Source organism: Psychrobacter sp. DAB_AL32B, from assembly GCF_002224105.1.
In the GTDB taxonomy this organism is placed as follows: domain Bacteria; phylum Pseudomonadota; class Gammaproteobacteria; order Pseudomonadales; family Moraxellaceae; genus Psychrobacter.
Map to the genome: position 1 here is coordinate 1 of NZ_NEXU01000045.1, position 41,489 is coordinate 41,489.

Annotated in this window: 27 protein-coding genes and 1 pseudogene; 16 read left to right on the forward strand and 12 right to left on the reverse strand. The window is 42.4% G+C overall.

Going from position 1 to position 41,489, the window contains the following annotated elements; all coding sequences use genetic code 11:
- A partial coding sequence (locus tag CAN34_RS04915) for an AarF/ABC1/UbiB kinase family protein (protein ID WP_089554694.1) occupies positions 1–1,020 on the reverse strand: 1,020 nt, incomplete at its 3' end.
- A gap of 502 nt (positions 1,021–1,522) precedes the next feature.
- Positions 1,523–2,872, reverse strand: coding sequence for a phosphoribosylamine--glycine ligase (purD, locus tag CAN34_RS04920; protein ID WP_089554715.1), 1,350 nt, complete (start codon positions 2,870–2,872; stop codon positions 1,523–1,525).
- Positions 2,873–3,313: 441 nt separating this feature from the next.
- Between purD and CAN34_RS04925 the strand changes: the two genes are divergently transcribed.
- Complete coding sequence (locus CAN34_RS04925; RefSeq protein WP_089554695.1) at positions 3,314–8,158, forward strand: NAD-glutamate dehydrogenase; 4,845 nt, start codon at positions 3,314–3,316, stop codon at positions 8,156–8,158.
- A 94-nt stretch (positions 8,159–8,252) separates the two neighbouring features.
- Here the strand turns inward: CAN34_RS04925 and CAN34_RS04930 are convergent, their stop codons facing one another.
- From CAN34_RS04930 to CAN34_RS04940, 3 genes are all read right to left on the reverse strand, one after another.
- The gene (locus tag CAN34_RS04930; protein WP_123891901.1) at positions 8,253–9,515 is read right to left on the reverse strand and encodes a WG repeat-containing protein; all 1,263 of its coding nucleotides are present in this window, start codon (positions 9,513–9,515) and stop codon (positions 8,253–8,255) included.
- 23 nt (positions 9,516–9,538) lie between these two features.
- Positions 9,539–13,447, reverse strand: coding sequence for an AAA family ATPase (locus CAN34_RS04935; protein WP_089554697.1), 3,909 nt, complete (start codon positions 13,445–13,447; stop codon positions 9,539–9,541).
- An 88-nt stretch (positions 13,448–13,535) separates the two neighbouring features.
- Positions 13,536–15,113: an exonuclease SbcCD subunit D C-terminal domain-containing protein gene (locus CAN34_RS04940; RefSeq protein ID WP_089554698.1), complete on the reverse strand. Its 1,578-nt coding sequence runs from the start codon at positions 15,111–15,113 to the stop codon at positions 13,536–13,538.
- Positions 15,114–15,386: 273 nt separating this feature from the next.
- Here CAN34_RS04940 and CAN34_RS04945 point away from each other — a divergent pair, with 273 nt between their 5' ends.
- Complete coding sequence (locus tag CAN34_RS04945; protein WP_089554699.1) at positions 15,387–16,052, forward strand: DUF4377 domain-containing protein; 666 nt, start codon at positions 15,387–15,389, stop codon at positions 16,050–16,052.
- A 69-nt stretch (positions 16,053–16,121) separates the two neighbouring features.
- Here the strand turns inward: CAN34_RS04945 and cobA are convergent, their stop codons facing one another.
- The 4 genes from cobA to CAN34_RS04965 form a co-directional block, all read right to left on the reverse strand.
- On the reverse strand, positions 16,122–17,861 hold the full coding sequence (gene cobA, locus CAN34_RS04950; protein ID WP_089554700.1) for a uroporphyrinogen-III C-methyltransferase: 1,740 nt from the start codon (positions 17,859–17,861) through the stop codon (positions 16,122–16,124).
- 386 nt (positions 17,862–18,247) lie between these two features.
- A complete protein-coding gene (locus tag CAN34_RS04955) occupies positions 18,248–18,886 on the reverse strand; it encodes a phosphoadenosine phosphosulfate reductase family protein (protein WP_089554701.1) in 639 nt (212 codons plus the stop codon).
- 82 nt (positions 18,887–18,968) lie between these two features.
- Positions 18,969–19,565: a DUF934 domain-containing protein gene (locus tag CAN34_RS04960; RefSeq protein ID WP_089554702.1), complete on the reverse strand. Its 597-nt coding sequence runs from the start codon at positions 19,563–19,565 to the stop codon at positions 18,969–18,971.
- Complete coding sequence (locus CAN34_RS04965; protein WP_089554703.1) at positions 19,558–21,243, reverse strand: nitrite/sulfite reductase; 1,686 nt, start codon at positions 21,241–21,243, stop codon at positions 19,558–19,560. The genes CAN34_RS04960 and CAN34_RS04965 overlap by 8 nt, the downstream gene beginning before the upstream one ends.
- A 305-nt stretch (positions 21,244–21,548) precedes the next feature.
- Here CAN34_RS04965 and sat point away from each other — a divergent pair, with 305 nt between their 5' ends.
- Positions 21,549–22,802: a sulfate adenylyltransferase gene (gene sat / locus CAN34_RS04970; RefSeq protein ID WP_089554704.1), complete on the forward strand. Its 1,254-nt coding sequence runs from the start codon at positions 21,549–21,551 to the stop codon at positions 22,800–22,802.
- Positions 22,803–22,887: 85 nt separating this feature from the next.
- On the opposite strand, the gene CAN34_RS04975 is transcribed toward sat, so the two are convergent.
- The gene (locus CAN34_RS04975) at positions 22,888–23,427 is read right to left on the reverse strand and encodes a hypothetical protein (RefSeq protein WP_089554705.1); all 540 of its coding nucleotides are present in this window, start codon (positions 23,425–23,427) and stop codon (positions 22,888–22,890) included.
- 507 nt (positions 23,428–23,934) lie between these two features.
- Between CAN34_RS04975 and CAN34_RS04980 the strand changes: the two genes are divergently transcribed.
- The 5 genes from CAN34_RS04980 (at position 23,935) to cysA (ending at position 29,236) form a co-directional block, all read left to right on the forward strand.
- Positions 23,935–25,008 (forward strand): sulfate ABC transporter substrate-binding protein, encoded by a 1,074-nt coding sequence (locus CAN34_RS04980; protein WP_089554706.1) that lies wholly within the window; start codon positions 23,935–23,937, stop codon positions 25,006–25,008.
- A gap of 245 nt (positions 25,009–25,253) precedes the next feature.
- Positions 25,254–26,348, forward strand: a complete 1,095-nt coding sequence (locus CAN34_RS04985) for a sulfate ABC transporter substrate-binding protein (RefSeq protein ID WP_089554707.1) — start codon at positions 25,254–25,256, stop codon at positions 26,346–26,348.
- A gap of 241 nt (positions 26,349–26,589) precedes the next feature.
- Entirely contained in the window at positions 26,590–27,474 is an 885-nt protein-coding gene (gene cysT / locus CAN34_RS04990) for a sulfate ABC transporter permease subunit CysT (RefSeq protein WP_079691734.1), read from the forward strand.
- Position 27,475: 1 nt separating this feature from the next.
- A complete protein-coding gene (cysW, locus tag CAN34_RS04995) occupies positions 27,476–28,423 on the forward strand; it encodes a sulfate ABC transporter permease subunit CysW (RefSeq protein WP_089554708.1) in 948 nt (315 codons plus the stop codon).
- Positions 28,424–28,513: 90 nt separating this feature from the next.
- Positions 28,514–29,236 carry a sulfate/molybdate ABC transporter ATP-binding protein gene (cysA, locus tag CAN34_RS05000; RefSeq protein ID WP_079691736.1) on the forward strand — a complete coding sequence of 241 codons (723 nt, stop codon included), beginning with the start codon at positions 28,514–28,516 and terminating at the stop codon, positions 29,234–29,236.
- 121 nt (positions 29,237–29,357) lie between these two features.
- Here the strand turns inward: cysA and CAN34_RS05005 are convergent, their stop codons facing one another.
- On the reverse strand, positions 29,358–29,690 hold the full coding sequence (locus CAN34_RS05005) for a helix-turn-helix transcriptional regulator (protein WP_079691737.1): 333 nt from the start codon (positions 29,688–29,690) through the stop codon (positions 29,358–29,360).
- 287 nt (positions 29,691–29,977) lie between these two features.
- Here CAN34_RS05005 and CAN34_RS05010 point away from each other — a divergent pair, with 287 nt between their 5' ends.
- The 3 genes from CAN34_RS05010 (at position 29,978) to bfr (CAN34_RS05020) (ending at position 31,637) form a co-directional block, all read left to right on the forward strand.
- Positions 29,978–30,169, forward strand: a complete 192-nt coding sequence (locus tag CAN34_RS05010; protein ID WP_079691738.1) for a bacterioferritin-associated ferredoxin — start codon at positions 29,978–29,980, stop codon at positions 30,167–30,169.
- A 433-nt stretch (positions 30,170–30,602) separates the two neighbouring features.
- Positions 30,603–31,091, forward strand: a complete 489-nt coding sequence (bfr, locus tag CAN34_RS05015) for a bacterioferritin (protein WP_089554709.1) — start codon at positions 30,603–30,605, stop codon at positions 31,089–31,091.
- A 63-nt stretch (positions 31,092–31,154) separates the two neighbouring features.
- A complete protein-coding gene (gene bfr / locus CAN34_RS05020; protein ID WP_089554710.1) occupies positions 31,155–31,637 on the forward strand; it encodes a bacterioferritin in 483 nt (160 codons plus the stop codon).
- Positions 31,638–31,806: 169 nt separating this feature from the next.
- Here the strand turns inward: bfr (CAN34_RS05020) and CAN34_RS05025 are convergent, their stop codons facing one another.
- Positions 31,807–33,183, reverse strand: a complete 1,377-nt coding sequence (locus tag CAN34_RS05025) for a DHA2 family efflux MFS transporter permease subunit (protein ID WP_089554716.1) — start codon at positions 33,181–33,183, stop codon at positions 31,807–31,809.
- Positions 33,184–33,514: 331 nt separating this feature from the next.
- Between CAN34_RS05025 and yghU the strand changes: the two genes are divergently transcribed.
- From yghU to CAN34_RS05050, 5 genes and pseudogenes are all read left to right on the forward strand, one after another.
- On the forward strand, positions 33,515–34,360 hold the full coding sequence (yghU, locus tag CAN34_RS05030) for a glutathione-dependent disulfide-bond oxidoreductase (RefSeq protein WP_089554711.1): 846 nt from the start codon (positions 33,515–33,517) through the stop codon (positions 34,358–34,360).
- Positions 34,361–34,810: 450 nt separating this feature from the next.
- Positions 34,811–35,887: a DUF1176 domain-containing protein gene (locus CAN34_RS05035; RefSeq protein ID WP_254423099.1), complete on the forward strand. Its 1,077-nt coding sequence runs from the start codon at positions 34,811–34,813 to the stop codon at positions 35,885–35,887.
- A 560-nt stretch (positions 35,888–36,447) separates the two neighbouring features.
- On the forward strand, positions 36,448–38,121 hold the full coding sequence (locus CAN34_RS05040) for a DEAD/DEAH box helicase (protein WP_089554713.1): 1,674 nt from the start codon (positions 36,448–36,450) through the stop codon (positions 38,119–38,121).
- 296 nt (positions 38,122–38,417) lie between these two features.
- Positions 38,418–39,662, forward strand: coding sequence for a DUF819 domain-containing protein (locus CAN34_RS05045; protein ID WP_089554714.1), 1,245 nt, complete (start codon positions 38,418–38,420; stop codon positions 39,660–39,662).
- 355 nt (positions 39,663–40,017) lie between these two features.
- Positions 40,018–41,376, forward strand: a pseudogene (locus CAN34_RS05050) (excinuclease ABC subunit A); the annotation flags it as partial.
- Between the last annotated feature and the right edge of the window lie 113 nt (positions 41,377–41,489).

Below are 41,489 nucleotides of genomic sequence, written 5' to 3' on the forward strand. Positions count from 1 at the left end.
AGCAATCGTTAGTAGATTATTATCAAACTGACGAATAGCACCAAAATCTAATAAGACCAGTTTATCTATCTCATTTTTATCATGACTGACACGAACGAGGTAGTTGCCAAAGTTTGGATCGGTTTGCATTTCGCCCCAAACAAAAATTTCTCGTATCATGATCTCGATAGCAGCCTGACCGATAGCATTACGGCTTTCATGAGGTAATAATTGTAACGCTTCAGAAACGACGCTAATACCGGGTTCATAAGACATACATAGCAAGCGTTTGGTTGAGTAATTACGATTAATTTTGGGAACGATATAGCGTGGGTCATCAAGCAAACGTTCATAGAAACGCTCAGTAGTAGCCGCTTCTGCTTCGTAATCAACTTCATGATGGAGTAGGTCACGTATCTCTTCAAACCAAGCATCGAGTGAGCGTGTTTGAGGAACAATATTGCTGACTTTTAATAAACGCTTAAATAAAGCAAGATCAGAATTAATAGCATCAGCCACACCCGGGTATTGAATTTTCAATACCACCTGTTCACCAGTTGCAAGTACTGTAGCACGATGAACTTGGGCAAGGGATGCGGTACCAATAGGAACGGGATCAACCTCAAGCTCATGCAATTTATTACCCAATAACTGGCGTAATGTCTGCTCAATTTTTGGCCATGCTAATGTTGCTGTATCATCATTGAGCGTTTGCAGCGCGCGCGTGATTTCAGGTGGCAAGATATGCTCACCATAAATCGCCAGCATTTGACCAATTTTTACCACTGAACCTTTTAGCTTACCCAGCTCTTCTGCCAAGTAATTCGCCTGTTCTTCCATAAAAATTTGGTTACGTGCCGTACGGGCTTCTTTATTTAAGAACATACCAGACACGCTATTACCTGCCCAACGACGACCAATATTTAATGAGGTTTTGGCGATCGACATCCGACGCTCAAATCCTGAGGTTTTTAGGTTATCGATTGATTGCTTGGTATTAGACTGCTTATTATTAAAAGGTCTAGAGGTATCATTTGCCATAATATAATCATTCATCCGGTTGGTATTGATTTGTGGGTTTAATACCTACAATACAAGGGAGATGCGACACACTGGTACAAAATTGTACCATATAAAAGGGAGATAGGTTGATGAGGCTTAGTTGACCGCTGTTACTTACTTTGTCAATTCAAGTACGATTGCTCAAATAATCGTTACTTACTGATCTTATCTAGTATGAATTATGCTCTACTAGAACTTATACTCCAATATAGTCAGTTCAATATAAAAAATATACGTTAAAAATAGCGTCATGCTGGGATAAATTGAATCGAATATATGATGGCCTTTATTCTAATACGCAGTACTTTGTCATTTTTAAACTGGTTAGCTCATATTAAAAATGATAGATCAAAAAAATACGACCTAGCATCACACTAGGTCGAATAATTAGACAAAAATTATGAGCATTTCAATACTAAACGGAACCATGTTGTTCATAGTATCGTTTATGATACAGTTTATAACGTACTGAGTATTAATATTAAGTGTTTTCACGGGCAATGGCATGATGACCGATATCACGGCGATACTGTGCACCATCAAAACTAATCGCAGCAGTTACTGCTAATGCTGCTTGCTGGGCGTCTAAGATGCTATCTGCTAGCGCAGTGACACATAATACGCGTCCACCATCAGTAATAATTTCTTTTTTACTATGAGTCGTTACATCAGGATTAATATTGTCCAACTCAGCATGACTAAAGGCAGTACCTGCATGGAAAACTTTTACAGCATTATCGCCTTGGTTATCAAGTGCTGGTAAACCAGAAATGACATCACCTTTAGAAGACGTTTCAGGATAGCCTTTTGAGGCGATGACAATACCAAGAGCAGGGCGCGCGTCCCAGTTGGCTTCATTAGGTAGATTACCTGCCAGCCCTTGAGCGACCAAATCTACCATCGAGGATTTTAAACGCATCAGAATTGGCTGGGTTTCAGGATCGCCAAAACGGCAGTTGAATTCAATCACATACGGATCACCAGCATCATCAATCATTAAGCCCGCATATAAAAATCCAGTATAAGGATGACCGGCAGCTTTCATCGCATCAACGACTGGCTGAATGACTTGTGCCATTACTTTATCATGCACCTCTTGAGTGACTACTGGGGCAGGTGAATAAGCGCCCATGCCGCCAGTGTTAGGTCCGGTATCACCTTCAAACGCACGTTTATGATCTTGGCTGGTTGCCATAGGCAAGATGTGTTCACCATCTACCATACAAATAAAGCTGGCCTCTTCGCCTTGCAGAAACTGCTCGATGACCACGCGACTTCCGGCATCGCCAAACTTATTGTCCGCGAGCATATCGTCAATTGCTTCATACGCCTGTTCGATAGTCTCAGCTACGATGACACCTTTACCAGCAGCAAGTCCGTCAGCTTTAATAACAATGGGAGCGCCTTGCTCGTCAACGTATGCTTTCGCACTTTCTACATCAGTAAAACCTTGATAGGCAGCAGTTGGAATATGGTTTTGTTCCATAAACTCTTTAGCAAATGTTTTTGAACCTTCTAACTGCGCACAATATGCGGTTGGACCCCATGCTTTGATGCCAGCTTCGCGGCAAGCATCGACAATACCCGTAACGAGTGGCGCTTCAGGACCAACGATAACCATATCAATAGCGTTATTTTGGCAAAATTCAATGACCGCACTATGCTCACTAGCATCAGTTGCAATTTCTAAAATGACGTTTTGACACTTAGGCTCAAGAGCAGTACCAGCGTTACCGGGAGCGACATAGACCTGTTGTACTTTGTCATCTTTCGCACACTGCCATGCCAATGCGTGTTCACGACCACCTGAGCCAATCACCAAAATATTCATCATACGTCTTGCCCTTAGCATTAATTATTAGTAGCGAGTCAATAAAGCACTGTTAAACATAATGTCGTATTCTAACAAAAAAGCTGCATCGATTGCCATGAGTATCAGCCTGCTAGTAAGTATTCTCAAACAATAATAGAAAATAGAAGAACGAGTCATCAACTGAAATATTGTCTCATTAGTAAAGGTTATCGACTTGGTGCTGATTCATAAAATGATTGTGCTATTGCTAGATGAGTAGGTGCGTTACACTTTAGCAGACAAGCGCTGTCACTATCATAAGCTGTCACTGTCATAAACAGTACCCTAATCAGTCGCTTGCCAGCATAAGGACATATAAAATCACGGAATAATAAAACGCGAGTCATATAGCACTAACCGTTAATACGATTATATAACCCTAAGTAAGAAACAAACTTATAAAAAAGGACAATAAAAGCTATGCCAAACTCCCTAAATATTACAGAAGAGCGCATTAGCCAAATAAGCGATATTGCCACCAGTTATGTGCAAAAGGATAAATCGCTGCTTGATCATTTCATTCATAGTTATTACCAATCGTTGCATAAAGAAATGGCTGATGCGATCAGCGATGCAGACCTAGCAGGGATGGCACTACATCATTTTACGCTACTTAAAGCCTATGATGGCAGTAGTCCACAGTTGGCTATTTTAAACCCAATTGCCGAGGAGCAACATTTTCATAGCTCGCATACGGTTATTCAAATGGTGGCGTATGATCGCCCTTTTCTAGTAGATACACTGCTGATGACGCTTGAAGCGCAGGGTATTGATGTACATCGCACTTATAACATCATCGTCAGCGTTCAACGCGATGATGACAATAGCATCACTCACATCGAAAGCGCTCACGAAAGCGCCACCTCTCATTTGTCTTTAATCCAGTGTGAAATTGCTTACCAAGATAAGGATAAGTTAGCGGCATTACAGCAAGTGCTACTAGATACAGTAGATACACTCGACACAGTGGTTGGTGACTGGGGAAAAATGCAGGAGCGCCTCAGTGAAATTAAAGATGAGTTAGCAAAAAAACCACTGCCAGAAGTTTTTTATTCACGCCAAGAAATTCAAGCCTTTTTAGATTGGATGACCGATGAGCACTTTATTTTCTTAGGGTTTCGTGAATACCGTTTAGAAGTTAAAGAGAGTGAAAAAGAACCTGATTTAAAGCTATTTTCGATTGGCAATAGCGGTCTTGGTCTGCTACGCGGTGGCGAACAAGATGCACTGTCAAAGAGTTTTGACGAGTTACCTAGCAATCTTAAGAAGCTATTAACTGAGCCGCGAGTATTAACGCTCTCTAAATCAAGCCGTGTATCACCCGTGCATCATTCAGTATATATGGATTTTTTGGGTATTCATAAGTTTGATGACCATGGTAATTTGGTCGGTGAGTATCGCTTTATTGGGTTGTTTACGCCCCAAGCGTATCAGCTAAGCGTACAGCAAATACCGTTACTGCGTGAAAAAGCCAATAAAATCATGGCGATGGCAGAATTACCACGCGATGGTCATGCCTATCATAAAATGATGCATGTGATTAATAGCTTACCGCGTGATGATTTATTTCAAGCCAGCGTCGAAGAGCTATATCCCATCGTCTCTGGTATTACTCAATTGCAAGACAAAAAAAGCCTGCGTTTATTTAGCCGCATTGACCACTATCAACGCTTTGTTTCCTGCTTGGTTTATATTCCGCGCGATAAATTCAATACTGAACTGCGTATCAAAGTACAAAATGTGCTTAAAGAGGCTTATGGCGGTACATCATCTGGCTTCACTACCGAATTCAATGAGTCCGAGCACGCCCGCGTCCATGTCCACGTAAGAACAGAGCCTGGTCATGTTAATGCGGTCGATAACAGCACTCTTGAAACCGAGCTATCAGCACTGATGCAATCATGGGGCGATAACTATCAAAAGATGCTGTTGGATAATGTGGGTGAGCAGCAAGCCAATGCCTTAATGCGCAAATTCTTAAGTTATATTCCCGCCGCCTATCAAGAGCGTTTTGATGCGAGAACGGCCGTCGAAGATACCAAGCGTTTGGCGAATTTGACTGATGAGCAGCCGATACTTTGGCATTTATACCAATCTACAGGAGATGCCAGTAATCAGTTGCATCTAAAGCTATATGGCCGTCAGCAGCCGGTTATTTTATCTAAAGTATTGCCAGTATTAGAAAATTTCGGCGTTTCGGTGGTTTCAGCACAAACCTATGAGTTTGATTTGCCTGAACAAGCCATTTGGATGCAAGAGTATGAACTGACTTTGGAACATGTTGATACAATCGATATGCAAGTGGTACGCGGTCAGTTTGAAGACAGTCTTAAACAAATCTGGGCTGGTAATGTTGAGAGCGATAGCTTTAACGAGTTGATATTGACCACCAAACTTGATACTTATGAAGTCGTTGTACTACGCGCATTATCAAGTTATATGCGCCAAGCACGCGCGCCGTTCTCGAATGTTTACGTTCAACAGACGGTGGTAAAAAATAGCGACATTAGCGTGTTATTAGCGGATTTATTCGACACACGCATGAATCCTAAATATAGCGACCCTGACAGCAAAGAGCGTTCAGAAAAAACAGCAAAAATTAGAGAGCAAATAACGACTGCGTTAGCGGCTGTCGATAGCTTAGATGAAGACCGTATTTTACGCTGGTACTTGGACTTAATTAATGCCATGGTGCGTACCAACTTTTATCAAACAGACCCGAATGGTCAGCGCAAAGACCGGCTGTCATTTAAATTTTTAGCGGCAGATATCCCTAACTTGCCTAAACCCAAACCTATGTTTGAAATATTTGTCTACTCACCGCGCGTTGAAGCGGTGCATCTACGTGGTGGTAAAGTTGCCCGTGGTGGTCTGCGTTGGTCAGATCGTATGGAAGATTTCCGCACTGAAGTACTCGGTCTGGTCAAAGCGCAAATGGTCAAAAATGCCGTGATTGTACCGGTTGGCTCAAAAGGTGGCTTTATTGTTAAGACCAAAACCATGGCTGATGGACGCGAAGCATTCCAAGCTGAGGGTATTGCTTGCTATCAAGCGTTCCTACGCGGCATGCTCGATGTGACTGATAACATCGTTGATGGCAATATTATCCCGCCAGCCAATACCGTGCGTCATGATGAAGATGACCCGTATTTAGTGGTTGCCGCCGATAAAGGTACGGCAAGTTTTTCTGATATCGCCAATGCCTTGTCTGCTGAATATAACTTTTGGCTTGATGATGCTTTTGCATCAGGCGGCTCAGTCGGTTATGACCATAAAGCGATGGGTATTACGGCACGCGGTGGTTGGGAATCGGTCAAACGCCATTTCCGGATGCGTGGCATGGATATTCAAGCAAGTGACGAATTCACAGTCGTTGGTATCGGTGATATGAGCGGTGACGTATTCGGTAATGGTATGCTACGCTCGCGTCATACCAAGCTGGTTGCCGCCTTTAATCATTTGCACATATTTATTGATCCAAACCCTGACGCTGAGACTTCTTACATCGAGCGTGAGCGCTTATTTAATCTACCACGGTCAACATGGGATGACTATGAAAAGTCACTGATTAGCCAAGGGGGCGGTATATTTGCGCGGACGGAAAAAACCATTGCTATCAGTCCTGAGATGAAAGCGCTGTTTGATATCAGCGATGATAGCTTAGCGCCCAATGATTTTATCAGCGCCTTATTGCGTGCCCCGGTTGATTTAATTTGGAATGGTGGTATCGGTACTTATGTGAAGAGCGCCAATGAAAGCCACGCTGATGTCGGCGACCGTGCCAATGATGCAGTGCGCGTTAACGGTGGTGAGCTACGTACGGCAGTGGTCGGTGAGGGCGGTAACTTGGGCTTTACCCAGCAAGGGCGTATCGAATACGCGCAAACGGGTGGGCGTATTTATACTGATGCTATTGATAACTCAGGCGGCGTTAACTGCTCGGACCATGAAGTTAATATCAAAATCCTACTTGGTAAAGTGGTCGAGCAAGGTGATATGACCCTAAAACAGCGTAACGAGCTGTTAGAGAGTATGACCGATACCGTGGCAGAATTAGTATTACGTCAAAACTATCTGCAACCACAAGCGATTGAGCTGAGTCATATTCGTGCAGCGGCTAATTTAAGTGATCATCAGCGTTTTATTCAATTGTTAGAAAGCGAGCAACGTCTGGACCGCGCGATTGAATATCTACCATCAGATGAAGAAATTGCCAAACGTCAGAAAACAAATACTGGCTTGACCAATCCAGAGCTAGCCGTTGTCATGGCTTACGGCAAGATGTGGGTTTATGATGATTTGTTATTATCTGACGTACCCGATGCTCCTTACTTTATCAATGAGCTGCGTCAGTACTTCCCAGATGAGTTGGCATCCCGCTTTTTTGAAGAGATGACTGAGCATCGTTTGCACCGCGAAATTATCAGCACTTATTTAACCAATAGTGTCGTCAACCGCTTAGGTATCGAGGCGTTATTCCGTCTGACCGAGGAAACAGGGCAGTCGCTTGCGACTATCATTCGTGCCTATGCCATTGTGCGTGATGTCTTTAATGTCTCAAAAGCATGGGAGCTGCTTGAATCACTTGATAATAAAGTGGATGCGACGCTGCTGCTTAATCTTGAGCTGCGTCTGCGTGATGCGCTTACACATGGCGTAGTCTGGTTTATCAACGCCTTTGGACAAGACTTGCAAGTCGCCGATATGATTAGCCGCTTTGGAGATAGTGTCGAGCAATTAACCAAGTCAAGCGGATTTATCGAGCAGCAGTTCGCCGATTACTTACAAGAGGATAAGGTACGTTTAAGTAGCACTGGTCTGACGGATATCGATGCAGCGCTATTTGCCATGTTGCCTTATCATGTTGACGCCCTAGATGCAGCACTACTTTCTGAGCAATATGAGCGCCCTGTCGATGAGATTGCCACCCTATACTTTGAGGCCTATAAAGTCTTGCAGTTAGATTGGATGATGGAAAATATTGCCACATTGCCGCAGCAAGATCACTGGGATCGCCGCGCGCGTCATGCACTGGTGAATGAAGTCACTCGCAATCTGCGTTTACTAATGGATGCGCTATTATCACAGCCTGACTCTAAGCAAGCATTTAATGACTGGAAATTGCGTCATGAAGATCAACTTGAATCGGTAACGGCTGAGATGGAAAAACTTGATAACAATCTTGATAACGATGATGAGAATACTATCAGCTTATCAACATTATCTGTCTTGATGAGTGAGCTTAGCGGATTAGTTACTAAATAATTACTAATTAAAAAATTAACTTTCTATAAACAAAAAACCACTCTTAATAACTTAAGGGTGGTTTTTTATTGGCTTACAATAATAAAAGTAACGCTTAATCTAACTCAATTAACGTATTTAAGCGCACCATCTCACCACTCTTTTCTACCCATACTTTATCACCCTCATCACGATAACTATCAAACTGTGGTTCTAATACAATATTGGCTTGGTCATCAATAAAGCCAAACTTACCATCTCGTTTGTAAGCGTAGAACTGATGATATAGCAATTTTACGATAGCAGCCTCAGAAGCTAGAATTAGCTTACCCTTGCTGTCAATAATTTGCGCACTGACGATATTATCTTCAATATCTTGGGTCAGGCCAGTTGCAATACTGCCTTTAATTAAGGTACTACTTAAAAATAGCAGCGAGTGATCCCCATTATTGGAAACCCAGTTATTAAAAAGCTCAATATTTTGATTGGGAGCAAAAGGAATAATAATATTAGCGTTTTGATCTAAGAGGGCAGTTTGTTGTTGTGTTTCTACTTTATCCAATGAAAGCGAACTTGTAGAAACCGCTTGCAAATATAACAGTTGACCAGCACAAGCATTTAGGGGTTGCAAATCCTCATATTGCTGCGCAATTACCCATTTACCTTGATCATTGAGTAAGCCAATTTTACCTATCGTGCTAGCATCACCTAAAGCGTTAATTAAAAAATAATCACGATCATCATCGCTATCGTAATGAGCATGACTGATAGCAGCGGCTGTAAGATTAAGTGGCGCATCGACTGCTTTGACACATCGCTGTGTTGGTCTAGTATCGCTATAATCGCCATAGCCATTGTCAATTCTACGTTGCTGTTGTCTTTCATTATTTTTAATTGCTGGATAAACCCAATAGCCATCGCGATCAATAATGCCTTGGTTAGTAGCACCATCTGGCATAGTGACGTTAACAATAAAACTCGTATAAATATCAGGCTCAGTCGCAATAGCATCGTAAGCAAAGGGTACAATTATCTCGCCAGCAGCATTCACTACACCTGTTTTTTTACCCTTTGCCGTATCTTTACTGGCGATCAAATATTTATTCATTAAGGCATAAGCATCCGTTAAACCAGCTAATAAAATGTTGCCATTTAAATCTTGCAGCTGTTGGCTGTTATCTTCTAAAGTGACTAGCTTGTCAGCGAATCGCTCGTTATTATTCTCAATACGCTCAAAATAACTATTCGGTAAATAACCGGCGCAGTTAATAGTGGCCTGCGCTGAGGTAGTCATTAGCGTGGCGGCAGCTACTGCTGAGAAAAACATACTACTAGATAAAAAGTTAGTATAAGCCGCCTTAATAGTTTTTTTAATCATAAAGCTCACTTCAACCCCTTTATTTAACTGGTAATCTTTTGACAGCCTTGACCCGTGATTTGACTAAAGCCACCAGAGAGCTTTTCTACTTTTATTTGGGTCAGGATACGCTCTTTGAGGGCTTGTACGTGGGAGATGATACCAATCAATTTACCTTCTTGTTGTAAGCTGGTTAAGGTATCGAGCGCAATATCAAGCGACTCTTCATCAAGTGTACCAAAGCCTTCATCCAAAAATAGTGAATCCACGCGAATATTGTGACTGGCCATCTGCGACAATCCAAGCGCGAGTGCCAAGCTAATGATAAAACCTTCACCGCCGGAAAGATTCTTAGTGCTGCGAATATCGCCGCCTTGATAGTTATCAATAACATTGAGCTCAAGTGGATTGCTATCATCATGAATGAGCAAATAACGGTCACTCATCTTTTGTAGTTGATCGTTGGCATGATTAATCATGACTTCAAAGGTTAACCCTTGAGCAAAGGTACGATATTTTTTACCATCAGCTGAACCAATTAACGTATGCAGCTGCTGCCAGACTTGCAGCTTTTGTTTTTGCTCATTGATGGCAATAAGCTGTGCCGCTTGTTCGCCTTTTTGGCTGGCATTGTCTTTGAGCTTTTGATCGATAGCGCCGATCTGCTGACTTAGCTGATCAATGTCCGTTTGGATTTGATGGTATTGGCTGGCAAGCATTTCTCGGCTTGCATCTGTCATAGGCGTCGCAAGTTTTTGCTCTAACGATTGCTGGGTGCTATCTAATTGCAATTTAGCCTGTTGCAGCGCGTTATCAATAGCCAGTTTACGTATATGTAATGCCTCACGTTCTTCCCTTGGTAGGCGTGCATTGACAAAGGCAGCTTCATCTACAAACTGTGACTCTGCTAATAAGTCAGTAAACTTAGTTTGCTGTATATCTAACGTCGTAGTAGCAGATTGCAATTCTGTCGCTAGCTGTTGTTGCCTGATTTGTAATTGTTCTAACGCTTGCTGAGCATTATCTAACTGTCTTTGTGCATTTGCTTGCTGAGCTTTTGCTTCATCAATTGTTTGGCGCAATTGATGTTCTTCATTATCTGGGTTCTTATCTTCAAACCACTCTTTTCTGTCTAGTGTTAGTTTCTCAATCGAGCTGGCTTTATCAGTAATTAAGCTTTCTAAATGTTTGAGTGCCATCTCATCATTAGTAAGCTGTGATTGTTTGGTTTCAATCTGCGCGGTCAAACTACTTAAGGTATTAGTTAGCTGGTTTTGACTGTTTTTTTGTCCATTGTCATATTTTTTCAACTGATGAAGGGCACTACGCTGTTGGCGCAATCTGTCGATATGACTGTCATAGTCTGCGTTATCGAGTACAGTTTGCTGATCAATACTATTACTCAGCGGCGTCAGTGCGTTTTGAATATCTGTCCTTGTAATATCTGCACTTAAATATACTTTATATTTATCCGCGGGATATTTATTCACCAAAGATGAGACGGTACTCATAATAGGCGTTAGCTCGGAGAAATTAGCTGCTATCTTATCTTTGATACCTTCAATTTTTTGAGAGTTGAGCTTGATGTCAGTCGCCAGGCTACTTGTGGCGCTAACAAGTGCTTGTTGCCGCTTATCTTCAACCTCGATAGCGCTACTTAGTTTGGAGATATTTGCTGTCAGATCATCATATTGAAGCAGATTGGCTTTGAGGGATTGTTTTTGGTCAATAAGGCTGTGTTTGGCACTGCTCAATAAAGATAAGAATGAGTCAATATCAGTGATAGTTGTATTGATATTGATACCTTCACTAATCTGAGTAAGCGGATTAATCGTTGCTATAAGAGGTTCAGAGTAATCGTTTTTAGCATTAAACAGTGAAGATAGATAATTCTGCATATCACTGTATACAGTTTTAGATTGTTGCTGTAGCGGCGTCAATAATGCTTGTTGATTATTAAGCGCCTCTTTCTTTGTGGCATGGTCAATATGATATTGCGATAACGTTTGCTCGAGGCTTTCAATTAACGTCGCAAGCTCAGTTACCTGCTGCTGAGTTTTTTGCGTCTGAGAGGATTGATTTTTATCATCAATATTACTTTCTAATAGCGGATGGTTTTTACCATAAGGATGTTCATGCGCACCGCATAGCGGGCAGGGCGACCCATCTTTGAGTTCTACTATATAATCTTCAAGCTTAGCCACTTTTTGCAGTAGATTTAAGTGTTCTTGTTTGTCTTGCCTTTTAAGCTTGGTATTTTGAATATCTAGTTTATGGCTCGCAATCAAATCTTCTAAAGTGACTAATTCTTGATTTAGAGTCGGTATCAATAGGTTGATGTTTTTAATTTGGCTGGCAAGCTCAGACAGCTGCCGCAGCTTAAAATTGGCTTGCTCAATTTGAGTGTTGATTTGATCGATGTGCTCTTGCTCACTGCGCATACCAGCAATTGACTGAGTTTGAATGAGTGTTGCTTGCTGCTGTTGTAGACCAGCAATTTCTTTACGTTGCTGCTGCACTCGTGATTTATCTAGAGTTTGTTGGGCACTTAGTTTATCAAAATCAGCCTGTAGTTGTTTAGCTTGATCATCATGAGCAAGCTTATCAGTAGCTAAGCTTACGTTATCCTGTAGCAGTGCCTTTAATCGGCTACAGCTACTATCAAAGATTGCCATATCTGTGTCAAGGTCACTAAGCTCTTTGTAGTCGCTAAAATACTTTTCTATGCTGGTAAGCTGATCTTTGGTTGCTTGTTCTATTTGTCCGTGGCTCTGGATTTCTTGATATAATCTCTGCACATTAGTGACTAATTCGTCCTTGCGCTTATTATCTTCCGCTAAAGAATGTGATTGCTGTTTTATATCGGCATCTAACCCGCGTGTTTTTGCAATGATAGGCAGGGTAATTTGAAGATTATCCATGGCTTGTTTTTCAAGCTTTTCAACGTCATTGAGATTGGTAGTTGCATGCTCAAGCGCTACTTTTTTATTTGGAATCTTATTAAGTAAATCTTGCTGTTCAACATCCAGCCGCTTGACCATGTTTCGGCTATAGCTCAGCTCAAGAAACTGACTGTCAATTTCCAAGGCTTTATTAGCGATCTCTAAACGCTGCGCCTCTGGAATAAAGGCTTGCTGCACTTGCTGCGCTGATGCAAATTCACTTTGATAGACTGATAGGTTTTGCTGTAATTGTTTAACACTATCCAGCCATTGTAGCTGCTCGCCCAGTTTTTTAAAGGTTTGCCGCTGTTTACCCTGCTGTTGATTAAGCGCTTTGAGCTCTGCGGCCAGCAGTTTTTCCTCATCAAGGCTTAATAAAGATAAACTATTAACGCCTGCCTGTAGCTTGCCAAGCACTTCTTCCTCAAAGCGTTTTTTTTCATGGACGTTGAGTGAGATTTTGGCATAAATAGCAGTGCCCGTTATCTTCTCTAAAATTGCTGCTCTATCACCAATATCAGAATTTAAGAATGCTGCAAAGCTGCCCTGTGCTAGCATAATGGAGCGGGTGAATTGATTAAAATCCATGCCTATCAATTCTTGGATATAGACGGAAGTTTTAGATTTTTTCTCTTCTAAAATATTGCCAGTTTCGACTTCACTGATCTCATGCTTAATCGGTAATAAATTACCTTTAGACTTCTTGTGGGCACGATGTTGGTACCAAGAGCATTGATAGCGCTTGGAATCGATCTCGATGATGACTTCTGCTGAGCATTCACCCGTACCTTGGGTCATAATTTCATTCGTTGAACCAGTAATATCTCCAAGTCTTGGCGTTTGGCTATATAGTGCCAAACAAATCGCATCCAATATGGTGGTCTTGCCAGCGCCCGTTTGCCCAGTAATAGCAAAGATACCTTCATTAAGAAAAGCAGCATCACTAAAATCAATGTGCCATTCGCCTTTTAAGGAGTTGAGGTTTTTAAGTCTTAGTTCAATTAGGCGCATGGCAGGGTCTTATTTTTATCAGTGTTAGTCATAACAAAAGTAATGATGAAAGTATTGAGTAGCTGGCAGTTGTTAAGCTGAGTTTATATTATTCTGCTTGAGTATCTTCATGACGCAGGTTGTACACGATTTGCTCATAAGCATCACGTAAGGTTGATTTTTGCTCATCAGGAACGTTATGAGCGATTAAGCAACGCTCAAACACTTCTTGCTCATTTAAATCCTGTAGCGTCTCAGAGGTCTGCTGCTGATTTAAAACCTTGTTATAGATGCGCGTGTTTTTAATTTTCAATACCTCACAAGGTAAGCCCTCTACCATCGCTTGGATATGCTCACGTAAATCACTGACTATATCATCACCCGTATAAATGACTTCCAGCCAGACAAATTCTGTATTAGCTAGGGAGGCAATCGTTTTATCGATAGTTTGATTAATAGTTTCCAGATCACCCGATACTTGTGCCAATTTTTGAAATTTTGGAATAGGCAGGGAGATTACCTGCATCTGACGTGCCACATCATGATGCAGTAGTTTGGATGTTAAGTTAGATGTTGAATTGAAAGTAGCTAGATCGACAGGCGTTTGATTCATTTTTTGGTCATAATTATCGATAGTGTTTTCTTTAGTATCAGTCTCTACCGACTCTTCATAGCCAAACAAATCGTCCATAAAGGTAGCAGCTCGACTCGCCACTTTTTTAGTAACTTTTTCTACAGATTTTTCAAACGTGTCAGTTGTAGTCTTAATTTTTAGGACAGTAGCCTCAAGAGTGATTTCAGACGCTTCGTCTTTATTTTTAAACTTATCTACCGCTGCGCCAAACTGTACCAGTAATACTTGCTTTTGCTGGCGAGCCTCACCAAAACCCATAGCAATAGGCGAGCCTGAATAGCGGATACTCTCACGCCCACCTACGCGCTGCGGCACATGCAAATGGCCAAGCGCGACATAATCAAAGCAGTCATCGAACATATCGGCAGAGATCTTCCCGAGCGAACCGACATAAAGCTCACGTACACCATCATCGTCGGTAGTGGTGCCGCCAGCAGCAAATAGATGTCCTGTAGCAATGATAGGAATATGCCGCTTGTGCGCCTTGGCTAATTCAGCTTGTTTGGCTTTGGCAATGTCTGCGACCTTATCATAGTGCGCGCAGATACCAGCGATAACGTTTGCATCTTTGCTTTGAGCTGACTCGCCAGCGCCACTACTACGTACATCACGGTCACGCAGATAGGGGACAGCTGCGATAATACAATGCGGATTACCGTCTACATCATCTAACACCATAACTTCATCATTCAGATCCTCGCAAGCCGTACCTATGACATGCACGTTTAAAAACTTGAGTACTTTACTTGGTGCGTCCAAAAATGTCGGTGAATCATGATTACCAGCGACGATGACCATATGTTGACAGCATGACTTTGAAACCTTGCCTAAAAACTCATAATACAGTGCTTGGGCTTTATTACTCGGGGTCATGGTATCGAAGATATCACCAGCGACAATTAATACATCCACTTGCTGAGCGCTAATGGTGTCTTGCAGCCAGCTTAAAAAGGCTTCAAATTCCTCATAACGCATGCGCCCATAAAGTCGTCGTCCCAAGTGCCAGTCAGAGGTGTGCAGGATGGTGAGAGGGCTAGCAGCAGATACAGACATAATTGTACTTAGTGATGAATGAAAGACAGCGATTATTCTAGCAAGAATTGGCGGGCTTTGCTGTGGTTATAAACTTATCAGCAAAGCAAAGTAGAAAAGTATAAATGGCGATATTTAGTAGTAAATTAAACGATGGTAATTTGTTAAAAAGAATGACTATTTAAAAAGGCTGATTATTAAGGCGCTTTATTAATAGCCCTAAGTAACAAATGAGTGATACTAGAAAAGGGCAGTATTTAGTAACATCCAAGCCATCATTAATAAGGATATGTTATGCCGTTTATCAGATTATGCACATTGGCTTTGATTGCCAGCTCATCTCTGGCTGCTTGCAGTAGTTATGAGCAGACCAATATGAATAATAAAACGACTGTGAGTCAAATCAAAGACAGCAACTCGTTTATCCGTTCGATTAAACCGAGTCGTTCTGAAGCAATCATTGGCCAAGTGACTGGTATCATTTCGCAAGACAGAGAGCAGCAAAAAGTTACTATCGTGGATCAGGATGGGCACGCTTATACAGCGTTTATTAGCAAATCTAATTTTGGTCAGAACAATGCGAATCAAATGCAGAAATTGGCTATAGGCGATTATATAGAAGTGATGGGAGAGCAATCGGCATCACAATCAGGGGTAGGTAATAAGCGCCAAATTACTGTCCGTGCTATGTCTTATGTTTTACGTAAAATTCTAATCGCTGACCATCAAGTAGACTGTGTCGGTGTTGCGCCACAATCATGCTTACTGACTAAGCCTGCTGAACAAGCCAACTCAGACTGGGAGTATCGATATAGTGCTATAGAAGGTTTTGATTATGAGCCTCATTATGAATACACATTGCTTATTAAGAATACGCCCGTTAGCAATCCACCTGCAGATGCATCGTCAGTTCATAGCAAACTTATAAAAGTACTTGAGAAGAAAAAAACTAAAACATAAGAGCTAAAAGAAGCCCTACCAATTTACTGCTAGGGCTTTTTAATACTGTTTGGAAGTTTAAAAATAAATTTAGCCAATAACTAACTGCTCCAAACTTTCATTCTCTTTTTGCTCGGCAAGATTAGCCACCATAGATAGTGCATGTGCTTGTTGGTGAGTGGAGTTATTAGATGTTAAGTCATCGTTAGGGGTAGCGGCCGTGCCACCGCGTAACCAGTTATTAGCCGTATCGCTAACGTTTTGATTGTGCTGCTGATTATGTAGATTATACCAAGCCAAGTCATGATGTAGCGCGACTACATCACCCATAATGAGTAATGCTGGCGTGGGAAGCTGGTTTTTCTCTTGTAATTCAACAATATCGGCAAGTGTACCTGTTAATACTTGCTGATTGGGCATACTGGCATTAGAGACGATAGCGATAGGCGTATCGGCAGAGCGTCCCGCTTCAATTAAACCTTCCGTTAAACGTGCTAGCGAATGCAATCCCATATAGAAGACGACAGTCTCATCGGTATCCAAAAAGTTTTTAAAGTTATTGTTGGGTGCGCCTGCCTTTAAAAACCCAGTGACAAAACGTACTGATTGCGAATGGTCACGGTGGGTAAGCGGAATACCGGCATAGCTAGCAGCGGCATTGGCTGCGGTAATGCCCGGCACCACTTGGTAAGGAATGCCATGTGCGCGCAAGCTTTCAATCTCTTCTCCGCCACGCCCGAAAATAAACGGATCACCACCTTTTAGCCTTACCACACGGCGACCTTCTTTCGCACTATTAACCAGTAGCTCATTAATGCCTAACTGCGCCACAGCATGGTTGCTACGTTTTTTACCGACGAATACTTTGTCGGCATCGCGGCGGCATAAATCCAGCACTTGCGGTGAGACCAGCGCATCATAAAATACAATATCGGCTTGTTGCATGAGCCTTAATGCTTTAAACGTCAACAGTTCTGGATCACCAGGCCCTGCGCCGACGATATAAACCTCGCCAACAGGTGACACAGGTTTGGCTGCTACAGTGCCGTGATTGATAGTGCCATGACTGATATCACATTGATTAGCATTAAACTCATCTACTGACACAGGTGCGGTTATTGATACGGTTTGTATATCTGCCACATCAGAGTGCTGGCTGGTAGCGTTTTCTTTAGCAATTTGCGCCGCAGTGCTATCTAAGTCCGCTTGCAATTGCGCGGCTGCCTGCGTTTCATTGCCGGCAAACATCAGCTGGCTCACTTGACCTTCAAATGCTCGCTCCCAAAACTGCCGACGACCAGTCAATGTTGGTATTCTGGCTTTGACTTCACCTCTAAAATCGCCAGCAAGTTTAGCCAGTTTGCCATAGCCTTGCGGGATTAAAGTCTCGAGACGGGCGCGCAGTAAACGTGCCAACACCGGCGCTTTACCGTTTGATGAAATACCAATCAAAATGGGGTTACGATCAACAATTGCAGGAAAGATAAAATCGCATAAGTGTGGCGTATCGACGACGTTTACCGGAATATTGAGGTTGCTTGCATCGGCATGAATTTGATGGTTGAGTGTTTCATCATCAGTGGCGGCGATAATAACGCGCGAGCCTGACATATAGGTTTTATTATAGTTCTCAAAAATTAACTTATGCTGAATGTCTGTTTTTGTATTGGTCAGCAGCGCTTGTAGCTCAGCGCAGATACTTGGCGCAAGGACAGTGATACACGCGCCCGCACGGCTGAGCAAATCAGCTTTACGTAGCGCGACATCGCCGCCACCAACGATTAACACTTTACGACCTTCTAATTTAAAAAATAGCGGAAAGGTATTCATAGTATTACCAGTGATTCAATTTAATATATGCAGCTATTATGAATTATCACGGGCGATGGCTCATCTAGTGAATTGGCATTAGCATAGTCATTTTTGAGATATTGAAGGTGGTTTTTGCTGAGAAAGGGAATAGCAGTATAAAATCATATAGTCGATTCACTTTAAAAAGAAAACCGTATTGCTGGTATAAATTTATTGAAGCTTCTATATGGCTTTGCTGCTAGCAAGCGAGAAAAATTTATACCAGCAGAATTTAGTGACAATCGCATGTATTTTATTTTGAACTTACTATAATGCACAAAAAGTCCCGCTTAACTCGATATAAACCGGTTAAGCGGAACTTTTTAGTATCACTTTTTATTAAATGATAAAGCTGTATTTGGCTACTACAACTGCGTATGCAAACCACATTCGCGGTGCTCTTCTACCTTAGTAGGATCGAAGTAATCAAACTCATTTGGTAGGCTGTGTTCTTCAAGATAAACATCCAAATCGCTATCTGTCTTATCAAATAACGGTGCGACTTTTAACACACCATCTTTAGATAGGCTCAGCACATCAAGACCTTGGCGGAATTCGGTTTGATCTTTACGAATAGCGTTGAACCAAACGTCAGGCTTTAGCTCATCTAAGGCACGGCGGAACGGTTCAAGCTTAACTTGATCAGTGAACTCATCATGTAGTGGGTTATCAATACCAGGAATACCTTCCATCGTCACGTCACGATGGGCGGCGGTTTGTTTAGGAATATAGGTGATAACGTTTAAGTTTAAATCACGGATGACTTTATTGGCAAATTGGTAAGTCGCGTCAGTGTTATAACCAGAATCTACCCACAATACCGTGATGTCAGGGCGTTGTTTCGCGACCAAATGCAAAATCGCTGATTCATAAGGGCGGAAGTTAGTGGTAATGATGGGGTTTTTCGCTTGGCTTAATGCCCACGCAACGATCTGCTCGGGTGATTTACCTTGCAAGTCTTGGTTGGCTTGATCGATATTTAGATTTGGGTGTAATTGGCTCATGATGCGTTCCTTAATGAGTGTTAATGTAAAAACAATTAGAGTAAAAAGACATTAATATCAGTTCGTATGATTCATTATAAAATTAAGCGCCTGCAAACATCGGTAATGCGCTAGCATCGCGCCCGTCGTAGCTACTGGCAAGTGCGGTAAATGCTTGACTGATGTTAGAGATAGACTGCAGATCATGCTCGCTAATCACAAAACTATCAGCACCAGCGCGTAACAAATAAGCGATTTGATCACGGCCGAACTTGCCAGCCATGCGAATCTCGCCCTGATAGCCCATTTGGCGCAGGGTTTGCGCATAACTAAAGCCGCGCCCGTCGGTGAAGACAGGTACATGAATGACAATCAAATCTTGCTGTAATAAAAACTCTGACAAATTAACCAATGTATCAGTATCGTTATCTGATGTGATCCAAACGCCCATACGGCTGGCGTGTTCGGTTAACAGCTCATGCAACTGCTGTAATAGCCCACCAGCGAGCTTGCCTTTAGCATCTAATAAATCAGTGAGCGGCAGTACGATATCGAATTTTTCTTGTTTATGCAGTAGCTCAAGCAGCGATATATGGGTAAGTGCAATGCCATCTGGTAGCTCATTGGTGCTAAGCGCCAACCATGTATCATTTTGACCGATATCAATGCCTTTGCTGTTTAATACATGATGATTACCCATAAACCTTCTCCTTAAAGGGGGCGATGCCAACGCGATCGACTAAGTCACCAAAGCCTTCTACATCGTTCTCATTGCTGACGCGTTGCTCTAGATAAACGTCCAATATCTTTTGTAGAGTAGTTGCCACGTCGTCAGCTGGCACGGCTTTACCTAAGATTTTACCGATTTTGGCATTATCACTAGAGTTGCCGCCAAGGCTGATTTGATACCAGTGCTCACCCTTTTTATCGACACCAAGGATACCGATATCACCAGTATGATGATGCGCACAAGCGTTCATGCAACCAGACATATTGAGGCGAATGTCACCCAAATCATAAAGGTAGTCGAGATCATCAAACTGTTTTTCGATTTGCTCGGCAATATTGTGAGTAGTGGCGTTAGCAAGCGAGCAAAAGTCCCAGCCTGGGCAGACAATCATATCGGTTAAGGTATTGATATTAGCGCGGGCTAAATGTAGCTTAGCCAGCTGTTGCCATAGCTCGTATAACTGATTGCTTTGTACGTCTGCAAATACTAGATTTTGCTGATAAGTACCACGCAATTCACTAAAGCTATATTTATCAGCAAGATCAGCGAGGGCATCCATTTGCGTCTCGCTTACATCGCCTGATGGCACGTAGATGCCGTCGACCAAACCAGCTTTTAGCGAAATCACCACGGCGCGATAGCCTGCAACTTTATGCGCCACGGTATTTTGGGTATACCAATTAGCAAAGTCTTTATCGGCGCTGAGTTGCTGTTGTAGCTCAGACTGTATTTGTAGCGCATCAAAGGTGACGTAATCAGGTTCCGTGAAAAAGCTACTGGCGGTTGCAAAGTTTGCATCGGTTAAAGTCAATGGACCGTCTTTTATATGCGCTTCCCATTCCGCATCGACCAGCTTAGCAAAGGCGGGGCCACCCATACTCTCAACCAATATCTTGATACGGGCTTTAAACTTGTTGTCGCGGCGACCGTGCAGGTTATAGACGCGCAAAATAGCATCTAAGTAGCTGAGCAAGTGTTGACGTGGTAAGAACTCATTAATAACCTTGCCAATGACAGGCGTACGTCCAAGTCCGCCACCAACGATGACTTCAAAACCAAGCTCGCCGGCGTCATTGGTTTTTAAATGCAGTCCAACATCATGCACTTGCGTGGCAGCGCGGTCGTTGGCCGTACCAATAACGGCAATCTTAAATTTACGCGGTAAAAAAGCAAACTCAGGGTGAAAGGTTGACCACTGGCGAATAATCTCGCAATAGGGGCGTGGATCGGCAATTTCTTCTTGATGAATACCAGCATAAGGGTCCGTGGTGGTATTACGAATACAGTTGCCCGACGTTTGGATCGAGTGCATTTGTACTGATGCTAGCTCCGCCAAAATATCTGGTACTTCTTCAAGTTTTGGCCAGTTCAGCTGCATATTGGTGCGGGTAGTAAAGTGCCCGTAACCTTTGTCATATTTGCGGGTAATCTCAGCCAATTTACGCAACTGATAGGTAGCCAGCAGCCCGTAAGGGATAGCGATACGTAGCATCGGTGCATAACGTTGGATATAAAGACCATTTTGCAGTCGTAGCGGTAAAAACTGCTCTTCTGGGAGCTCGCCTGCCAAAAATCGTTCAGTTTGGTCACGAAATTGCGCAACCCGTTCTTCTACTAAGGTTTGGTCAGCGTAGTTATATTGATACATGACGTAATCTCAATGTTATTTTTAAACGTAAAAGCAGCGACTAATAAGTTTTATTGCCAATCGCAAGGTAAACAATTCAGTTTTACATCATATAAGGTTGGCTCTCTAAACATAAATTCCTTTAAGACATATCCATATCCAAACACAGCATAAATTTTCATAACGAAAGTTAGGTAGCCTATGTTTATCAAATTCAACTTTCAACTTTCAATTTCCATAAATCGCTGTCCATTAGCAACTAACCGTTTATCGTTAAATTATCGCTTATTTATTTTCTTGATCATTCCTTGAGGTTTTAAAACACTATGACATCTATAACCGCTAATCAAAAACCATCAAAACTTGTCCCTCCACATGGTAGCGCTGAGCTTAAGCCGCTTTTATTAAATGAGAGTGCGCGCAACCAAGCATTAAAGTTTGCCAGCACCTTGCCAACCATCACATTGAGCTCACGTGAGCGCGGTGATTTGATTATGTTTGGTATTGGCGGCTTTACACCGTTAAATGGTTTTATGAATCAAGCGGATTGGCAGGGCGTGGTAGATAACATGCGTCTGCAAAGTGGTGACAATGCTGGCTTGTTTTGGCCAATTCCGATTACCTTGTCTGCACCTAAAGCGACCGCTGATAGCTTAAATGCAGGTGATAAAGTCGCATTGGTGGCGCAAGATGGCGAGATTATGGGCATTTTGACGGTGGAAGAGACTTATACCATTGATAAAGAGCATGAATGCCAAAAAGTTTTTACCACCACGGATCCAGAGCATCCCGGCGTTCAACAAGTGTTGGATCAAGGCGAAGTTAATATCGCCGGCAGCGTCGAAGTATTGAGCGAAGGCGAGTTCCCAACCTTATATCCAGAAATCTATAAAACACCAGCTGAAACCCGCGCTATTTTGGATGCTAAAGGCTGGAAAACGGTCGCTGCCTTCCAAACCCGTAATCCAATGCACCGCTCACACGAATATCTCGCCAAGATTGCTATTGAGATATGTGATGGCGTGCTGATACATTCGTTACTAGGCGCACTAAAACCAGGCGATATCCCAGCAGACGTCCGTCAAGAAGCCATTAAAACTTTGATTGATAATTACTTTAGACAAGATACCGTTATTCAAGCTGGCTATCCATTAGATATGCGTTATGCCGGACCACGTGAGGCATTACTGCATGCCGTATTCCGTCAAAACTACGGCTGTAGCCATCTGATTGTCGGTCGTGACCATGCCGGTGTTGGTGATTATTATGGTGCCTTTGATGCGCAAACCATCTTTGATTATGTTGGTAAAGATGACCTGATTACCCAGCCGCTAAAAATTGGCTGGACGTTTTGGTGTAATGCCTGTAATGCTATGGCATCGGACAAAACTTGCCCGCATAACGCCTCTGAGCACGTGAAAGTATCAGGAACGAAGTTGCGTAAAGCGTTATCAGAAGATGAAGAGGTACCAGAGAACTTTAGTCGTCCTGAAGTACTAGAGATTTTACGTGATTATTATGCGGGTATTGTAAAAGAAGAGCGTGCTGAGGTTAAGTTGGTCGGTGCTTCTGCGGTATAAGAAAATTGCATAACGGCTAAATAAAAAAGGTGTCAGACGATAAATCTGGCACCTTTTTTAATGTTTCACAGCCAGCAAAAACCATTTAGTTAAGCTTTAAAGTACCTGCAAGCTTTTCATACTCTCCTACTAGTGAGCCGCCACCAGAACAAAAATAATTGAGCGCATATTTATCTTGGCTGTCGATAGTGAGCTTGTCGTCTTTAAATTGAAAAAAAGCCGTACTGTCATTGACCTTGCTTTGAAAAATGATACCGTGCGCGTCATCTTGACCCATAAAAGTCGCTTTACCATCAAAATAGCAACTGGGTTTCTTGATATCGCTGCGCGCTCGTACCTTGATATCAATTTGTCCCTCTTGTTCATCATCTGCTGCGCGCACCATGACGCCAACCCAATCATAGCCTTGTGTACGTTTAGCATAACCCTCAGAAGCGTAGCCCTTAGAAGCATAGTCTCCAACCACTGCTTGCACGGCAGGCGTAATAGTCGCTGTTGTTTGCTTTACGATGTTGCTGCCTGTACTGGTGGTCGTATTATTACAGCCGCTCAAGGCAAATAGAGCAGAAGTGGTTAATGAGAGTGCCGCAAAAAAATGAGAATAACGAGGTAGAGAAAGGGTCATTTAGGCGCCTTTTTTAAGTAAGTAATTGAGATGGCTAGTATGTCTGCAAAATAATAAAGTTTGATGGTTGTAAAATTAAGCCATTTAAACGGCATAGTTAAGGTATGTTGAATATTCAACGGATAATACAGCTTACATAAATACCAGTCTACTTAGTAAACAATACCGTAGCTTACTCAAAAGTGTCTGCTTATCACTATATCGCAAAAATACCCAATAAAAACAGCTGTTTTAGAATAACTAATAACATTACTTATGCCAAGTTAATCACTCGATAAGCGGATTCGTCACTAAGCATTTAACTTCTATGCTGCTAGCATATCTCTCATCATTCATAAAACCATATTCATCAAATCATGTTCAAGACATTATAGCCTTTAACTGGGCGATCAATATTTTGAAGCAACGATCCTATCAATATTATCGAGAGTATTTATGCAACCAACTCACAAGAGGTTTCACAAGCTTAGCTTGGCTAGTGTCCAATTACTTATTGAGCGTAAGAATATGAGAGCACACGTATCTAATGTCAGATTAAATATTGGTGGCGTACTGGCAGTTGCAATGTTAATGACTGGCTGTAGCCCCACTGAAGCGACTCAAAACGAGGCACAGAAAAAAGCAGATGGGTCAAAAGATATCGAGATACTTAACGTCTCTTATGATGTATCACGCGATTTCTATAAAGACTACAACACCTTATTCGCTAAGGGTTATCAAAAAGAGCATCCCGATAGCAAAGTTAGTATCAATCAGTCGCATGGTGGCTCAAGTAAGCAAGCGTTGTCGGTCGCTAATGGTTTACAAGCGGATGTGGTGACCTTTAATCAAGAAAGTGATATGAATTTGCTGGTTGAAAAAGGCTTGGTTGCTGCTGATTGGCAACAAGCATTACCAAATAAGGCTGTCCCTTACACCAGTACCATGGTGCTATTGGTACGCAGTGGCAATCCAAAAGGCATTAAAGACTGGCAAGATTTGGCTCGTAACGACATCGGTGTGGTGATACCCAACCCAAAAACCAGTGGTACGGCGCGTTACGCCTTTTTGGGTGCTTATGGCTATGGACTCCATCATTTTAAAGAAAATGTTGCAGCTTCTACCAAAACAGATGCCTTTATTAAAAAGCTACTGGCAAACGTCGTCACTTATGACAATGGCGCGCGCGCAGCAACGACCAGCTTTACTCAGCGCGGTCTAGGCGATGTGCTCATTACGACCGAAAACGAAGCGCATTTGGCCGCCAAGCAATTTGCCAAAGGAAAAGTGGATATCGTCTATCCAAGTTATTCAGTTTTGATTGCCAATCCTGTTGCTGTGGTGACTGCAGTGACTGATAAAGCAGGTAAAACAGAAGCAGCAAACACGTATCTAAAAAGCTTATGGGACAAGCCTGCACAGGAACTGATGGCACAGATGTATATGCGTCCTAGTAATGAGCAAGTGCTTACTGCCCACAAGGACACCTTGCTTGATATTGAGACATTTGAGCCAGTAGCAGTATTTGGTCCTTGGACACAAATTATGGAGACATTCTTTGTTGATGGTAGTCGCTTTGATGCGTTGGCAAGTGCGAAATAAAAACAGGATGATCAATTACTGCCTTACTTTCGACTGACTATTGGCGAATGATACAAGCAATCGGTCATTCGCTTATAAAAATATAAGGCTTATCAAACGCTCGTTATATTAAGTACTTGATAAGCCTATATTTTTACATCTTATATTCCATTTTGGCAATAACATACGCATATTCGTCATTAAACATAATAAGCCTACGCTGTTAGCATACCTGCATTACTTAACTTATCTCATTTGAGGCAGCCATGACATCATATACAGCAGGTTATAAAAACAAAACGATTAGCGTCCTAAGTATCGCCGGCGTGGCGCTCACTTTGGGTATGACAGGCTGTAGCAATAGCGAAAAGACTGAGCCAACTGCCAAAGTAGAGGGCGAGCCAGCTGCTGCCGCTGAAAATATTGAGCTATTAAACGTTTCTTACGATGTGGCACGCGATTTTTACAAAGGCTACAATCCTTTATTTATTGAACACTATAAAGCTGAAAACCCAAACAGTAATATCAGCGTTAATCAGTCGCATGGTGGCTCAAGCAAACAAGCATTATCGGTTGCTAATGGCTTACAAGCAGACGTAGCGACTATGAACCAAGGCTCAGATATTGAGCTCCTTCAGAAGAAAGGTTTGGTTGAAGCAGATTGGGAAAGTAAGTTCCCAGATAACGCCGTACCTTTTACCAGCACCATCGTATTTTTAGTGCGTAAAGACAATCCAAAAAATATCAAAGACTGGGAAGACTTAACCAAGTCGGGCGTTGAGATTGTCATGGCCAACCCGAAAGTAACTGGTAATGGCCGTTATGCCTTCCTAGGCGCTTATGGTTATGGTTTGAATGCGTTTAACAAAGACGAAGCCAAAACGAAAAGCTATGTAAAAGATGTCCTTAAAAATGTCAAAGTTTATGAGAGTGGCGGACGCGCAGCAACGACGACCTTTGTCCAACGCGGTATCGGTGATGTGTTAGTTACTTTTGAGAATGAAGCCAATCTTGCAGCCACTGATTTTGGCGCTGGTAAAGTAGATATCGTTTATCCTAAATACTCTATCAAGTCTGAAAGTCCGGTGGCTATTGTAAAAACCGTTACTGATAAAAAAGGCACCACTGCTGCTGCAAAAGCCTATCTTGATTACCTATGGAGCGAGCCTGCTCAGCAATTGGCCGCTGATTTGTACTTGCGTCCAAGCGTGAAGAGTGTTCTTGATAAAAACGGTGATAAATTACCACCAATTGAGACTTTCCGTCCGAATGATACCTTTGGCTCATGGGATGACATCATGGGTAACTTCTTCAGTGACGGTGGTGTGTTCGATCAGTTAGCCGTTAACGCGCCAAAGTAACTTTTAATAAAGCAATCCTTAAAACATTAGCTCTCAAAACATTGACTCTTAAAATATAATGAGTTTAGAGCTACCTTTAACTTAGAAAGATAATCAACAGTATCGTTCAATAAGTAGAGTACACAATATAAAGGACATGGCCACTCGTGCTATGTCCTTTATACCATAAGCATACTAATAACAAACTTGAAATAAATGGTCTTAACGATAAGCACCATTAGATAGGCAATAGGACATTATTATGAGTGCAACAACCTCTTCTGCCAATAAACCTAGTCACAAGAAGGGCTGGCTGACACGCTTGCGCCAACGTAATGTGCTACCAGGTTTTGGGCTAAGTATGGGAATCACCGTCTTTAGCTTATCGTTATTGGTGGTGTTGCCGTTTGCGATGATGGCTTATACCACCACCCAAATGGGCTGGACAGGATTTTGGACAACCATTAGTCAGCCTCAGGTCGCAGCCGCCATTAAGTTGACGTTATGGATGTCGTTCTTAGCCATGTTGACCAATATGGTGTTTGGTACCTTGGTCGCTTGGGTGTTGGTCCGTTATGAGTTTTGGGGCAAATCTCTCATTAATGCCTTGGTTGATTTACCGTTTGCGCTACCGACAGCCGTGACCGGTATATCCCTTGCTACCCTATATGCTCCTAACGGCTTAATAGGGCAGTGGTTTGAGAAAATTGGGATTCAAGTAGCCTTTACCCCGATCGGTATTTGGCTGGCGTTAGTGGTCGTGAGTTTTCCGTTTATTGTGCGTGCGGTGCAGCCCGTATTAGCAGAGTTATCGGTTGAATTTGAAGAGGCAGCTGCGGTACTGGGAGCCAATCGATTTACTACCTTTCGCAAAGTCATTTTACCAGAGCTACTACCTGCACTACTGATGGGCGCTGGCATGATGTTTGCCCGCGCCACTGGCGAGTATGGTTCCGTTATTTTTATCGCCGGTAATATACCAATGGAATCTGAGATTTTACCCATTATTATTATCAGTAAACTTGAGCAATTTGATATCCAAGGCGCATCGGCTGTGGCGTTATTTATGCTGCTGATCTCATTTGTGATTTTATTAACGATTAATATAGTGCAGTGGAAACTGTCACGCCGCGTAGGAGCTCGCTAAGATGCAAATAGCCAATAGCTACGACTATCAAAGCAACCCTGCAACCCGAGATAAGCCATGGATCAGACGCATCTTTATTACTATTGCCGTTTTATTTATGATTATCATGTTGGTTTTTCCACTACTTGCCGTATTTTACGAAGCGCTTAAAAATGGTTGGGCGCTCTATATTGCTTCTCTTATTGAACCTGAAGCGCTACAAGCGATTAAGCTGACTCTGATTACCGCTGCTATCGTCGTACCAATTAATATGGTGATGGGTATAGCCATTGCATGGCTGGTGACACGTTATCAGTTTAAAGGTAAGCAATTAGTCACCACCTTGCTTGATTTACCATTTTCGGTATCACCAGTGGTGGCAGGTTTGATGTTTATCCTGTTATTTGGTCTTAATTCTCCTATCGGTGGCTGGCTAGAGAGTATGGGGATACAGATTATTTTTGCGGTTCCTGGTATTATTTTAGCCACTTTATTTGTGACCTTTCCCTTTGTTGCCCGTGAGCTGATACCTTTAATGCAGACTCAAGGTGATTCTGAAGAGCAAGCGGCATTGACACTAGGCGCTAGCGGTTGGCAAACGTTTTGGCATATTACCTTACCCAATATAAAGTGGGCACTGTTATATGGTTTGATTTTGACCAATGCACGGGCGATGGGTGAGTTTGGCGCGGTCAGTGTGGTCTCTGGTCATATTCGCGGCGAAACCAACACCATGCCACTATTGGTTGAGATTGCCTATAACGATTATAACTTTACGGCCGCTTTTGCCTTATCTAGCCTACTTGCTGCCTTAGCTATGGTGACCTTGCTCGTGCAACAAGTGATGACTAAGCTGCAAGATCGTAAGTTTGCTAAGTCTGAGCGGCTGGTAAGCGCCCCTGAATTGCCCGTTAGTGCCAATGCGACGGTTAAGAAGCCTATTAGTAACGATAGAGACGCTGATAAATAAGTCATTACAGACGTTGTTAAAACTGCTGACAAAAAAAATTATGCACCATTAGATAAAGTCATAATAAGAAACATTATAAGAGATACTGCTATGAGCATCGAGATTAGGAACGTTAATAAAAAATTTGGTGATTTTACTGCCCTAAACGACATTAATATCACTGTCCCGACAGGTAAGCTAACCACCTTACTTGGGCCTTCAGGCTGTGGTAAAACCACCTTACTACGGATTATTGCTGGTCTTGAGTATGCAGACTCAGGACAGATATTATTCGATGAGTTAGATGTCACCAATACGCCAGTACAAAAACGCCATATTGGCTTTATGTTTCAGCACTATGCATTGTTTCGTCACAAAAACATCGCTGATAATGTAGGCTTTGGCCTGACCTTGTTGCCAAAGAACGAGCGTCCCAGTAAAGCAGATATTAATAAACGCGTCGCTGAGCTGCTCGACCTAGTACAACTGCCACAATTGGCCAACGCTTACCCGCATCAGTTGTCAGGTGGACAGCGTCAGCGGATTGCGCTGGCACGCGCTTTAGCTGTGAAGCCAAAGTTATTGTTATTGGATGAGCCGTTTGGTGCGCTAGATGCTAAGGTACGTAAAGAGCTGCGCACCTGGCTAAAAAACATCCATCATGAGCTTGGTATCACCAGCATCATGGTCACCCATGACCAAGAAGAGGCGCGGGCAGTATCTGATGAGATTGTGGTCATGAACCATGGTCGCGTCGAGCAGGTAGGGACGTCAGAGGAGCTGATTCACCAGCCAGCCAATGCGTTTGTCAGTGATTTTTTGGACTTGGTATAGTTATTTTAAGATAAAAAACAGTCGACCATAAAAAAAGACCTAATCATGATTAGGTCTTTTTTATGGTTGAATTAACCTAGGTTTTTCTTGATAGAGTCTGTCTAATCAAGGTTTCTAATGCCTACGACATGGAAGTAGGTTTTTGCACATTAATATCTTTGGTTGATATCTGCTGATAAGTAATATCTAAGATATCTTGACACCACTCTGGCAAATCGTCTGCCACTTCATACCACATCCACGTTCCATCACGAACGCAGCTTAAAATACCCAATTTTTTCAAGTGATTGAGATGGCGCGATATGGTTGGCTGTGGTTGATCAAGTATTTCTACCAGCTCACCAACGCAGCGCGATTCTTTATTAAATAAGATTTGAAAAATCTTTAAGCGCGTTGGGTCAGATAATACTTTAAACAACTCAAGTGGTTGTATCATAGAATTATTATTAGACATAGAACAATTCCAATATATGTTTAGTTGATAGGGGGACAATATAACAGCAGTTAGCTACAAAATCGATTAAAAAATGACCATATTTACAGTTCGTCGCCATTTTACTACCTTTGATACTTTATAGTTACAGTTAGCAGTATATTCAGTTACGTGAATTAAATAAGCGCAATATAACGTGGCGGTCATAATTAACATGACTGACAAATATTTTAAATACTATTGTAAATGGTAATAATTATCGTTATTATAACGAATAACAAGTTAGTCATTCACGTAGGAGTCCGCATATGTACGTATGTATCTGTAACGATGTCAAAGAAAAGCAAATCAAAGCCGCCATTGCTTCGGGCATTGATACGTTAGATGGTCTAAAAGATACTCTAGATGTGGCAACTTGCTGCGGCTGCTGTGAGCCTATGGTAAATGACTATCTTGATGCACACCATGCCAAACTCGATGTATTGGCTTACGCAGTTTAAGCCGCATCTACTAAGATATTCCCTACTATAATAGTTATATCTAATAACTATATCTAATCACCTCGATGTAACAGCAATGTATTCAGTATTTTGCACATACCTTTTGTTTATTATACCTAAAGGGTAGATTGCCAGCGTCCATATAACTTCACTTATACACCTGCATTCATGCTATCGATTGATCCATATTGAGTCTTATCATTGATTACTGTCGGCCAATGGCAACAGTCGTTCATTATGATTCTCAATTCGCATCTTATTCTCAGTTCATATCATTACAAGCTATACGCGTCCGTATGTTACTATATCTATCTGTCTTTGTAAGACGTTTTGTTGAATTAATCTTTACTGATTGGTTTACCGATAGTGCTTTCTATATATGTAATATTATGAATTTAATCTGCAGATAACTATAAATACAGGAGTATATGTGATGATAGGCAGCCCGAAAGTGATTGACTATTTAAACTTTTTGTTAGGTGGTGAGCTTGCGGCTCGTGATCAGTATTTCATTCATTCTGAGATGTATGCGGAATGGCATTACGGCAAATTATACGATCGTATCAGCCATGAAATGCAAGACGAAACCATGCATGCACAAGCTATCATCCGCCGTATCTTGATGCTGAGCGGCACACCAAAGATGAAAGTCAATGACATTCATATTGGTAGTACGGTTCCAGAAATGCTGCAGCTCGACCTTAACCTTGAATATGAAGTACAACAACATCTTAAAGATGGTATTGCTATCTGCGAAGCAGAGCATGACTATGTGACGCGTGAGATGTTGGTTGAGCAGCTCAAAGATACGGAAGAAGATCATGCACATTGGCTTGAGCAACAGTTGCGACTGATTGATATGATTGGCCTGCAAAATTATTTACAAAGTCAGATGGCCGAAGTGTCTCCCGATCTTATTTAATATCATAATGGATATGAATAGCCATAAGGCTTAGCTTAAACAAAATAAGTAAGGAGAGATGTCATGAAAGGGAATAAAGAGGTTATCCGTGCACTAAATAAGGTGCTTGGGCAGTCATTAATAGCGATCAATCAGTATTTTTTGCATGCTCGTATTGCTAGACACTGGGGCTTAGAGTCGCTAAATGAAAGTTTCTATAAACAGTCTATTGCGGAGATGAAATGGTCTGATGATCTGATTGCACGGATTTTATTGCTAGGTGGTTTACCAAATTTGCAAGATTATGGCAAGATGTTCATCGCTGAAGATGTACCTGAAATGATTGACTGCAATTTACGCTTAGAGAAACAAAAATTCGCCATCATTACCGATGCGATTACCTTATGTGAGACGCAGCAGGACTATGTATCGCGTCAGCTACTTGTTATTCTAAAAGATGGCAATGAAGAGTATCAAGACTGGTTAGAAACACAAGAAGACTTAATGAAAGACGCTGGTATTGAAAACTATATCCAATCTCAAATGGATGACGATAAAGCGCCTTAGATTATTCATGTTGGTGTCATTAACCATCATTTAATCGCCAAAAGCCAGCGTGTACCTTGGTCTTCAACCAATGACACGCTGGCTTTTTCAGGTCTGAATGTTAACGAATGTTGCTGTATAGTCAGCTTAAGATAAAAGAGACGCTCTCGAAATAGCGCCCTGCAATACATCAATATAAGCCGCGACCATCCTCAGGTTTTAGGCGTAAAAAGTATAATCCGGACAGGATAGTCAAAATACCCAGTATCCAATACGTGGTTTGAAAGGCAGCCAACGTATCGAGCTGCAGGCGCTCTCGTAATAGATTCAGCAGCGCCGCCCCAAAGGCAATACCGAAGCTGATGGCCAGTTGTTGATTAACGGCCATCAAACTATTACCACTACTGGTTTGCGTGCCTTCTAAGTCACCGATGGTAATGGTATTCATCGCGCTAAACTGCATGGAATTACAAGCGCCCATCACCGTCAAAATAGGGATAAACCAAATCCATTGTGATGAATCGCTAAACTGCGCCAATACAATGATGAGCATGCCCATCAAAAAGGTGTTGTAGACAAGAACCGTGCGATAACTATAACGCTGGATAATCTTACTGACCCAAGGCTTGATACCTATCGCACCGACCGCAATAGGAGCGAGCAGCCAACCTGCTCGTGAGGGGGAGTACTCAAACACCACTTGTAATAATAATGGCAATAAAAATGGCACCGCGCTGATGCCTAACCGTGTAAATAAATTACCGGTAATACCAATGCGAAAGGTGCGAATACTGAATAGACTCAACGGAAACAACGGTGCAGAGCGACGTTTGGCATGCCACACATAAACGCCTATCAATAAACTTGCCAGCAATCCAAGCATGAGTCCATAAAATCCGCGACCCGTCTGCGAACCAAACTCCACAGCGAGGGTAAAACCACACGCCGCGGCAGCAAACAACAAAAAACCTGTCCAATCTAGACGTTTGGTATCCTCAAATAAAGCAGGCACTAGCTTTTTACCCATGATAAAGCCAAAAATACCCATTGGGATGTTGATTAAAAATATCCAATGCCAACTGGTGTACTGAACGATATAACCACCCAATACTGGTCCGACCAGCGGTGCAACCAATGCGGGTATCACTGCAAAGTTCATGACGGTTAAGAGCTTATTGCGCGGATAAGATTTGACCAATATCAACCGCGCAACAGGTGTCATCATTGCGCCGCCGATACCTTGTACAATACGTGAGCCTATCAAAAGGTTTAAGGTAGGAGAAGCGGCACATAATAGTGAGCCAATACAAAAGATAATGATCGCTGACAAAAACACTCGCCGTGTGCCATATTTATCCGCTAAAAACCCGCTAATGGGAATAAAAATAGCCAAGGTAAGCGCATAACTGATGACAGCCCACTGCATTTTGAGCGGTGATTCGCCCAGTGCTTGCGCCATTTGTGGTAATGAGGTATTAAGGATGGTGGCATCCAAAATCTGCATAAATAACGCCACCGCTAGTACATAGGGTAGGTATTTATCTTGCGTTGGGGTTAGGGTTACCATATTGCTGTCACCATATCTTAAGACCGCCATTATTTAAAGTTTGTCTTAATCAGCCGCTAACTGTATTTATAAAACAGCTATTAAGTTGTGTGTAGTATAAAAATAACCGTCTAGCAGTTAAAGAGCAGCAAAGTAACCATCAGCGTAAACGTCAGTAATCAGGGTGTAAAAACATCTACACTAATTACAAGACGTGCCTTTAATAGAATGATCCATCCTCGTTATAGTAGGATATAAAGAGTCAGCAAAACTATACTTAGAAAAACCGTATTTAGAAAAATCATGACGAGTGCAATCACATTTAATAAAACGATAAAAAATAGGATATCTTATGAGCCAGAACAATAATAAATCTAGCAATAATATCGATGAGAAAAGTGATAAATACGTACCACCCAAAATATGGATCCAAGATAAAGAGAGCGGTGGTAAGTTCTCTAGTATCAATCGCCCAACCGCCGGCGCGCGCCATAACAAAGAGCTGCCAGTAGGCGATGCACCGTTACAACTGTATTCACTGAATACCCCAAACGGAGTTAAAGCAAACATTCTATTAGAAGAGTTGGCTGAGCTTGGTATCAAAGAAGCCGCTTATGATGCCTATAAAATTGATATCTCGGAAGGCGATCAATTTGGCTCAGGCTTCGTCGCAATAAACCCTAACTCAAAGATTCCTGCGCTAGTCGATTATTCTGGGGAGACGCCTATCAAGTTATTTGAGTCGGGCGCTATTTTGATGTACTTGGCAGAGAAGTTTGAAAAGTTTATTCCTATTGAATCAGGTCAGCCTCGTGCCAATTGTCTTTCTTGGGTGATGTGGCAGATGGGTAGTGCGCCATATTTAGGCGGCGGTTTTGGTCATTTTTACGCTTACGCTCCTGAACCAATGGAATATCCTATTAATCGATTTACCATGGAGGTTAAACGCCAGCTTGACGTCCTTGACCGCCACCTAAAAGACAATGAATACCTGTGTGGTAATAACGAGTCTGATTATAATATCGCCGATATCATTATTTGGGCATGGTATGGCCAACTGGTACTTGGCAAGCTCTATGATGCTGCTGAATTCTTACAAGTTGATGACTATAAAAACGTGCAGCGTTGGGCGGAAAAAATAGCCGAACGTCCAGCAGTCAAACGCGCAGTAGACTTAGTGCTTGAGCCAATTGTCTAGTCTAATCCATACTGTCTATAGAATATTAGCTCAGTATGATAGCCAAGCAATATCGTAAACAGCTGAACGATAGAAGCATAAGATTGAAAATAAAAAAGGTTAATAAGGAATTCTCTTATTAATCTTTTTTGTATTTAACGTATTCATAATTCCATATACATATATGGATATATTCAAATAGAGCTGTACTTCAATATTTACATAATGGTACATTAGTACAACAGATAGAAACATTGATACGTTAAGATAGCAGTCACCGCCTTAATAGGCCGGTGTTTATATTTCTTCTATTAATGAGTAAAAATTATGAAGAATAATAATACGCTTAAGGGTCGACCATTACTGTTATTGAGTAAGATTGGTCAGAGCGATATTGAAAAAACTCAATATTCAAACAATACTTCTTATTTTAAAAGAAATGCTATAAAAACTAAAAAGACATCAGTATTCATGCCAAAGAAAATTTTATTACCCATATTTGCAGCAATCAGCACCGCTTTATTTAGCGCTACGAGTATTGCTGGCACGCCCGTTGATTTTAGCAGCCAAGATTGGCAAGTCGCTTGTGATAATACCCGTACTTGCCGGCTGGCAGGCTATCAAGCAGATAGCAATAGCGAGCTGCCTGTCTCTTTATTATTGGTGCGCCGTGCAGGTGCCAATGCGACGATCGATGGTCAGGTTAAACTTGGCGGTGCTAAAGAAAGCTCTGCCAAAGCATTGATGCAATTGGGCAATCGCCACCGGATATCGTTGTTTATTAATAATGTAGATTACGGAGAAACCAGACCTTTTTCAGCTGCAGCAGGTTATGCAGAGCTTACGTCGGCGCAAGTAACGGCGCTGTTAGAAGCACTGACCAAATCGAGCAAAATTGAATTAGTCATTCGCAATACGCGCTGGCAGTTATCCGATAAGGGTTCAAATGCAGTCATGCTCAAAGCCGATGAAGCACAGGGTCGAGTAGGTACGCCAAGCGCCTTTATTCGTGACAGCATCACCAAGTCTAATAGCAGCGTCTTAGCACCCAAAGCCATACCGTCAATACAGCTGGTCACGCCTAACCCCCAAGCCACTTCTAGTAGTAAGAAAAAATTCGCAATGCGCGCTTCTGAGTTATCAAAGATAATGAAAAACACCATGAGCGACGTAGATACTGACTGCCCAAACTTATCTGATAAGTCACCATGGCGCGTCAGTCGCTTAAATAGCAGACAATTACTCGCACAACATGACTGCTGGACAGGCGCTTATAATATCGGCATAGGTGTCTGGGTGCTCAATGACAGTAAACCTTACAAGCCCACATTAGTGACGACTGGTGCAACAGATTATAATAGCGGCAAAATAACTTCAGTACAAAAGGGTCGTGGTATTGGTGACTGCCTGTCCAAAACTGAGTGGTTATGGACCGGAAAAAACTTTGAAAAAAGCCATGAAAGCACTACTGGGCTATGCCGCATGATTGCAGCGGGCGGTGCGTGGCAACTGCCAACTCATGTTACTGAAGTTAAAATATCGCGTTAATGCTAAATTTGTTTAATAAATCAAATTCAGTGTCCGTTATTAGTCATATAAGGCTTCATACACCTTGTTTTATGACTTATTTTAATAAAAACAGCAAAATAGCTACTGATTACAGTTTTGTTGTGCTATACTGCGTCGCCACGTTAGCTTAGACTAATGTGAATTATGAGATTGATAACATCGCCTGCGATTTTGGGTCTAGGATGACCGAAAGTAATTGTTGCCGATGATTTTGTGTACTTAAATAATCCTATTATTTTTGACTCATATCTTATCTACGGACCCTTGTAGGGGCTAGATTGGTTGTTATTTACCTTTATCTGCTTTGGACAAAGCATTGATATTGAGTTTTTAGCAGACAAAGATGAGACACTCGGCACTACCACCAAAATACGTCAGACAGCACGAACGCCTTTATACTATTGACAAGCCTTATGGGTTTGGCATGCAGTTATCAACATTTTGATAATAAGTGTATATCGGCAGCGTGATGAACGGTTATCAGTGGTATGCATCAAGTCTGCTGAATTTACAGCAGCTTATACTTACCAAGGATCTTCATGACTGACATCTTATCTGCAATCGCTGCTGAAAACGGAATCATCGAAACTACTAACACCCCAAATACTAATAATGAAGCGGCAACAACTGACGCTACTGACGAAAATCAAGTTACTTTTACTGACTTAAACATTGCCAAGCCAATTCTTACCGCGCTTGAGCGTAGTGGCTATACCAATCCAACTCCTATTCAAGCACAAGCGATCCCTTTTGCATTAGAAGGCCGTGACCTTTTATTGTCTGCGCAAACGGGTAGTGGTAAAACTGCTGCTTTCGTCATCCCAGTACTTGATCGCCTAAGCCGTGCGACTAGCTTCGACAAATTGACCAAAGCCCTTATCCTAACGCCAACGCGTGAACTTGCTCAGCAAGTACATGATAGCGTACGTACCTATTCTAAAGATATGCGCGGTCTATTTTGTGTACCATTAGTTGGCGGCGCACCATATAACGGTCAGATTACTGCGTTGAAAAAAGGCGTACAAGTTATCGTTGCAACACCTGGTCGTCTACTTGACCATATCAATGCAGGTCGCGTTGACTTATCAAGCCTTGAAATACTAGTACTTGACGAAGCTGACCGTATGCTAGACATGGGTTTTGCTGATGATATCAGTGATATCCTACGTGCAGCACCGACTGATCGTCAAACCATTATGTGTTCAGCAACTTGGGATGGCCCAGTAGGCAAAATCGCTGCCAGCTTCACGAAAAACCCTGAGCGTGTATCTATTAAAGTTGAATCAGCACACATTGAAGAAAAAGTATATTACTGTGATGATTTTGATCACAAAAACCGTTTACTTGATAAAATCGTTTGCCACAAAGACATGGAACAAATCATTATCTTTGCTGCCACAAAACGTAGCACTGAAAAACTAGCAAAACAGCTACAAGAAGACGGTCATAAAGCAAGCTTCCTACATGGTGACTTACCACAAAGCAAGCGTAACCGCATTGTTCAAGACTTACGTAATGGTAAATGCAAAATCTTAGTTGCAACTGACGTTGCTGCTCGTGGTCTAGACGTGCCAGCACTATCGCATGTCATCAACTATGACTTACCACGTCAAACGGAAGATTACGTTCACCGTATCGGTCGTTGTGGCCGTGCCGGTCGTACTGGTGTTGCTATCAGCCTATGTAGCATGGATGATCGTCCACAGCTTAACGCCATTAACCGTTATTTAGATCGCAAAATGGAAGTATCTGTTATCGAAGGCATGGAGCCTAAGAAAACGTACGTTCCTAGCGAAAATAAAGGCAGTCCTCGCGGTCGTGGCCGTGGTCGCTCTAATGGCGGCGGTAATGGTCAAGGTCGTGGTCGTTCAGCGGGCGGTTATGCTGGCGCTGGCAAACCTAGTGGTCAAGGTCGTGGTCGCCCATCAGGTGATAGCAGCACTGGCACTGGTCAACGCGCAAGCAATGACAGCGGTTATCAAGGTAAGCCACGTGATTCATCTGGCAAGCCAAATGAGCGTTCAGGTGGCAAGCCGTATCAAGGCAAGCGCACTGGTGCTCCTAGCCGTGGTGATGGCGCAAGCGCTCCACGTGGTGATCGCGCAGCAACGGGTCGTGGTCGTCCAAGTGGCAGCCAAGGTCGTCCAGCTGGTCGCTCTGACAGCCGTGGTCAAGGTCGTCCAAACGGCGGCAGCCGTGGTAACAACTCGTAATAGTCTTATATTTAACGATTAGCAATAGTTTTTATAAATATATTGGTTTAATCGTATAGATAAAAGATAATGCATTAAAAAGTCAGATACTCGTTATCTGGCTTTTTTGTGTTTAATGGTTTGATATTGATTGCCAGGTAGAGATGTGACTGAGGTGTATGCAAGCACTTAAGATAATCTGAATTATTTAAACGAGGTAAATAAACTTAGCCTTGTACTCGATAGTTGCTTGCGCGTTTTTTTTGCCTTGTCTATACTGACAAGCTTTTATTCATCGTGTGCTGCGGAGCCAGTTGATGCCCGATATTTCTCATTTAGCAATTGATAGTTTGCCCTTAGCGTTTGGCATCATTATGGCGATTATCGGTTTGGTGTTTTATACCCAAGCATTGCCCGGTAAATTTTGGCAACGTTTTTATGCAGTTCTACCGGGTATCGTGCTGTGCTGCTTTATACCTGCGACGCTAAACAGCTTAGGTGTCTTCGCTGATGGTATCGGTTCGCAGATTTATGGTTTTACCGCGACTTATCTATTGCCAGCAAGTTTGCTACTCATGACCTTGTCAATGGATGTCCCAAAAATATTGGGTTTAGGCTGGAAAGCGATTGCGATGTTCTTTGCTGCCAGTGTCGCTATTGTCATTAGTGGACCTATTAGCTTGGGTATTGCCAAATGGGTATCGCCTGAGATGTTTATTGATGACACGCTATGGCGAGGATTTTCAGCAGTGGCTGGTAGTTGGATTGGCGGCGCGGCAAACCAAGCAGCGATGAAAGAGCTGTTTGGCGTCAGTGATGACTTGTTTGGTATGATGATCTTGGTCGATACCACTAATGCCTCATTATGGTTACTGGCTATCTTAGTTATGGCAAAACACAGTGATAAGATCGATAAGTTTTTAAAGGCTGATAGCAGTAGCATTGATAGAGTCATTGCTGCCGTTGAGAGTTATGAGCGTGATAATGCCCGTCCAGCCACTTTAAATGATTTGATGGTGATGTTTGGTTTATGCTTTGCGATGGTCGGGGTAGCACATTTCGTCGGCGGGCAGATTGCTGGGTTCTTTGCGCCTTATAGCTGGGCAGTACAGTATAGCTTTGCCAGCTCGTTCTTTTGGATGGTAGTGATTATTACTTTAATTGGTGTCGTCTTTTCCTTTACCAAAATACGCAGGCTCGATCATGTAGGTGCCTCTAAAATCGGTACGGTGTTTATCTTTGTATTGATTGCAGCTATTGGTATGCAAATTAATCTAGCAGGTATTGTCTCACAGTGGCGGCTACTGCTGATTGGTCTATTATGGATGAGCATCCATGTGGTGTTGATATTTATTTTTGCCAGAATCATTCGTGCGCCGTTCTTCTTTTTAGCAGTCGGCTCTAATGCCAATACGGGCGGTGCGTCATCTGCGCCTATCGTCGCGACAGCCTTTCATCCATCGCTTGCACCCGTTGGCGTGTTTTTGGGTATCTTAGGTTATGCGGTAGGAACGTTTGGCGGTTATATTAGTACGCAGTTAATGCGCTTGGTGGTTTCTTAGTTTAGTAACACTTTAGACAGCAAGACAAATACTGCTCAGTATTTTAAGCGCTTAAAATCATATTATTTTTACGTCAAAACCCGCACTGATAATAAGCAGTTGCGGGTTTTTTGTTCTTCTAACTTGATATCTAGTAGTTAATACTACGCTTTAAAAAAAGCTTTGAAATTAAGTTTTAATGTTAAGTATCGTTTTGTCTAACTCTGCTAGTAATAGGTAAACCTAGCCTAGGTATTTAACCCTGATATGTTAACCTTTTTAAGACTTCATAATAAAAATTAATAGGAATAGTAATTTTATGACCAATAAAGAAAAGACTCCTAACCATTTTAATAATAACTTTAACAACAGCGCTATTAATAATACCTCTCACAGCCACATTCAGGTAAGGGGTGCACGCGTTCATAATCTCAAAAATGTGGATGTTGATTTACCGCGCGATGCGTTGGTAGTATTCACGGGTATATCTGGCTCAGGAAAATCATCGTTAGCATTTGGTACGTTATTTGCTGAATCACAACGGCGTTATCTTGACTCCGTATCGCCATATGCCAGACGACTCATTGACCAAGTCGATGAGCCGGATGTTGACGCGATAGAAGGTTTACCGCCAGCAGTCGCCTTACAGCAGCAGCGCGGTACACCTTCAGTGCGCTCATCCGTTGGTAGTGTCACGACCATCTCAAACGGTCTGCGCATGCTGTACTCACGAGCGGGAGAGTATCCAGTAGGCCAAGAGATGTTATATGCCGATGCGTTTTCACCCAATACGCCAGAAGGCGCTTGTCCTACTTGTTCAGGTATCGGCCGCGTGTTTGAAGTAACCGAAAAACTAATGGTTCCTGATGATACTAAGACTATTCGCGAGCGTGCTATCGCCTCTTGGCCGCCAGCGTGGCAGGGTCAAAACCTAAGCCGTATCTTAACGACACTTGGTTATGATATCGATAAACCTTGGCATAGCTTACCTAAGAAAACCCGCGACTGGATTCTGTTTACCGATGATACGCCAACGGTGCCTGTCTATCCTGAGTACAATCTTGAGCAAACCCGTCAAGCGATTGAAAAAGGTGAAAAACCAAACTATATGGGCACCTTTACCAGCGCCAAAAACTTCGTTTTACATTCTTTTGCCAATACCCAAAGCCCTCGCACCAAAAAGCGCGTCTCGCAGTTTATGCAAATATCGGAGTGTCCAGAATGCCATGGCAAGAAACTTAAGAAAGAATCGCTGTCAGTCAAATTTGCCGGATTGGATATCGGCGATTTATCACAATTAACCCTAACCGAACTGGCACTTAAGTTAGAAGAGGCTGCCCATAAAATCCCGACTGATGACATACCAAACCGTGAAAAAGCCATCGTTGCTCAGCGTATTGCCAGTGATATTCTTGCCCGCGTCGAAGCACTGACAAGATTGGGGCTAGGATACCTATCACTTGGACGCACGACACCAACTTTATCTCCTGGTGAGTTACAGCGTTTGCGATTGGCAACGCAGATTCGCTCGCAGCTCTTTGGTGTGGTTTATGTGTTGGATGAGCCGTCTGCAGGTCTGCATCCTGCCGATACTCAAGCATTGCTGGGCGCGTTAGATGAACTAATAGCGGCGGGCAACTCGGTATTTGTTGTCGAGCATGATGTGAGTGTGATTAGGCATGCGGATTGGGTGGTAGATGTCGGTCCAAAGGCTGGCACGCATGGTGGCGAGATTGGTGAAGGTGGGCCGTTCGAGGGCTTACGTTACGTTGGTGAGTAGCCTACCTGTCAGCATATTGTTCACGAGACGAACTAGGTGAAAGAAACAAAAAAACTCCTAAAACAAAC

Excerpts from the sequence above, each read along its gene's own strand:
- CAN34_RS04940 (WP_089554698.1), bottom strand. The coding sequence starts at position 15,113 with ATGTCTGTATCTGCTGCTAGCCCTCTCACCATCCTGCACACCTCTGAC.
- CAN34_RS04955 (WP_089554701.1), bottom strand. The coding sequence starts at position 18,886 with ATGAGCCAATTACACCCAAATCTAAATATCGATCAAGCCAACCAAGAC.
- CAN34_RS05035 (WP_254423099.1), top strand. The coding sequence starts at position 34,811 with ATGCCAAAGAAAATTTTATTACCCATATTTGCAGCAATCAGCACCGCT.
- sat (WP_089554704.1), top strand. The coding sequence starts at position 21,549 with ATGACATCTATAACCGCTAATCAAAAACCATCAAAACTTGTCCCTCCA.
- CAN34_RS05040 (WP_089554713.1), top strand. The coding sequence starts at position 36,448 with ATGACTGACATCTTATCTGCAATCGCTGCTGAAAACGGAATCATCGAA.
- CAN34_RS05045 (WP_089554714.1), top strand. The coding sequence starts at position 38,418 with ATGCCCGATATTTCTCATTTAGCAATTGATAGTTTGCCCTTAGCGTTT.
- CAN34_RS04945 (WP_089554699.1), top strand. The coding sequence starts at position 15,387 with ATGCCGTTTATCAGATTATGCACATTGGCTTTGATTGCCAGCTCATCT.
- CAN34_RS04980 (WP_089554706.1), top strand. The coding sequence starts at position 23,935 with ATGAGAGCACACGTATCTAATGTCAGATTAAATATTGGTGGCGTACTG.
- cobA (WP_089554700.1), bottom strand. The coding sequence starts at position 17,861 with ATGAATACCTTTCCGCTATTTTTTAAATTAGAAGGTCGTAAAGTGTTA.
- CAN34_RS04935 (WP_089554697.1), bottom strand. The coding sequence starts at position 13,447 with ATGCGCCTAATTGAACTAAGACTTAAAAACCTCAACTCCTTAAAAGGC.
- CAN34_RS04960 (WP_089554702.1), bottom strand. The coding sequence starts at position 19,565 with ATGGGTAATCATCATGTATTAAACAGCAAAGGCATTGATATCGGTCAA.
- CAN34_RS04975 (WP_089554705.1), bottom strand. The coding sequence starts at position 23,427 with ATGACCCTTTCTCTACCTCGTTATTCTCATTTTTTTGCGGCACTCTCA.
- bfr (WP_089554709.1), top strand. The coding sequence starts at position 30,603 with ATGATAGGCAGCCCGAAAGTGATTGACTATTTAAACTTTTTGTTAGGT.
- cysW (WP_089554708.1), top strand. The coding sequence starts at position 27,476 with ATGCAAATAGCCAATAGCTACGACTATCAAAGCAACCCTGCAACCCGA.
- CAN34_RS04965 (WP_089554703.1), bottom strand. The coding sequence starts at position 21,243 with ATGTATCAATATAACTACGCTGACCAAACCTTAGTAGAAGAACGGGTT.
- CAN34_RS05010 (WP_079691738.1), top strand. The coding sequence starts at position 29,978 with ATGTACGTATGTATCTGTAACGATGTCAAAGAAAAGCAAATCAAAGCC.
- cysT (WP_079691734.1), top strand. The coding sequence starts at position 26,590 with ATGAGTGCAACAACCTCTTCTGCCAATAAACCTAGTCACAAGAAGGGC.
- CAN34_RS04985 (WP_089554707.1), top strand. The coding sequence starts at position 25,254 with ATGACATCATATACAGCAGGTTATAAAAACAAAACGATTAGCGTCCTA.
- bfr (WP_089554710.1), top strand. The coding sequence starts at position 31,155 with ATGAAAGGGAATAAAGAGGTTATCCGTGCACTAAATAAGGTGCTTGGG.
- cysA (WP_079691736.1), top strand. The coding sequence starts at position 28,514 with ATGAGCATCGAGATTAGGAACGTTAATAAAAAATTTGGTGATTTTACT.
- yghU (WP_089554711.1), top strand. The coding sequence starts at position 33,515 with ATGAGCCAGAACAATAATAAATCTAGCAATAATATCGATGAGAAAAGT.
- CAN34_RS05025 (WP_089554716.1), bottom strand. The coding sequence starts at position 33,183 with ATGGTAACCCTAACCCCAACGCAAGATAAATACCTACCCTATGTACTA.
- CAN34_RS05005 (WP_079691737.1), bottom strand. The coding sequence starts at position 29,690 with ATGTCTAATAATAATTCTATGATACAACCACTTGAGTTGTTTAAAGTA.
- CAN34_RS04930 (WP_123891901.1), bottom strand. The coding sequence starts at position 9,515 with ATGATTAAAAAAACTATTAAGGCGGCTTATACTAACTTTTTATCTAGT.
- purD (WP_089554715.1), bottom strand. The coding sequence starts at position 2,872 with ATGAATATTTTGGTGATTGGCTCAGGTGGTCGTGAACACGCATTGGCA.
- CAN34_RS04925 (WP_089554695.1), top strand. The coding sequence starts at position 3,314 with ATGCCAAACTCCCTAAATATTACAGAAGAGCGCATTAGCCAAATAAGC.